The organism is Spirosoma litoris, from assembly GCF_054776755.1.
Map to the genome: position 1 here is coordinate 230076 of NZ_BAAHBI010000010.1, position 57671 is coordinate 287746.

The following is a 57671-nucleotide window of genomic DNA, read 5'->3' on the forward strand; positions in this document are numbered from 1 at the left end:
CAAGTAATTTCTTCGACTTTTTGTAGGTGTACCCGAAACCTGTCAGTTCCGACGTGTCGGCTTCCGTATCTATTTCAATGGCAATTTTAGGAGGAACGTCGGGGTATTTTTTATTAATCTTATCGGGAGTTAAGACAGCTTTATCATAGATGGCAATATCGTTTGAGAGGTTATTGTTTTTGTCAATATGGCTCCCGATTTCGTTGGTCAATACATGGTATTTCTTTTCGTCAAATACCCTAAAAATAATTCGCAGTAAGTACGTAACTAATGCTGCCTGAAGCGAACTACAGCCTATAATGTCCTCCAAAGTTTTGGTCTTGTTGAGCACAGACTGGTAGCCCTTGTAATAAATAGGCTTATTGTCCATGACTTCGTATACCAGATGATCTGGTATTTTCCGTTTCCGTTTTGGAGTAGTTTTGGTTGTGATAGGAGTAGGCATAGGTACGGCTCTTTTGTCAAATATACAAAAAATAAAAAATAGCTACACCACTTCTTTGTACTGCATTCGATAGAGATTTGCGTAGAAACCTTCGTGCTGTAACAATTCTTCGTGATTGCCCTGCTCAACAATCCGCCCTTTGTCGACTACAATAATGTTGTTGGCTTTCTGAATAGTTGACAGGCGGTGGGCAATAACAATGGCTGTTCGGCCTTTCATCAGTTTGCTAATCGCATTCTGAATCATTTCCTCGGTTTCAGTATCGACGGATGAAGTCGCTTCGTCCAGAACAATAATTTTAGGGTTTTGGACCATTGCCCGTACAAACGAAATGAGTTGACGTTGTCCAACCGATAGGGTTGAGCCGCGTTCCATGACGTTATACTGATAGGCACCAGGCAATCGCTCGATGAAGTCGTGAACGCCAACCAGTTTGGCTGCTTCTACTATGGTTTCATGACTTATCGATTTGTCTCCCAGAGTAATGTTGTTTTCGATTGTGTCAGAAAACAGGAAAACGTCCTGCAAGACGACGCCAATGTTTCGGCGCAGGTGTCCTAGTTCATACTCGTGAATATCAACCCCGTCAACTTTGATTTCACCTTTGTTAATGTCATAAAATCGACTCAATAGGTTGATAATTGACGATTTACCAGCGCCCGTTGCCCCAACAAACGCTACGGTTTCGCCCGCATTGACCCGGAACGAAATGTCGCGAAGTACCCAGTCTTCGTTGTTATAGGCAAACCAGACGTTATCGAACTCTACTTTCCCCTGGATAGTGGCGGGGGCATAGGTGCCGTTGTCGACCGTAAATTCATCGCTGTCCAGCAACTTCAGAATTCGGTCGGTACTGACGATACCCATCTGGAGCGTGTTAAATCGGTCGGCCAGCATTCGTATTGGCCGGAAGAACAGGTTAATGAACATCACAAACGCCGTAACTGTCCCGAATGTAACGTCGGAATGGATAATCTGAGTTGCCCCATACCACACCACTAAACCAACCGCTACTGCCGAAATAATATCGGCGACGGGGTAATAAACCGAATAGTATAGGATTGATCGAATGTTCGCAGCCCGGTGTTCGTCATTGATAACGCGGAATTTTTCAGCTTCGATTTTCTCACTCCCAAAAATCTGGACAATGTTCATGCCCGTGATGTGCTCCTGGACAAAGGAGTTCAGGTTGGCAACAGCTGTCCGTACCTCATTAAATGACTTCTTGATTTTCTCCTTGAAGACATAGGTACTGAACAGCATCAGCGGAATTGTCGACAAACTGATTGCTGCCAGCCTCCAGTCGGTATAAACCATTACCCCGATAATCAGAATTAATTGCAAAATATCGCCCGCAATAGCTGCCATGCCTTCGCTGAATACATCGGCCAGGGTTTCAACATCAGAGATTGACCGCGTCACCAGACGACCAATAGGTGTATTGTCAAAGAATTTTAGACGCAGGTGGAGGATTTTTCGGTACAGCTGTGTTCGAATGTCACGGATGACGTATTGGCCTAACCAGCCTGATAAATAAGTATTTAAAAATTGGACAACCGCCTGTACCACCAACACGCCGATCATGAGAATCAGCATCTCGGTTAACTTCTGGTAATCGCCCATAGCAATGACGTTATCAATCGTATACCGAATGAGCAAAGGAGTTAAGGGGGCTAGGCAGGCCGCCAGCAAAATGATCCCTATCAGAAGATAAAAGCGTGCTTGATAGGGTTTTACAAATGCATATAAGCGCCGGAGGATAGCAATATCGAATATCCGGCCACTTTTTTGTTCTTCGTTCACGGAAAGCAAAATGGCGAGTTCAAAAAGGTAACAGCATTTTTCGGCCGAACGTTTCCCAATTTGTCGTACTACTTGAGGAAACAGTAAGAACATCAAGGGTTGCCGCTTTTAGAGTTATCTACGTAATCAAGCATGATGATGAACCGCCGAGACTTTGTTCAGAAAACCGCCGTTGCCGGATTGGCGACCCAGATTTTGCCTTTCCCCATTTTTGGCCGGAATGCACCGAGTGAGAAAATAAACATTGGTCTGATCGGCGTTCAGTCGCGGGGAAGCTGGCTGGCTGGTATTTTCTCAAAGCTGCCGGGCGCCGAAGTGGGCTATATCTGCGATGTTGAAGACGGTGCGATAGCTAACGGTCTCAAAGCTGTTGAAAAAGCGGGTCAGACACGAAAACCAACCGTTATTAAAGATTTACGCAAGCTGCTGGAGCGAAAAGATCTTGATGCCGTAGCCATTGCAACGCCCGACCATTGGCATGCGCCTGCGGGTATTCTGGCCTGCTCGGCCGGAAAACACGTGTACGTTGAAAAGCCTTGTGGACATAATCCGCAGGAAGGGGAGTGGTTGCTGGAAGCCGCTCGGAAGCATAATCGGATTGTACAAATGGGGAGCCAGCGCAGGTCGTGGCCAACGCTCCAGCAGGCTGCGCAGGATATTCGGGAAGGAGCCATTGGTAAACCTTATTTTGCCAGAGCCTGGTACTACAATAACCGGAAACCGATTGGAGCTGGTAAATCCATTGCCGTTCCGGCTACTCTCGATTGGGATTTATGGCAAGGCCCGGCTCCCCGGAAAGGCTATCAGGATAATGTTGTTCCGTACAATTGGCATTGGTTTTGGAATTGGGGAACGGGTGAAGCCTGCAACAATGGTACTCACGAAATCGATTGCTGCCGTTGGTTGATGGGCTTAGATTTTCCAACAAAAGCCACCTCAACCGGCGGTCGTTATGCGTACAAAGGTGATGATTGGCAGACGCCAGATACACAGATTGCTTCCTTTGAGTTCGGCGATAAAGCGTCCATTACTTGGGAAGGGCTAAGTTGTCAGGCATTTGGCCCTGAAAAAAGCGGCCGTGGTTTTACTATTTATGGGGATAAGGGCGTATTGTCGGCTCCACAAAGTGGCCCCGATTACCAGATTTTGGATTTAGGGGGCAAAGTACTTAAAGACGTAAAAGGGGATGCGCCAACCAGCACGTCTACCAATGCAGTTAGCCCAGGTGGCGAACAATTGGATGCCTATCATTTAGATAATTTTCTTGAAAGCATTCGGGGAAAAGCCAAGCCTAATGCCGACATTGCTCAGGGACATAAATCGGTGCTATTGTGCCATCTGGCAAATATTTCTCAACGTACCGGTAGCATCATTCACACCGATCCAACGAACGGCCATATTCTACATGATAAAGAAGCCATGAAGTTATGGAGCCGAGAGTATGAAAAGGGATGGAAGCCAGTTGTTTAAACTTGTCAGGCATAGTCAAGAGTTGTCAGATATTGTCAATTGTTGTCAGGAGTCATAGTGGCCAAGCTTGACAATACTTGACTATGCCTGATTACACCTGACTTTCTAATTGAATGAAAAGACGCACATTTGCTCGTTTGGCTGCAGCCTTACCTGCTAGTTTTAGTATTCCTCCCAAAGAAGTAGCCACGTCGCTTACTGCGTATTCGTTAGTTACTGATGACCGGTCTTATTGGCTTCAAACAGTACTGAAAATTGCTGATCCAGTTTTATCGGCTCTGTCACAGAATCGGTTGAAGGCAACCATGCCGATTGAGTCTGCTCCTGGCCAACAGGCAAGCCGTGTCGAAGTTTCGCATCTCGAAGCGCTGGGGCGCACGTTGGCCGGTTTAGCTCCCTGGCTGGAATTAAGTGTCGATGAGTCGCCGGAAGGTCGTTTTCGGCAAAAGTACCTGACGCTGGCAAAACAGGCCATCGCGAATGGGGTAAACCCGCAATCGCCCGATTACCTGAATTTTACAAAAGGTGGCCAACCCTTGGTCGATGCGGCATTTTTGGCGCATGGATTAGTTCGATCACCAAAACTTTGGAAAAGCTTAAGCGCAGATGAGCAAGCTAATGTGATAAGGGCATTGCAGACGAGTCGAGTTATTAAACCTGGTTATAACAACTGGTTATTGTTCTCCGCTATGGTCGAAGCGGCTTTGTTGAAATATACCGGCTCGGGCGATGAATTGCGAATGGACTATGCAATTCGGCAACACCAGTCGTGGTACAAGGGGGATGGTGCTTATGGTGATGGCCCCGATTTTCATTGGGATTATTACAATAGCTACGTGATTCAGCCGATGCTACTGGATGTGGTAAAAACCCTGCTGGATGCTGGGAAAGCCGAGAAAAATTTATACGAATCGTTGCTGGCGCGTGCCCAACGCTACGCCATCATACAAGAGCGACTTATTAATCCAGATGGTTCCTTTGCTGCATTCGGTCGGTCGTTAGCCTACCGATGCGGGGCATTTCAACTGTTGTCCCAGATTGCTTTGCAGGGCAGTTTGCCATCAGAATTGTCACCCGGGCAAGTTCGTTCGGCGCTGACTGAGGTGATACACCGGACGATGGATGCACCTAGTACATTTGATGCCAAAGGCTGGCTACAAATTGGCTTGTGTGGTTATCAGCCAGCTATTGGCGAGACCTATATTTCAACGGGAAGTTTGTACTTGTGTTCTGTCGCGTTTCTGGCATTGGGGTTGCCTGCTTCAGACCCATTCTGGTCAAATCCAGCCGTTGACTGGACTTCAAAAAGAATCTGGTCAGGGCAAGACGTGAAAACGGATCATGCCATAAAGGGGTAAGTTATTTACGAGAGCGAAGTTGAGCATTAAGCTTAACGAATGAGGCTAACACTTCTCCGCCATAAGGGTGGTCATTTCGCATGATTAGCGCGATCAGGAACAACTTATTGATGGCTGGATAGTCGATACTGTCTTCGAGCTTTAAGTAGCGCCTATTGTTGTTTTCCCGGAACCAGTCGTTAAAACGTTTGAAACGGGCATGATGTCTGCCATCGGCTGTGTCGCAGGTGAAGAATACAATTCGTAACGGATCTCTCTCAATGAAGTTTTGAATAATACCCGTTAATGTAGCCCCAATTCTAGGGTCAGTTGAATAGGCTGGTGGCGCTTTTTGAAGCGTTAGGAAAACTTCATAGGTATGGTTGGCAAGTATAAATTCGTGATCTTCAAAGAAGGATTGCTCTTCGAAAGTAACAGAATATCTCCTGCCATCATCAGTGATAAAATAGGATGTTTTCTCATTCTCCTGATAATAAGCATATTCACCGATTGACGGGCTTCCCATTTCTAATTATTGCGTCTATTTTACCTGAGTCGCAGTCTTTCTGGAACTGCTTCTGTAGCTCTCGTTTCCGTTCCTGGCTTCGAATGAGCCAGGCAAGAGCCTGTTCGGACGTTATTTTTTTCTTTTGCTGTGTTTCCATGGCTACGAGGATGATTTTCCAAAAGTACCTGTTTACTGTCAACAAATGAAATAGCTAGTGCAGTTCAATAAAAAAGGTCAGGAGCTTTCGCTCCCGACCTTACAGCTTTCTGTGTCTGAGTAAATTAACTCACCGTTCCGCCATTCCAGACGGCATTGCCAGGGGCGATAAGCGCTAACTTGCCATCCCGATCTTCGGCCATCAGAATCATTCCCTGCGATTCGAAGCCCATCATCTTGCGAGAAGCTAAATTGGCAAGGAAAGTTACCTGCTTACCGATAATTTCTTCGGGAGTGAAATGTTTGGCAATGCCACTCAGAATCTGCCTTCCGCCCAAACCATCGTCTACTTTTAGTTTGAGAAGTTTATCACTTTTGGGTACGCGCTCGGCTTCGGTAATAGTGCCGATGCGAATGTCCATTTTGGCAAAATCGTCGTAAGTGATTTCTGAGCGAAGTTCAGGTACTGTCTTTGTTTCTAATTCATTCATTCGTTTGGCATTCAGTAATTTCTGAATCTGTACATTAATTTCGTCGTCTTCAATCTTAGCGAAAAGTAATTCGCCTTTGCCGAGTACCGTGCCTTCGATCAGGAGATCGGCGCGACCTGCGTTTGTCCAGTTAAATAGCTCCGTGATACCCAATTGACTGCGCAATTTCTCAGATGTGAACGGTAGGAATGGCTCACAAACAATACTCAGGTTAGTTGAGATTTGAAGGGCAATATTCAGGATCGTGTTCGCACGTAATGGATCGGTTTTGACTACTTTCCAGGGCTCGGTTTCGGCCAGGTATTTGTTGCCTAGCCGTGCTAAATCCATCAGTAAGCCTAAGGCTTCCCGGAATTTATATTGCCCGATGGATTGCCCGATTCGATCAGGAAACTGCGCTAGCTCATCGATAACCTGCTTGTCATAATCAGTCAACTCACCAATAGAGGGGACTTTGCCTTCACAGAATTTCTGCGTTAGTACCACCGCCCGATTTACGAAGTTGCCGAAAATGCCTACCAGTTCAGCGTTGTTGCGGGTCTGGAAATCTTTCCAGGTGAACTCACTGTCTTTAGTCTCGGGGGCATTGGCCGCCAGTACATACCGCAATACGTCCTGCTTTCCGGGTAGTTCTTCCAGGTACTCATGCAGCCAGACCGCCCAGTTGCGTGACGTACTGATTTTGTCACCTTCGAGGTTCATGAACTCATTGGCGGGTACGTTGTCGGCCAGAATAAAGCTGCCTTCGGCCATCAGCATGGCTGGGAAGATAATGCAGTGGAAAACGATATTGTCTTTACCGATGAAATGAACGAGTTTCGTTTGCTCATCGCGCCAGTACAATTCCCAGTCACGGCCTTGCTCAGCGGCCCATTCTTTGGTCATCGAGATGTAGCCGATTGGCGCATCGAACCAAACATACAGGACTTTCCCATCCGCATCAGGCAAAGGCACTTTAATGCCCCAATCGAGATCGCGGGTCATGGCGCGGGGACGAAGACCTTCTTTCAACCACGACTGACACTGCCCGAATACATTCGTTTTCCATTCGGTATGGCTGTTGACGTACTCTTCAATTTTAGGCTGCATCCGGTCCAGTGGCAGGAACCAGTTTTTGGTTGAGCGCAGCACGGGTTTCGAACCCGACAGCATGGAGTGGGGTTCGATCAATTCGGTCGGACTGAGTGCTGTACCGCAGCGTTCGCACTGGTCGCCATAGGCATTCGGATTGCCACAAACCGGGCAGGTACCTACAATGTAGCGGTCGGCCAGAAACTGCCCGGCTACTTCGTCGTAATACTGTTCCGTAACTTCTTCATCGAAATCACCGTTTTCGTAAAGTTTCGTGAAGAACTCCTGCGAAGTTTCGTGGTGAATCTGGTTGGAGGTTCGTGAGTAAATGTCGAACGAGATACCGAAGTCGCTGAACGCCTGTTTGATCTGGACGTAATATTTATCGACGACCTCCTGAGGGGTAATGCCTTCTTTCTTGGCTTTAATGGTTATGGGTACACCATGTTCATCAGTGCCACTAATAAAAGCAACATCTTTGCCTGTTGAGCGAAGGTAGCGCACATAAATATCGGCGGGCAGGTAGCATCCGGCAATGTGGCCGATGTGAATCGGGCCGTTGGCGTAGATCAGAGCCGCCGTAACGGTATAGCGTTGGGGATTGTCGAGCATTAGTTTGACGTTGGTGGTTTGAGGTTCGACGTTAGCTGACGCGAAAGAGTGAACTTCGAACATCGAACTATGGACTTCAAACCCAATTTTTAGCAAAATTAGCAATTCAGGCCCGAACGTTGTTATGTTTACACAAACTCACCGACGCAACAACGAGCCGGGCTACTATGGAGAACACAGCACCGAATACGAATAATTTCCTTAACTGGGTTGAAATCAAAAACTTCAAGTCGATCAAAGACCTGCGATTAGATTGCAAGCGAGTGAATGTATTTATTGGCAAGCCAAACGTAGGGAAGTCGAATATTTTGGAGGGGCTGGGGTTGCTGGGGGCAGAATATGGAATAGGGAAATTTATGGGGGGATTAGTGCGATACAAGGAAATAAAAAATCTTTTTTATGATAGTGATTTAACTAATTCAGTATCTGCACAATCTGACCATCAAATTGCAGGACTGTATGCACAAGGTCTTGGAACGACTCATGAAATAGATTTTAGTTATTTTTTAGCAGATCAGGACGATATAAAGAAACACGCAGAACGAGGGGATATAGAATTGTTAGAACAATGGTCTGCAAAGAAAAAATATGTAATTGATAAAAACGGTGAATACGGGCACGACTATTCAGGAGCGGTAGATCGGCGTGCCAACATAAGTACTGTAAAGAAATATGATTTTGCGAATCTAACGGATTTTGCAAACCTCTTTCAAGACTTTTTATTACCTCCGAATGGTTCAAATCTCTACGAAATTGTAAAACGCAGTGATGATTTGGCCTCTGATTTTGTAGAGTTATTCAGAGAGCAGAAACTGGATTTTATATTTGATGAAAATGGCCAAACATTTCTTATTCAACGTAAGAAGGGGCCACGAGTATTTCAGAATGAATTCTTCTCCATCGCTGATACCTTTCGGCGGTTCATGTTCTATATAACAGCTATTGAATCCAATAAAAACTCAGTTATCGTTTTTGAAGAGCCCGAAGTACACTCATTCCCACCTTACACGCAGGAGATGGCGTATCGGATGATATATGATGAAGATAATCAATATTTTATCTCGACGCATAGTCCGTACATGCTCCAACCTTTTATAGAGAAAATGGACTTTAACGATCTGAATGTATTTATAACCTACTACAAAGATTACCAAACTCATGTAAGAGCCTTGACTGAAGAGGAGTTGACTGATATTCTGGACTTTAGCACGAACGTATTTTTCAATCTTCGAAAGTTCGAGCCTAATGCCTGATCCTATTCGTCTATATCCTGAATGCCACGCTGATACGGCACTCATTACTTATTTTGTTTCTGATAATCGAATAATAGAGCATTCCGCTGGGATAAATGAAGTCTCTAAATCTTTACAAACCGTCAGATCGGATGCTACAATATTGTTAGGGATTGTTGACAATGATAAACACAAGCCAAGGTATCTCCGAGAGTTTGAAACTATTGAAGAGTCGAATAAGGTTTGTTTTAAACACAAGCCTGCGTCAAATCAATATCTGATTATTATTGACAAGGCCATCGAAACGTTTTTGCTGTGGAATGCCTCGCAAGTCAATATAAATGTAGTCGATTATGGGCTTAGTACAGATGTTCGAGTGTTGGGTGGCAAGCTAAAGAGTCTAGCTATCGAAACGGACCCCAACTACCTCCAACTCCTTACCGATCTCCACACCCGCCAGGCTCCCGGCTTTCTTACTCTTGAACGCATCCTGAATGACCTCATCACTACCTAATTCCGTTTTTATTACTGGCGGAACCGGTTTCATTGGTTCCCATATTGCCCGACGGTATCTGGCTGACGGATATACCGTTACGGTTTTGTATCGACCTCAGAGTGGTCATGGAATGCTGGCCGATGTAGCCGACCAAATCACCTGGCATGAGGGTGATATACTGGATATCCCGTCGCTCGAAGCGGCTATCTTACCAGGGATGGACGTCATTCATGCCGCAGCCATTGTCTCCTTCGTCCCAAAAGAGCGCGACCGTATGGAGCAGATCAATGTGGAAGGGACAGCCAATGTGGTAAACGTTTGTCTGAATGCTGGCGTACGAAAACTAGGCTACGTTAGTTCAGTAGCGGCTTTAGGTCGCCCCGTGGCGAAAGGAGGGAAGCCTAATGAGCCTATTGTGATTGATGAGGAGCAGAAATGGGTGGATTCGCCCAATAACTCGATTTATGCCAAAACTAAGTACCGAGCCGAACTAGAAGTTTGGCGGGGCGTTGCCGAAGGACTAAACGCAGTAATGGTCAATCCGTCTGTCGTGCTCGGTGTGGGCGATTGGAATCGGAGTAGTCTGCAACTGATTAAATATGTGCACGACGAAAAGCCCTTTTACCCAGCTGGCCTGGTCAATTATGTCGATGTGCTCGATGTGTCGGACGTTTTGGTACAGTTAATGCAGTCAACAACAACGGCAAAACGGTTCGTTTTGAATGGGGGCACCATTCCCTATCGTTCGTTGTTAGAACAGATAGCAGCCGCCCTGAACAAGCGACCACCCACTATGCGGGTAGCGCCCGGTCTGACGCGGTTGCTCTGGCCACTTGAGGCCGTTCGGGCATGGATGACCGGTAAAGCACCGCTTATCACGCGTGAAACGGCCCGATCGGCGAGTTCACTTTACGAGTACAATGGGCAAAAAATTAAGCAGATACTTGATTTTCAATACCGACCATTAAGCGAAACGTTACGGCGAATAACCACCGCGTTTAGCCCACCTTAATAGGTTAGTAAATTTTCGGGCCGAGGGTTGCAGTTTTGTTTTTTTGGCTATATATTTCAATACCAAAGGATAAATCGCATTATTAATGCGTCCCCTATCCGTGATTTACGAAGTACGATTATATCGTGGCTATAAATCGCAACCTGTAAATCGAACCCGCACCGGAGCGCCGGCCGCCGGAATGCCGGAACACGGCGCAACGGTTCTAAATTTTTTATACATGGAGCAAGAGTTCGAAGAACGAGAAGGCGATATTAAAGAATCAATCCGGCGTTTTGAGCAGATGCTGGACCAGCAACAAAGCCAGTTTTTCGACCTGGATGTCTATGAACAAATGGTTGAACATTATCTCAACCAGGGTGATTTAGACAAGGCGTTGAAAGCCGCCGAATCAGGTCTGGAAAATTTTCCCTATGCGCTGGAATTAATGCTTGATAAAGCCCAGATTCTGGCTAATTTTCAACGGTTCGATGAATCGCTGGAGTTACTGGAACGGGCTTCGTTGTTTAACCCCGGTGATCTCGATGTGCCGTTTATGCAAGGCTCTGTGCTGAACATGGCCGGACGCTACGAGGAATCGATTCAGATTTTGGAAGAATTGCTGGACCGAGCAGAAGATAAGGATGATATCCTGTTTCAGCTCGGTCAGAGTTACCAGAACTGGGGTAAATATGATGAAGCCATCACCCAGTACAAAAAATCGATCGCGCTGAATATTAACAATGAAAACGCGCTGTATGAGCTGGCGTTTTGTTTAGACGTAACGGGTGAATTAGAGAATAGCCTATCGTATTATCAGCAACTGATTGATACAGACCCTTACTCGTACAATGCCTGGTATAACATGGGTATTGCCTACAGTAAGTTGGCCCGGTATGCCGAAGCGGCTGAAGCCTACGATTATGCAATTATTATTAAAGAAGACTTTGCATCAGCCCATTTCAACTTAGGGAATACCTATATGAATCTGGGTTTGTTCGAAAAGGCGGAGCATTGTTATCGGGAAACGCTGAAATACGAAGAGGCTACTGCTGATACGTATTGCCATCTTGGCGCTAGTCTGGAAAAACAGGATCGCCTGCCCGATGCCATCAAAGAATACCGCGAAGCAATCAAGTTAGATGCCATGTGGGATGAGGCCTGGTATGGTATTGGGGTTTGCCTGAGCGAATCCGGCAAGTGGTACGAAGCGCTGCCATTTCTGCAGAAAGCCGTTAAATTGAATGATCAGAACGGTGAGTATTACATTGCCATTGCCGAAACGGAATATAAAATTGGTAACGTTTTGTCGAGTGTGGAAGCGTTCGAGAAAGCAGCGGAGGTAGACGCCGAAAATCCTGATGTGTACCTGACCTGGTCACTAGTACCGTTTGACCAGGGCGATTTTCTGCGAGCCAATGATATTATTCAGTCAGGGATCAACGATATGCCAGCCGATGCCGATTTGTATTATCGGTCGGCGGTGTATTTGATTCATGCAGGGCATTACCGGGAAGCTCTTATTCAACTGGAAGCCGCTCTTTCGCTTGATTATGATGCGCACGTTCAGTTATTCGAGTTCTTTCCTGAACTAGAAAAACAGAAAGCGCTTTACAAGATCATTCAGCAGTACAAAAAAGATAAGTAGTAACTATAAATACAGCAAAAGCCGCTTCCTGTTGTCAGGGAGCGGCTTTTTGGTTTATAACTGGTTCTGTTATGGAATTGGGTCAAGCTGAGCCAGGCGCTTGATAATTTCTGTTTTGCTCAAAAAAACGTCGGAATTTGGCCAGTTATTCTCCTGGCAAATTTGATAGAACCACTGATTCGCCTGCTCGAGATTTTGCAATCGCTTAATCTTGCCATCGTTATCCCAGGTAAACAGAACATCCCCAATCTTTCCCTTATCTTCATTGATAGAATAAGTCTTATCGTAAAGTCCAACTTTACCAACGGTTAATCGCCGACATAATTGGTTTCGAACCCGAAGGAAAACTGTTGAGTCATTTCGGGGAGTGGCGGCCGTATCTGCCCCAACTAGTTTCAGGTATTCGAACTTATAAGCGGGAATATTTTTGCCTGGAGAGTGCCCGTCCTGATAGAAGGTAAACGAGCTGTTCTTATTGTACAAAAACCGACCCTGTAGCTGAGAACCGTCAGTTAGTCTGGCAATTCCGTCGTGTAACTGATAAATAACGGGCGGTACATATGGAGTTGGCCGGGAAGGAATGATGACAGGATAACTGCGATACATGGGCGTAGTACGTCCTGCCTGACCAAAGGTGGCATAGGTTGATACAATCAGCAGTATGCCAGTGAGTAAAGTTTTCATAGGAGTGCTGGTTTGTGGCATTTTTCTTAAAACGGCATGTATTGTTTTGTTAATATGTAATGCTGTTAATTTAACTGTATTTTCAATTAGTTGGTTGACGGAAAAAATGGCACGGTTATGGCACTTCGAGCCTTGCAAAAGCATCGCCAAATCGAGCCCCATGACACCTTCCAAGCAATTACTATTAACTCTCTGTATTGCCACAACTGGCACAATAAGCCAGGCCCAGGTAAGTATTCAACGACAACCGAGTGTTCAAAAAACGATTGTTGCTCGAGCCAATCGACAAGCAGATACCGGCGTGCCTATTACCAATCAGGCTACTGGTCAGCGGATTACGCTGGAGGAGTATAGCCTATTAACCAAATCTGATCCCTTTGCTTATCATTTAGTCCCCGATTACAATGAATATGGTGTGCCGAGTGCCTATACAATGCGACCGGCTACCCCCGAAGAGCATGAAACCCACCGATTCCGCGATCGTGATCCAGCTAAACAACCCAAAGCCGGACAACTGATTACTCCTTTTGCAATGACTGGAGTAGACGGGAAATCGTATCGATCGGCTGATTTACTAGGCAAAGTGGTTATTCTAGGCTTTTGGGTCAGTTTAGATAAATCGCTATGGGATGACAAACAGGCTACCGATTTAGCAAATGTACTACGTCCCTATAAATCAGAAACTGCACCCGTTGTTCTCGGCGTTTTAAATAGTGAACAGCCTCAGGAAATAGGTGATCTGGAACTAAAAAAACTTCCGTTTGTGCCCATATTTAATGCGTATGGGTTTCATAATAAGTACCATATCACCACAATTCCGACAGTTATTGTAATCGATAAAACCGGGAAAATAGTTGCCAACCTGCAAGGGGGCGGTAGTGTTGATAAATTGAAACAAGTACTGGCAACGGTGATGCAGTAAGGTGCGAATAGGGCTTAAATGAACGGAATGTTATGTGAATGGGTTAGGCAACAGAGTAATTTAGTATTGACCCTTTCTGGTTTGACATGAATAAGCCGACTAACGGCCTATTAAATTGGGGCATCAGTAGCCGTTTGTTGCTGGGTAGTCTATTGTTAACGTTGGCTTTGCCTCTGAAAATCAGTGCGCAAAGCGATTCTAGCCGGTTGATTACAACTAGCCAACTGCCGATAGCCAAAACCGATACGTCGGCTGATGTCTGGGATGTGTATTACCGATTCATTAATCGGAAGGGGCACCGCCCAACAGAGGGCCAAAAGCCGGGTTTCCATCCGTCGGTATTTCCAGAACTTGCCTACGCCCTGCAAACTGGCTTTGCCGTCGGTATAAACGCGAACCTGTCGTTCACCAGCGCCGACCCCAAACAGAACGTTTCAGTTATTTATTTTACTCCGCAGTATACGCAATATCAGCAGGTTATTGTGCCTGTTGAAGTAAATCTCTGGACGAAGGATAATCGCTATAATATTGTCACTGATTATCGTTATTATGATTATTCAGCTGATAATTTTGGCTTGGGCGACAACTCACGATCCGATGTCGACGACCAGTTGACCTATTCCTATCTTCGTCTCTATCAGTCTGTTTTTCGGCAGGTTGCCACTAATTTTTCTATTGGTATCGGATACGCTCTTGATTACCACTGGAAAATTCAGGAGGATAATAAAACGCCTTTGCTGAACAATGATTTTCAGCAATATGGGTCAGGTGAAAAGTCCGTTTCATCGGGGCCAACGTTTAGTTTGCAATACACGAATCGGCGAAATCCCAACAACCCTCAAAATGGATTTTTCGGAAACATCATCTTCCGACCCAATATGCGTTGGTTAGGTAGCGACCAGAATTGGCAATCGGTGCTGGCTGATTTTCGAAAGTATGTACCCTTGTCGAACGATGGGCGACATATTCTGACATTCTGGAATGTTAACTGGCTTAGTTTTGGTGGCCAGGCCCCTTATCTAGACTTGCCCAGTACGGGCTGGGATACCCATTCAAACTTGGGCCGGGGCTACACACAGGGTCGATTCAGGGGGCGAAATATGATCTATATGGAAACCGAATACCGGACTGTATTGCTTAATAACGGCTTGTTGGGGGGTGTTGTGTTTGCGAATATGCAGACCTTCAGCGGTTACCCCAATACCAATCAATTCGGGAAGCTTCTGCCCGGTGGTGGCGTAGGGTTACGTATTAAAATCAACAAACATTCAAACCTGAATCTGGCCGTCGACTATGGTTTTGGTATTGGCGGTTCGCAGGGAATATTCCTGAATCTGGGAGAGGTTTTTTAAAAGGTACGAACACGGAGCCACAGAGAACACAGAGTTAATGTAAGGAATTGCTTTAACTCTATGTTCTCTGTGGCTCCGTTTCATTTTTGTTATTTCTTATCAGAATCGATGCTCTTTGTGGCCAGCTTTTGTTTCAGGTCAAACGTTTGTCCAGCGAAGACAATTAGGATCTGATTTTCATCGAACACTTTTTTCACGGCAATCATCGCTTCACTTAGCGCCATTTGGGGATTTGTAGCAGTTGGTTTAATCCAGAACCAGAGGACAAACTGAACATTGGCATCGGCAAAGTTCCGATAATGTAGTTCAACAGGTTGGTCAGGTAAAACGAAAGGTAAAGCCGCAACGGCTCCTTTGGCCAGACGTTGGGCCATTGCCATATCATCTAAATAGGAAATACCAGCAGAAACCTCAATGCGTCGCTGACCGATGCGGGAGAAATTCGTGATCGGTTTCTGAAAAACATCCTTACTCGGTATCTCAACGGTTTGCCCCTTGCCATTATCGATCACGATAGAGCGGAGCTTGATATCCAGCACTTTACCGGTATAGCCATTCGTTTCAACTGTATCGCCAACCTGAATGGGTCGGGCCAGCGCGATCATAGCTCCTGAAATAAAATTGGTCGTTAAATCCTGAAACGCGAAACCTACAGCTAGCGCAATGACGCCTGCTCCCGCCAGTAATGAGGTTACGGTTTTATCTAATCCTAGTACGCCCAACGCCACAAATAACCCAACAGACAGAACAACCACCCGCATGACGGCCCCTGTCAGATTAATCAGGGAAATGTTTGTGCTAACCCGATCCAATCCCCGAATAACCCAGCGGCTCATCCAGCGCGATAAAAACGTAAAGAATACAAGGAGTAATAAAGCTACGGCTAGCTTGGGCGTATACCGGATGGCGGTACGAATCCAGGTAGATAGTTCGGAGTAAATAAGCCCGGCGGCCTGCGTAAAATTCATTCTCTAAAAACGACTAGTGATCCCAATAGAACGACGCCGATTTGGAATGTGTTTCATCTATAAACCAATCGCCGTACCTTTGCAAGGTATACAAACCTCATCGACAATGACACCCACCGCTGCCATTTACCTGGATAACGCTGCTACAACCCGACTTGATCCTGAAGTGCTAGAGGCTATGCTACCGCTTATGACGGAGCATTTTGGCAATCCATCGTCTATTCATAGCCACGGTCGAGCGGTGCGTACTGCTATCGAAAAAGCACGGAAAACAGTCGCGTCGTTACTGAACACATCGCCTGCCGAGATTTTCTTTACCTCAGGTGGTACTGAAGCAGATAACACCGCTATTCGAAGTAGCATTGAAACCTACGGATTAACGCATGCCATTACCTCACCGCTGGAACACCACGCTGTTTTGCACACGCTACAGCACCTGGCTGAACAGGGTACGATTCAATTGAGCATCGTCAACATCGACGAAAAAGGTAATATCGATCTGGCACATCTGGAAGAATTGCTCCGCACACAGCCCCGCTCGCTGGTGTCGCTGATGCATGGCAATAATGAAATTGCTAACCTGTTGAATTTGAATCGGGTAGGGGAGCTGTGTCGGACTTACGAGGCTATTTTTCATTCTGATACCGTGCAAACAATGGGTCATTTCCGGCACGATCTGCAAAAACTACCCGTTGATTTCATTGTTGGGGCAGGGCACAAATTTCATGGTCCCAAAGGGGTCGGATTTTTATACGTTAATGCGGATCGGGTGAAAATTCACCCATTTGTGTATGGAGGTGCGCAGGAGCGTAACATGCGCGGTGGTACCGAAAACGTATATGGTATCGTTGGGCTGGCCAAAGCGCTGGAAATTGCTTACCGTGATATGGATACGCATCAGCAACACATTACATCCCTGAAACGCCGGATGATTGAGCAACTTCGGGAAAAAATGCCAGATGTGCGTTTCAATGGTAATTCGGCTGATGTTGACAATAGCTTGTATACGGTGTTAAACGTAAGCTTACCTGCGTCGGAGATAAGCGATATGCTCTTGTTTAGCTTAGACATTGCGCGAATTTCTGCCTCAGGCGGGTCGGCCTGTTCAAGCGGATCAAGCATTGGGTCGCACGTGTTGGGGGCTCTTCCGGGATTGGACTCCGAGCGTGGCTATGTCCGGTTTTCGTTCGGGAAATACAATACCACAGATGAGATTGACTACGCCGTCGATACGCTCGTAGGGCTTTATCAGAAAGAGTTAGTAAAATAAGTATATTTTCTTTTTTGACAGGATTTACAGGATAAGGCAGGATTTAAGGGCAAAGAAAATCATGTTCATCCTGTAAATCCTGTCGAAAAAATACACCTCCATGCCAACTCCTTCCGTCGTTATCGCACCTTACAATCCTGATTGGGCTAGTTGGGCGCTTCAGGAAATTGACCGGCTTGCCCGGCCACTGAAGCCCAATCTGATTACGATCGAACATATTGGGTCAACATCTGTACCCGGCTTAGCCGCCAAACCGATTATTGACCTACTGCCGATTGTACACTCGTTAGAGATTCTGGACGAACAGCGATCAATTATTGAGGGACTAGGCTATCTGTGGTATGGCGAGTATGGAATTCCCGAAAGGCGCTATTGTAAACTGATCGACGCGGAGGCTAACCGAGTCTTTCATGTCCATTTCTTCCCCTCTACCTCTATTAGCGTTACACGACACCTGGCTTTTCGGGATTACTTACGAGCTTACCCGGCTATTGCAGAAGCGTATCAAAACGAAAAGCAGCGTGCGGCCGCCCTTCACCCGTTTGATTCATCGGCCTATACTGAGGAAAAATCAACTTGGATTCGACAACACGAGGCTGATGCCCTTGGCTGGTTTGCGAAGCAATTCTGAAATGGCTGCGAATTGAGCAGGTGCTTAACACAGTTACGATTACTCAACACATGAAAAAATTGATTCTTATCGTTCGTGATTATGGCTATTTGCAATGGTTAAGGGCTAATCATGATCACGAAGAGGCCCTTCAGAAAGGGAACGAACTGGCCGTTACCCTACTCACGATGTCTTGGAGTTTACCTACATTAGCATTCTTTGCAATTACAGTAAACCGGTTGGGATATGGATCATCTGCTCACCAGTTAAGAGGGCTGATTGATCAGAATGCTTTGTTGAAAATTTTGCTTGGCCTTTTTCTATTTGCTCCCTTTTATTGGCTTGCCAGGCGGAGCGTGCATGCACTTAATGACACCCCAATTGAGCCAAAGATGCCCTATCGGTGGTTAATGATTATCTCCTGGTCCATGTTGTTAATTGCTCTCTCGTTGACAGTCCTCATACCCTTACTGATCCAGGAGTTATTTCCCCGCTAATTCTGGCTAACCCATTCTAAAAGTCAAAACGAGCGACTACTCAAAATAGTAACACCGCGTAGATTCTGAAACCCAGTTTCTTCTACTTGCCTATAGGCTACATCTAAGCGGAAGCTATATTTCTAAGCTAAGAAAAGCTTAATATAACTGAGGTATAGTTTACAGTTTCTTAATGTAAGTAAGCCTATTTTTGCGGCATTAAAGCCGGTTTAATGCACTTCTCAACGATTAAAAAATGATACGTTTGGTTGGTTAACCTGGCTGACCAATATTCAGAGAAAATGGCACGAGAAAGTCTATCTATACCAATTTCTGGAGAATGATCGCCTATTAAACCCTGAAATCGGTCAGAATCTTGGCTGGTAGAAATCCGTAAGTTTCTGATTTGGGTAGTATATGCTGGCGCTGTAAAGCAAAACTATTAACGCCAGATAACCTTAAACTCGACCTAAATGCGCATACTAATTCCCCTTTTGCTTGGCAGTTTACTTGCAACAAATACTACATTCGCCCAAAAAGATGCACCTATTACGGTGGCCACCTACAATCTTCGCTACAATAATAAAGGCGATGGTATTAATGCCTGGCCTAACCGGAAAGAGAATGTAAAAGCCCTGATTCAGTTTCATGAATTTGACTTGTTCGGTACGCAGGAAGCGTTGCGTGGTCAATTAAATGATGTGGCTGAATTGAACGAGTTTGCCTTTTTAGGCGCCGGTCGCGACGATGGTAAGGAAGCCGGAGAACACTCGGCAATTTTCTACAAAAAAGACCGTTTCAAAGTACTTCAGTCAGGTAATTTCTGGTTGAGCGAAACGCCCGATAAGCCCGGTAAAGGCTGGGATGCCACCTGCTGCAACCGGATTTGCTCGTGGGCTAAATTCAATGATCTGAAGACGAAAAAAGACTTTTACTTTTTCAGTGTTCACTTTGATCATCAGGGTGTCGAAGCACGTCGACAGTCGGGAAAACTGATGGTGGAAAAGATTAAGGAAATTGCGGGAAACGTCCCTGTTATTCTCGTTGGTGATTTTAATTCGACGCCCGAAACGGAGCAGATTAAAACGATTCAGACACTCCTGGGCGATGCGCATAACGTGACGAAAACTCCGCCTTACGGGCCAGAAGGTACATTCAATAGCTTCAAATTCGATGCGCCAATGGATAATCGAATTGACTATATTTTTGTCAGTAAGCAGTTCGCCGTATTGAAATACGGCGTTTTAACGGATGCTAAAGACCAACGATACCCATCTGACCATCAACCCGTAATGGTGAAGGTGATTTTGAAATAGAAGACAGCAACAGGCTGATGAAATGCAAAAAAGCGGAGACCGTAATCTCCGCTTTTGCGTTTATGAGTAAATCAGAAAGGCGACACACATTTATTTTTCTACCAGCGCTGGTACTCCAATCCAGCGTTGAGCCACGGTCAAGGTATAGTCCAGAAAAGCCTTCGCTGTTCGCTCGTAGACTTCGTGGCCGATGAAATGACCATTTTCGTCCAGGTTTTTATCCGTTTCGTGCGACTCATATAGCTTTGGCGAAACGATGGAATAACTATGGGTGAAGCTGATAATTTTGTTTACCACCGTAGTCATATCCAGCGCTGGTTGCCGACCACCCCGCCCGTTTGAGATACCCACCATCGCAAATACTTTATTGTTAAATAGATGCTTGAAGGCAGGGCCACCTAGTTGGTGAATAGCGTTGGTAGCCTGTGGGGGGGCTGTCCAGTTGTATTCGGGCATCGCGAAAATCACTAGATCGGCAGATTCCCAACTGCTAATCAATGAATGCTGAAAAGGAGTTAGGGCGTCTTTTTTGACCGATTCCTGACCAACTAACGGTATATCGTATTCTTCAAATGATACTATCGAAACCTCATGCTGGCCTTCCTCGGCCAACAAGTGCCGGAGGTAGTTCACAAACCGTAATGAGTTACTGTTTTTGCGCGATGAGGTTGAAATTAGCGTAATTTTCATTGTGTTAGGTCATTCAATGCAAGTTATCTAGCTAACCCTGACCTTCAATCTTTAGTTTCGTAGCCAGATGCAACCCTTATGTGGAATTTGAGTCTATTAAGCATCTTTCAAACAGAAAGCCTAAACGTATGAAACTCGTCTACTTATTACTATTCTCTACAAGCTGTGCCTATGCCCAGGTGCCCGCAACCGCCGTTCGTCGGGATTCACTGCCATCAGGTTTTTCTGTGAGTCAGATGCCAATCGTAGGGTCTAACAACTCGTTTTATCGTTCCCCAACAGATCCTAAAAATGTTGTACGGGCTACCCTGGATAATATGCCCATAAAAGTGCCTGATTCGTCAACGAATTATACGATGATGCGCTCGTATCAACTTCATGCAAATCCCCAACAACAACCCCAGTTGTTTCTTGAACCACTGCCCAAAATAATACCTAAAAAATTTAAATAAGGGTAAGGTTATCCAAGTTTACATAGGCCATACCGATAAGATATAACCTGTGTAAATTTGGATAACCTATTGATAATTAGGTTAACGCCTGCGCTAAATCGGCAATCAGATCGTCGGCATATTCCAGGCCGACCGAGATGCGCAGTAAATTTTTTGGAGTTATAGAATTTGGCCCTTCGGCAGTGGCCCGGTGCTCAATTAGACTTTCCACTCCGCCCAGGCTTGTAGCCCGCGTAAACAAGGCCAACTTTCCAATAAACCGGATTGCTTCTTCGGCACCTCCTTTTACCTGTACCGACAACATGGCTCCAGGGCCTTTCATCTGTTGTTGAACCAACGCATGGCTGGCATGACTGGCCAAGCCTGGATAATGGACTTTCTCGACCGCTGAATGTCCTTGCAGAAACTCAGCAATGGCTTGTGCTGTAATGCTTTGTGCTCGTACCCGGACGCCCAGCGTTTTAATTCCCCGGCTAATCAGCCAGCAATCAAATGGCGACGGTACAGCGCCAGAAAGTCCTTGCAGTAGCTTCACGCGTTGGGCAAATTCATTGTCTTCTTTAAAAATCAGCGCGCCACCCAACACGTCGCTATGTCCACTCAGGTATTTGGTGGTTGAGTGCATAACCACATCGCAATTGAACTCGAACGGGCGTTGCAGCACGGGCGTAGCCCAGGTGTTATCGCATACACAAATAGCACCAGCCTCATGGGCAATCTGACTGACTGCTTGCAAATCAGTAATATCGAGCATCGGATTTGAGGGTGTTTCACACCAGATGACACGGGTATTTTCATGAATCGACGCTCGCACGGCATTCAGATCGCGCATATCGACGCGCGTATAGGTTAGCCCCCAGGGGTGAAAAACCTGTTCGAGCAGGGCAGGAGTGCCATAGTACGCATCAGTTGACAACAGTACATGGTCGCCGGGGCTGAGAGCCTGAAATAACGTCATCGTAGCTGCTTGCCCTGAGCCAAAAGCCATAGCTATGGCTCCTCCTTCGAGGGTTGCCAGCGCTTTCTCTAAGGCTTCCCGATTGGGGTTGTTTGGACGAGTGTAGAGGTAATTGGCTGGCAACTCATTCGCTTCATTGCGAGCATAGGTTGTTGATAAATAAATTGGCGGTACCACTACGCCCGTAACTGGATCGGGCTGGTGTGTAGCGCGGAGAGCAAGCGTATCGAAATGCATAAGCGGAAGAGCCGTAAAAACGGCTCATTTTTTGTATGCCGAATTTCTCGGTTTCCATTGGTAATTCCGCATTCGATAAGTCAAATTGTTTGCTACGGTGGTTCTCTTTTATTTTTCATTGGAACGAACTGGATATAATGGCATCTCTGGACGAATACACGCCGTTGCTGACGGCCAAAACAGCTGCTCATTTACTTCGACGGGCAACCTTTGGACCAACTCAGGCTGAAATTAGCAGCTTCACGGGACTGACAGCCGCTCAGGCCGTGCAACAACTTATCGCCAATGCCAATTACTCACCTCCGCCCCCGGTCGATCTGGATATAAATCAAGCCACTGCCGGACAAACCTATTTAGATAAGCCCTTTAATCACGATCGGAACTTCGATTTTGGGCATTACCTACGTTGCTGGTGGTTGGGATTGATGACTTCGCAGTCTGCTCCGCCCAGTTTGCTCGATAAACTGACGTTATTCTGGCAAAATCATTTCGTAACAACCCGCGAAATGGTTGGTGATTACCGTTTTCTAAACCAATACCTGTTACTGTTGCGGAATAATGCCCTCGGTAATTTTCGAACATTGGTTACGCAAATCTCGAAAGATCCGGCCATGCTTCGGTACCTGAATGGGAACGAGAATATAGTTGGTCAGCCGAATGAGAACTATGCCCGTGAGCTTCAGGAGCTGTTTACGGTGGGTGCTTTCGATTTTGCCGGGAATAAAAATTATACGGAAGATGATGTAAAAACAGCCGCCAAAGTATTGACGGGCTGGGAATACACGAACCATGAGGTAGATGGCTCAACGAGCTTTACAACAACCTTCACGGATGAAAAACACGACAGTACAGATAAAACATTTTCAGCGCATTATAACAATACAGTTATACTAGGCCGGGCAACCTCACTACTCGGCACAACATCGGCCGGGGATGCTGAGTTGAACGATTTGGTGTCGATGCTCCTGAACCATCCACATACGCCCCGGTTTATTTGTCGGAAGCTGTACCGATGGTATGTGAATCCAAATGTTACGCAAGTTATTGAAGACGAGATAATTGCCCATCTGGCGCAGTTGCTGGTCGACAGCAATTACACGATTCAGCCAGTGCTTGTTAAGCTATTAACGAGTCAGATTTTTTTCGATGAAACGAACATTGGCGCTATCGTTAAATCGCCTGCCGAACTAGCCATTGGGGCAATGCGATTTTTTAATCAGCGTGTGCCTGACATAACCACAGAATATGCGGCTTTTAAAACCTATTTCGATTTTGTGTTCTACCGCATGCAAGACATGCAGTTGGCCATTTTAGATCAATCGTCGGTATTTGGTTATGAAGCCTATTATCAAACCGGCTATTCGAAAATCTGGATCAATACAACCACCATGGGCTTTCGGTATGACTATACCGATGCCTACGTTTATCGATACCTTCAGGTAACCCCCGATTACTTGATGGGAATCGATGTGCTTGCCTGGGCAACAGCTCTTCAACCCAATTTCTCGGATGTTGCTGGAACGCCTGCCATTACGTGTGTGGATATACTCAATGGGTTCACGGTCAATTTATTTGTCTATGATTTACAGCCGTCTCAACAGGATTTCCTGATTGATACCATTATGATGCAGAACTTACCCCGTATGTCCTGGATCTTTCAATGGAACGCCTACCGAACCGATATAACGGATGGGGGAGCGCGTTATGAAGTGCGTGCCCGGCTGGAAAACCTAATGAAATACATGCTTCGTATGGCTGAGTATCATATTTTCTAAAACAACCCGGTCGTTAACTAGGTACTGATTAACGACAGATACTTAAACTGATTTTAAATCATGATTTTCAACGCACTTGTTCTTTGTGTTTTATTTATGATTTTATTAATATATAAACTTATATTTAAATAATTGCGTCTAGGGATTAGGTATATTACTGTTTTTTAACCTATTTTGTTGATTGAACGGTATATGTATGGTAAGGGTTTGTCTGTGCAACCTTACTGTTAGTCCCTTTTGAATGCCTTACTTAGATCAATACACAACAGTACTTACAGCTAAAACGGCAGCACATTTACTTCGGCGCGCCACCTTTGGGCCCACACAGGCCGAAATTACCAGCTTCACAGGCCTAACGGCTGCGCAGGCAGTGCAGCAACTGATCAGCAACGCGAACTACTCACCGTCGCCACCGATTGACTTGGATAGTACGCAAGCTACAGCCGGTCAAACCTACCTCGACAAACCATTCAATGGCGATCGGAATTTCGATTTTGGGCACTATCTGCGTTACTGGTGGCTGGGGCTTATGACTTCCCAAACCAGTCCACCGAGTTTGCTCGATAAGCTGACTCTTTTCTGGCAGAACCATTTCGTTACTACTCGCGAAGTAGTTGATGATTACCGGTTTGTGAATCAGTATTTGCTGGTACTGCGAAACAACGCCCTGGGCAATTTCCGCACTCTGGTTACCAAAATCAGTAAAGAGCCTGCCATGCTGCGGTATTTGAACGGCAATGAAAATGAGGTAGGCAAACCCAATGAAAACTATGCTCGTGAACTTCAGGAGCTGTTTACCGTGGGCGCAGTCGATTTTGCGGGGAATAAAAACTATACGGAGGACGATGTAAAAGCAGCAGCCCGCGTACTGACTGGCTGGCAATACACTAACTACTGGAAGGTTGGTTCAACCAGTTTTAATACAACGTTTACGCTGTCCAAACACGATTCGACGAATAAAACCTTTTCAGCGAAGTACAACAATACAGTCATCACAGGACGCTCTGCTAACCCATCAGCGACAGTGACAGCCGGTGATGCTGAGTTAGATGATTTGGTAACGATGTTGCTGAAACATCCGCAAACGCCCCGATTTATTTGTCGAAAACTCTATCGCTGGTATGTTAATCCCAACGTTACGCAAGCAATTGAAGATAACGTAATTATACCATTGGCTCAATTTTTGTCAAGTTCCAGTAACAACTATGCCATTCAGCCAGTGATTGTCAAATTGTTGACGAGTCAGATTTTTTTTGATAACGCAAATCGGGGAGCGATGATCAAATCTCCCGCCGATCTGGCGGTTGGCACCATGCGTTTTTTTAATCAGCCAGTGCCTGATATGAAGACCGATCACGCAGCCTTTAAAAAGTACTTCGATTTCATGTTCTGGCAAATGCGCGATATGCAAATGGCGCTTGTCGATCAGCCTTCTGTATTTGGGTACGATCCCTATTATCAGACTGGCTATTCAAAAATATGGCTGAACACTACTACGATTGCACTCCGAAGTAGTTATACAGATGCCTATATCTGGCGCTGGCTCGAAGTGGAGCCAGGTTATAATATGGGTATTGATTTGGTGGCCTGGGGAACATCTCTGCAGCCAAATTTTGCCGATGTAACTGGAACCGCTGCTATTTCTTGCGCAGATATACAGGCGGCTTTTGCCAAAAATCTGTTTGCTACAGACTTGTTCCAGACGCAAATCGATTTTCTGATTGACACGATCATGATGCAGGGGATTCCCCGTTCATCCTGGACGTTCGAATGGAACGCGTACCGCTCTGCACCGACGAATACAAACAAAAAGAATGCGGTGTTATGGCGGTTACAGAACCTGATGAAATATATGCTTCGTATGGCTGAGTATCAACTTTGCTGATAGCTATTGACTGAGAACTCCTTTTATGAAACGTAGAGATTTTTTAGCGGCAGCTTCGGCGAGTGTCTTGCCTGTGATGCTTGATGGATTTGGACTGAAAGCCATGTCACCTCAGTCGGCACTGGTTCAATCGCTGCTGGGGACAACGGCGCTTACCAGCGATCGGGTGTTGGTCATTGTCTACCTGAATGGGGGCAATGATGGTCTCAATACCGTGATTCCACTTGACCAGTATTCGTTATACAATGGGCTTCGAAGCAACATTGCGATTCCACAGAATGCTGTTCTTGGTTTAGATGGTAATCCGGCAACGGGGCTTCATCCCGCTATGACGGGAATGCGGGATTTGTATAACGATGGCAAGCTATCTATTATCCATTCAGTTTCATATCCCAACCCTGATCAATCTCATTACCGGGCTACCGATATCTGGATGACTGCCGTTGACTCAACTGTAACCTCTAATTCGGGTTGGGCCGGACGTTACCTCGAAAACCGATTTCCGGGTTATCCTGTAGGCTATCCGAATACGCAAATGGAAGATCCACTAGCTATTCAGATCGGTTACCTGACCTCAACGGCTTTGTTGGGTAGTCAGCAGTCAATGGGTATTGCGCTCAGTGATCCGAATAGTTTTTACCAATTAGTGGGCTCGGCCAGTGCGATCTCACCAACCGATCTTCCCTGCTGCGATGCGGGCGATTTGATTGCCTTTATCCGTAAACAACAGGCCTTGTCGGTGGGGTATGCCTCGGAAATAAAGGCGGCTGCCGATGCTGGACAAAACCTTGCGACCTATCCCGATAACGGCCTGAATTCCCTGGCTGATCAGTTGAAGATTGTAGCCCGATTGATTCATGGAGGATTAAAGACGAAGATTTATTTTGTGTCCCTAGGGGGCTTCGATACCCATTCGGGTCAGGTAGATGCCAGTGATACAACGGCCGGTAGTCATGCGGCACTCCTTGGAAAATTGTCTGCCGCGATTGCTACTTTTCAACAGGATTTGAAATTGCAGGGTACTGAGGATAAAGTAATTGGAATGACGTTTTCAGAGTTTGGCCGACGGGCTAATTCCAATAATTCGAAAGGTACCGATCACGGAATAGCAGCTCCCATGTTTGTTTTCGGTAGTAACGTAAAACACCGAACAATTGGGCAAAATCCCGATCTGGCGAACCTGGCAGGGGAGGTGGGTAACAAGGATGTGAACATGCAAATCGATTTCCGGCGAGTTTACACCGATATTCTCAACGATTGGTTTGGTACGCAGCATACCACAACGAATACATTGCTCTTTCATGAGTTTCCAACTGTTTCGCTGTTTTCCAATACCGTCGAAACCGTAACAACCGGAAACTGGAAAGACCCGAATGTCTGGACTGTGGGGCGAGTACCGTTTGCCAATGAGTATGTGAAAGTCAATGCAGGTCATACGCTGACGGTCGACAAAACGATCTCGGTTAAAAACATTCGACTCGAAGGTAAACTGCTCTTTACTGGGCCTTATTCCATTCAAATGACTGGCTAGTACGAACGAATAAGTAGGTGCCTGCTTTTGTTCGCTTTCCTGTTCCAGCTTTTAGGCAACGGGTTGCATTGCATTTGGTAATTCTGCTACCTTTACGCAATTCGTATGCATGCATACTATTAAGTAATGGAACAGACATATCAATCTTTATCCTTCACGCAGACCGATGGCGTGATGACCGTTTCGCTACTGGGGCCTGGCAAGGGCAATGCAATGGGACCAGAGTTTTGGGCGGAACTTCCCAAAGCAATGGACGAAATCAACCAGAAGCCCGACGTTCGTTGTATTGTATTTCGGGGCAGTGGCGACCATTTCAGTTATGGCCTCAACATTCCACAGATGATGCCTCTGCTGGGAAAAATGACCACCGGAACCGTATTGGCTCAGCAACGCGTAGAGCTAATGACGCAAATTCGGCAGATGCAGTCGGGTTTTCAGAAAATGCATGAATCGCCTAAGCCAGTCATTGCGGCTGTGCATGGTTGGTGTATTGGGGGAGGGTTGAATATGATTTCGGCCGCCGACATCCGACTCTGTTCCCGTGATGCCAAATTCAGTTTACGCGAAGCCAAACTGGCCATAACACCTGATATTGGCGGATTGCAATTTCTTCCTAACATTATTGGTCAGGGATTTACCCGCGAAATGGCCTTTACCGGTGCCGATTATGATGCGGCTTTTGCTGAGCGTACGGGCTTAGTGAACCACGTCTACGATACGCCCGATGCTTTATTTGCGGCCGCGGCAACACTTGCCCAGCAGATCGCCGATAACCCCGCCACAGCCGTGCAAGGTGCCAAACAAGTACTGAATTACAGCCAAAACAAATCCATCGAAGATGGCCTGCAATACGTAGCGGTCTGGAATTCGAGCCAATTACAATCCTCCGATTTCTCTGAAGCCATGCAGGCCACCATGGAGAAACGTAAAGCTGAGTTTAATAAGAAATCAAATCGAGGTTATTAAACGAGCGAAAGAGTGAATGAGTGAAAGAGCGAAAAGCTGACGCGAATGTTCTTCACTCTTACACTCTTTCGCTCTTTCACTCTTTAAGAAATGAACGCTACAGGCATGCTGCGCGACGACGCGCTGAAAGGGAAAACCATTATTGTTACCGGCGGAGGTACCGGTTTGGGGAAATCGGTCAGTCGGTATTTACTCCAGCTTGGAGCTAATGTCACGATTTGCAGTCGCAGACAAGCGGTAATTGATGCCACCGCGAGTGAGTTAATGGAGGAAACAGGAGGTGTCGTTCTTGCCGTGCCCTGCGACGTTCGTAATACGGCTGAGATTGAAAACGTCATGGCCAAAACCATTGAGAAATTTGGTCGTATTGATGGCTTGCTGAATAATTCTGCCGGAAACTTCATTAGTCCCACTGAGCGCCTGTCGTACAAAGCGTTTGATACGATTGTCGATATTGTCCTGCGCGGAACGTACTATTTCACGTTGGCGGTAGGAAAGTATTGGATCGAGAGCAAAATTCCGGGTACCGTTCTGAACATTTCAACTACGTATGCCACTACGGGTTCAGGATATGTAGTTCCGTCGGCTGTAGCCAAAGGTGGGGCCTTGATCATGATGAAATCACTGGCTGCCGAATGGGGGAAATACGGTATTCGACTCAATGCCATTGCACCTGGTCCGTTCCCGACGAAAGGTGCCTGGGATCGGTTGTTTCCCGAACCGCTGGCCAGCATGATGGACCCAACGAGCCGTATCCCTTTACATCGTGTTGGCGAACACGGCGAACTCGCCAATCTGGCGGCTTTCCTGCTGTCGGATTACTCCGGGTACATCACGGGCGAAAGCATTACGATTGATGGGGGCGAAGTACTCATGGCAGGTGAGTTTAGTCATCTGGAAAAAGTCACTTCTGAGCAGTGGGATATGATCGAACAAACCATCAAACAGGCCAACCGGGCGAGCAAAAAAGAGTGAAAGAATGAATGAGTGAAAAGTAGCTGGCACATCAATTATTCACTCATTCATTCTTTCGCTCTTTCACTCTTTTTTCGGCACCTTTGCAGCCCAATTTGTGTTCTATTTACGTACTAAAATTCGTTAAAATGCCCAACTGGTTTCTCGGAAAAATCCGCTATCAGCAACCCATTGACGACTCGAATGTCGGCAGCCGGAATGAAGAATTTATCAAGCAAAAAACCGTGACCGAAGCTTATCTGGTGGATGCCGTCAGCTATACCGAAGCCGAAGGACGTCTTTACCAGGAAATTGCTGCCAACACGCCCGATTTTGAGATTACGAATATCTCACGCATGAAATTAGCCGATGTCTTTTATAATGAAGATGGGGGCGAAGTGTGGTACAAAGTCAAAGCGATGTTTATCACGGATGACGAAAAGACGGGTAAACAGAAAAAAACACCGAGTGTAATGTTGGTGAATGCCGTGACGCCTAAAGAGGCTTACGAGCGGGTAGAAATAAGCCTGAAAACGGCCCTCGATCCATTTGAGATTACGGACGTTAACACAACCAAAATCCTGGAAGTTTTCCCATATAACGAAGAGGAACAACGTAATCTTCGCCCATTGAGTGAGGTGATAAAGCCTGAACCAGAGACGGTTTAACGTAAATAGTCAGACGGTTGTCAAGTATGGTCAGGTGTTGTCAGATATAGTTGATTGGTAATTCCTAACAACTCTTGACTATTACCTGAACACCCTGAACCACCCTCTGACTACTCCTGACTCCATTTGACGGCCATTTTTTACAGAATGGCCGTCTTTTTTTATGAAATTCAGGACTTTCATTCACAAATAGTTGCGTTGAATAGGAGCAAATCCGGATATTTGTCCCGTCATGAAACGCACTCTGTTCAAATACTTCAACCTACTAATGGCCTGCGTCGTGCTGCTGAGCAGTACTGGCTTTGGGTTGGTGGAGCATTCGTGCCAGATGCGTGGTAAGAAAAAAACGATGGTTGTTGCGTTCAGCGATGCCAAAACGCAAACAGGTTGTGCTACCGACAAAGGAGCTATGCCTGATGAGCAAACACTCGTTAAAAAGACACAATGCTGCCAGGATAATCAGCAATACGAGAATGTCGACATTTCGTCTTCGCTGAGTCAATTAGTAGCCAAGTTTGTTAAAACCATCACCGAAACGATTGCCGCGGGTGTCGTTAGTGTACTAACTTGGTTTTTTGAGTGGATTTTTGCCGGGAAATCGTCATCTGTTTCGGCTTTCCCATCTCCTCCTTCGCTTTCCGGGCGTGATATTCTGACGCTCGTTCGTAGTCTCCTTCTTTGATACGCTGATTGATCTGTTTTTCCCACGCCAGTAGCTATTGGTGCAGGTTTTGCCGTATTTATTTATCAATCAACGAATTCATGAAAAATTTCTGTTTATGGATTGTGGTGCTGACGATTGCTCCGTGGCTTACTCAGTCAGGCATCGTTCAGGCTGCACCCCGCCAAATTTTTACCGCCGATTCTACCCAACCAACATCTATTCGCGGGCGGGTAAGCGAATTGGTCAATACAAAGCAAGTGCCACTTGTAGGCGCAACAGTGCAATGGGCTAATACATCGGTAGGGACGCTGACAGATGATGCAGGCCATTTTCAATTGCCTTTTCAAACAACTTCCAATCGGCTGATTGTGAGTTATGTGGGCTATCAATCTGATACCATTACGGTGACCAGCCGAACTGCCGAAGTGGCTATAACGCTACGAAGCACCCGAACGTTACAGGAAGTAACCGTATCGGGCGCTCCAGGCCAGGTCGATCGAATCAACCCAATCCAGACCGAATTCATCAACCAGCGAACGCTGGCCAAAGCGGCTTGCTGCAACCTCTCCGAAAGCTTCGAAACCAATGCGTCGGTGAGTGTGTCGTATAGCGATGCCGTTACGGGCGCTAAGCAGATCCAGTTTCTGGGGCTGGGCGGTCAATACGTGCAGACGAATGTTGAAAATATCCCGACGGTGCGTGGATTAGCTACGACTTTTGGCTTAAACTATATTCCGGGTACCTGGATTACGAGTATCGATGTCGGTAAGGGTGCTGGCTCGGTAGTCAACGGCTATGAGTCGATGAGTGGCCAGATGAACGTCGAACTACAAAAGCCAGATGATGCCAACAAACTGTTTCTCAATGCTTATGCTAACAGTTTTGGGCGTTTTGAAGGCAATATCAATTGGTCGAAAGTATTGTCCACCAAAAAAAGTGAACCGGAGTATCTATGGCCCGGACGTGCGCAAACGCAGCCAGCGATTGTACCAACCCCCAAATGGAGTGTCGGTATTTTGGGTCATGCCAGTACACTGCGTACAGAAATTGACCAGAACAACGACGGTTTTCGCGATTTGCCACTTTATACACAGCTTAACCTCATTAATCGATACAAATACAATAGTGATCGGTTTATGGCGCAATTTGGGGTAAAAGCGCTTTATGAAGACCGTGATGGTGGCCAACTGTCGCGCTTCGGCGACAATCGGTATAAGTTTGGGAATACCACAAAACGCTTGGAGTTTTTCTCAAAAACAGCTGTTCTGTATCCGAATAAACCTTATCAGGGATTAGGCTTAATTATTAACGGAGTTCATCACGATCAAACAGCCGTTATCGGGTTTCGACCCTATACTGGCCAGCAACGAACCATCTACGCCAACCTGATTTATCAGAATATCATCGGCAATACAAATCACGCCTATAAAGCTGGATTGAGCTATCTGTTAGATGATTACAGGGAAGAGCTGGGTTCCCTGCTAACTAAACGAACAGAATCGGTGCCGGGTATATTTGCCGAATATACCTATACATATCCTGAAAAACTGACGCTGGTATTAGGCGGACGTTTCGATTACCACAATTTGTTCGGGCCTCAATGGACTCCGCGGGCGCACCTTAAATACAACGTCAATCGGGACCTGACCGTACGGGTTTCGGGCGGACGGGGCTTTCGGGTAGCTAACCCGATCAGCGAAAATATGGGTTTCCTGGTCAGTTCACGGGCTATTTTTATGTATGAAAACCAGAATGCCGGACCCTACGTCAACTGGCAGCTGGGGCCACGTAAACCCGAAATCAGTTGGAACTATGGGATAAGCCTGACGCAAGATTTTACTTTGTTAGGCAAAAAAGCATCACTGGTGCTTGATTATTATCGGACTGATTTTCAGAACCAGTTAGTGGTTAATGTTGAGAATTCGTCGAGCATCTATTTTTACAATCTGAATGACGAATACCATCATGGCCGCTCGTTTGCCAATAGCTTCCAGGCTGAGTTGAACGTACAACCCGCCCGTCGATTCGATGTGAAACTGGCCTATCGGCTTTTTGATACGCGGCAAAGTACTGCCATGCCTGATGGTGATACCTTATTGCTACCCAGGATGATGGTAGCCCGTGAGCGAGTATTGCTGAATGTAGCGTATGCGTTGCCTTTCGATAAGTGGAAATTTGATGCAACCTTGCAGTGGAACGGCCCCCGCCGTATTCACTACCTACGCGAAGGCTACGTTCACCCAAGTAATGAAAATGTGCCAACTGATTACTCTCCGAGTTTCGCCAATCTGAACGCACAGTTAAGCCGGGCATTCAGGAGTGGTTTGGAATTCTATGTGGGCGGAGAAAACCTGACGGGATTTCGGCAGTTGAATCCTATTTTCGATGCCAGTAATCCGTACGGACCCGATTTTGATGCCGCTGGCCGGGCGTGGGGGCCGGTAACCGGGCGCATGATTTATGTAGGATTTCGATTTAAACCCGTAAACTAATGACACTGACCATCCGAAATATGGTGTGCGACCGGTGCAAGCGGGTTGTACGTGAGGAGTTAGAAAAACTTGGCTTAATACTAGGCCGGGTTGAACTGGGTGAAGTGGACGTAATGAATGCTCCGTCAACGATTGATTTGGCTACGATTCGCCAAGTCATGCAGGCGAATGGCTTCGACTTAGTGGATGATAAGAAGCAGGCTTTGGTTGAGCAGATGAAAATTCTGTTAATAAATGAAATCCAGCATCTGAAAGGGGAACGGCTGCCAACCGAAAACTATTCTACTTTTTTAGAGCGTAAAATCGGGTATGAGTACTCGCATTTGAGTAACTTGTTTTCGGCCAGCGAAGGACACACCCTCGAAAAGTATATTATAGCGCTTAAAATTGAGAAAGTAAAAGAGTGGTTGCGCTATGATGAGCTGACCCTGAGCGAAATAGCCTGGCGATTGAGTTATAGTAGTGTTCAGCACCTATCGACCCAATTTCGGCAAGTGACGGGCCAAACACCTGGCCAGTTTCGGAAGGCGACTCAGGTAAATCGGCGAAATTTGGATGCATTGTTCATGAACGAATCGGGTGAGGGGAAAGGATAATCGATAGGGCGATGGTGAACAGCACGTTCGACACAGAGTGCTTAGGTAAACGGTAACTTTAACAGTATAAATTCTGATGATGAGACGTTTACGGGATCTACTAAAAACCTTTCTGGAAGCGCTGTTGAAGCGATTTGGAGTTGTCTTGTTAACGAAGCAAGAGACAGAGGAATACCTAAGTTCGTACATTGTGGCGGTTTGTCCGGAAACCCAGATCGTACTGCCTGCTGTCCCCAATACAGCTCATCCCGCGACCCTTGTGTTTAAGCCAATTGAAGCGGTTGCCCACCAGAGCTATGTTTGGGATTATAAACCAATCCCCTCTAAAACGACTCAGTTGCCGTTTGGCGGCATCCTGACGAATACTAAACTACTTTGCACCGACTTCGAGCGCTATCATTTAGTGCAAAACTTCTTGAAAAAAGGAAACCGGACCCGAGTTGTGCACGATATTCTCATTGCCCCCTGGACGCATATGTTAGATGGTATTGCTTTTGGAGGGTATTATGATTTTGTGATTTTGGTGGCGGCAAAATTGTGCCGAATCCGGGAAGCGCTACCCGAGGCTGTTTTTGCTGAAGCCGTTCTGGCATATCCTTTGTTTAATACGGAGTATGAACGTGAGTATCTGTCGTTAATTGGGTTTGCACCAGATCGTACTTTGGACAGTCGCCTGTATGAGATTCAATTTAACGAGTGTATACTTGGGAATAGCGGACACTGGTTTTATCCGAATATGGCTGATATTGTAGCCTTGAAAAAGCAGGTCGAAAGCCAAGTGAAACCAGTACGAACGGCCCATAACCGAATCTACATAAGCCGTTCAGGCCGACGGCGTGTGGTCAACGAAGACGCCCTGATTGAGTTACTGAAAAAGTATAATTTCACCATTATTGATGACAGGCCCAGGTCTGTTGCCGAACAGGTGGCTATCTACAAAAATGCGTCGTTCATCATTGGGCCGCATGGCGCTTCATTCACCAACATTATTTGGTGTGAGCCGGGTACTCACCTCTTCGAGCTGTTCACGTCTACGATGGTTGTCGATCATTTTCGGTATCTGTCTCAATTAATGGGCATGAGGTATTCGGCTTATTACCATGTAATTATGATGGGGAATAGCCGACATTCCCTTGAGGAAGACCTTTTTGTATCTATTGCCGACTTGGAGCAAAGTCTAAACAACTTGCTTCAGACTGCATAGGCACTATTAGCTGTATTTATACAGTTCGTCCCTAATTATGTAAAAACCCTATCGAGTGTGTGTAGTTATTTTGTCAGACCAACGGTGGTCGATAAAACGACAACAACGATTATGGAAACGATGCAACACACGCATACCCATGTAGACACCTGTTTCGAATGCGCCGAAGCCTGCGTAACGGCTTGCCTGGAAATGGGCGACAAAGATGGAAAAGGTCATGACATGACGGCTTGCATTAAACTCTGCCGCGATTGTGCTGATATCTGTACACTGTGCGGCCGTTTGGATGCCAGGGGCTCCGATTTCTCCCGCGATTTTATGGTATTGTGTGCCGAAGTCTGTGAAGCCTGTGCCAAAGAATGTGAAAAACACGCGGGCCATCACGCGCATTGTAAAGCCTGCGCTGAAGCCTGTCGCAAATGTGCCGAAGAATGTCGGTCTATGTCGGCAAGTGCATAAAACGTTTGATGGCTTTAGTGCTTGTACCCACGGTCTTTAGAGCGTGCTAGTTTCGCAATAAACACTCCCTCCGTGGGTACAAGCAGTACTAAAGCAATTAGTCTATACAAAACCTGCAATCAATTCGATGCATTCATTACTTAGTTTTCTGTTTATAATGAACCTACTAATCGGCCCGCCAGCGATTACGGGCAAACAAGTAGGTAAAGGCAAGCATCCATCGGTAGCCGCCGACCCCGCCGGAAAGGTGCATATCGTGTACGGTCAAGGCGAACTTATTTACTATACCTACACTTCGGATGGTGACCAGTTTGCCAAACCTGTGCAGGTCGATAGCCTGCCAGGATTGCATCTGGGCGCGTCGAGAGGGCCACAAATCGCGGCTACTAAACAGTCGGTGGTGGTAACGGCCATTGATAAAGCGGGCAATGTCTGGTCGTATACTCGAGTAAATGCGACGGGGAAATGGCAGAAACGGGTTCGGGTGAATGATGTAGGCGATGTAGCCAAAGAGGGTTTTGTAGCCCTAACCGCCGGACCCGATAATACGTATATGGCCATTTGGCTCGATTTGCGGGGAGATAACCAGAACAAAATCGTAGGAGCACGCTCGATAGATGGTGGACAAACGTGGTTGTCCAATCAGGTTTTATACCAATCGCCGGATGGAACAGTCTGTGAATGCTGTCAGCTCTCGATTGTAAGCCAGCGCCAGCAGGTTGCTATTATGTTTCGCAATTTCATCAACGGTGCCCGTGATATGTATCTGGTCCGGTCAAGCGATGGAGGGAAAACATTTGGTAAGGCCGAAAAACTAGGCGAAGGTACCTGGCCATTAAAGGCTTGTCCAATGGATGGGGGAGGTCTATTTATGGCTACAGATGGTAAGCTCTCGACTGTATGGCGCCGAAACGATAAGTTATTTATTGCCAAACCAGGGCAACCCGAAACTGAATATGCCACGGGTAAGAATGCAAAGATTGTGACAACATCCGGGGGCAATTACATTGTCTTTCAACAGGATGGTCAAATTTGGGGTACATCGCCCGGTCAGACAAAACCTGCTCTTATCAGTACAGGAGGCTATCCTAAGTTGGCGCTAATGCCTAAAAATAAGGTACTCTGTTTGTGGGAGCAAGAAGGTACCGTTCAGGTAGGATTCGTACCCTGAATCAAAGCAATTTATTGAATTACAGCGTTATGAATAAATTTATTTTGGTGTTTTTTCTCGGCTTTGTACACATCGCTATGGCGCAGCACCAACATCACGAAGGTATGTCTATGCCAATAAAAAGTAAATCTGCTGGCGATACAACCAAGCCGATGAACCACTCGATGCATAGCGGCATGGATATGAGTAAGCATGAGGGCATGGATATGGCCGGTATGATGGACGCTCAGGATACCCGAAATTTTGGCTTTACGATGGATACAACTATGGGAATGACGCACTCATTGTCTCGTAATCTATCCATGAACCGCAACGGATCGGGTACGTCGTGGCATCCAGATAATACGCCTATGTATGCCTACATGAGTCAGCCTGCGAACAAGAAGTGGAGTTACATGCTGCACTATGCTGTTTATCTGCGTTACACCAGTCAAAATATCAACAATGACAGTAAGCGGGGGCAAGGAAGTCAATTTGGGGCACCGAACTGGGTTATGGGCATGGCACAGCGGAAAGTTGGACAACGGGGGCTATTTCAGGTGCGGGCTATGATTTCGCTCGATCCACTTACCGTGGGGAATGGTGGTTATCCCTTGCTGTTTCAAACTGGCGAATCCTACAAAGGACAGCCACTGATTGATAAACAACACCCGCACGATCTGGTCTCGGAGCTTTCGGTCAGCTACAGTCATGCATTCAGCAAAGACATCGACTTATTCGGCTACGTTGGTTATCCCGGCGAGCCTGCTTTGGGGCCACCTGCCTTTATGCACCGCATTTCGTCGTTCAACAATCCAGATGCACCCTTAAGCCATCACTGGCAGGATGCCACGCACATCTTATTTGGTGTAGCAACAGTTGGCTTTCGCTATAAATGGATGAAGCTGGAAGGTTCTACGTTCAAAGGGCGAGAGCCTGACGAAAATCGGTACAACTTCGACAAACCTCAATTTAACAGTTATTCCTATCGACTGTCGGTAAATCCGTCGCCTTCTTTTGCCATGCAGTTTTCGCAGGGATTTTTGCATAGTCCAGAAGAAGCGCACCCAGAGGAGAACATAACCCGAACAACGGCATCTATTTTGCATAGTAAAGGGTTAGGGCCGGACAAGTACGTAACATCGGCCCTTATCTGGGGGCGAAATAGCCACGATGGGGCAGGCGAAAACTCATTTCTGGCCGAAAGTAGTTGGCAAATGAATAAACTAGCGGTGTACGGGCGCTATGAGAATGTGACGAAATCGGCGGAGGAAATGGGCCTTTACCAGCCAACTTCGTCTAGTGAAATTGGCCGAATTACTAAAGATCAACAGTTTGTGATTAATAATTTGACACTTGGCACCAATTATCGGCTGGTACAGACACACAATACCGACTTAGTGCTGGGGGTACAAATTACAGGGAGTATGCCTTCTTCATCGTTGGAAACATTTTATGGGAAAACGCCCGTTTCAGGAGAAATTTACCTCCGCTTGTCGCCCAGTTTAATGACAATGCGAACGATGAATCATTCGGGACATGGTCGAATGAAAGGAATGAATCAGTAACTAAATAAAATTCCGCCTACTGGGTGTATCTACGTGGGCACCAATTTAATTGAGTTTTCGTTATCAATTCACTATAAACCACTTACAACTATGTTGCGTAACCTGTTTCTAACCGCCCTGACCTCATTGGTGCTTTTGGGCAACTCGTTTGCCAGTGCGCCAAATCGGGACGACAAAGAGAAGGAAGTTAAGATCAAGACATCGGCCATCTGTGGCATGTGCAAGGCCCGTATCGAACGGAATCTGGCCTTCGAAAAGGGGGTTAAAGAAGCTGACCTGGATGTAAAATCGAAAGTTGTTACCATTAAATACAATCCTGCCAAGACGGATATTTCTAAACTGAAAGCCAATATCAGTAAAACCGGCTACGACGCCGAAGAAGTAACTGCCGATCCTGTAGGCTACAACAAATTACCCAGCTGCTGCAAGAAAGGTAGCGAGATGGAAAGTCATCAATAAGTTAAGGTTTTCCTATACGAGAAGTCCCGAAATCCATGGATTTCGGGATTTCTTTTTTGTTATGGTTTGATTACTGCTTTGTTGTGTAATCAATACGTATGACCTGCTTCCGATTTTCAGTTGGGCGTTCGATGACCATGTTGGTAATGTGATTCCCCGATTTGTTGACTACTTCTTTTGCATACTTGCCATTGAGCGTTGGCTTGCCATTAAGAATATAGAGTACAGTACCGTCTGGATAGTCGAATATCTTGATAGTATAGCTATAAGCAAACTCAGACTTCACATCCTTCGATACATAATCTATGATTTCAGAATCAGATCGTTTGATTTGTTGGTAGGTTGGGAAAGGCTCAGTAGCAGTTTTCGCTTGCCCATAAAGAAGGCTACTCGTGAGTGTCAGACTAACTAAGAAAGCAAATACAGCGTAGTTCTTCATGGATTTTAGTGCTTTATCAAACGTGACCCTGAAATGGGCTCAAGAGTTGCAGCAGGTTTTAAGGGAAACTTACGAAATGTCCAATACTGAGAACTGCTCAAAAGTCACATCGAATCCTCCGCCATCGGGAGCGGCTGCCATCAGGCCGATTTGTACAGAAACATCGGCAGGAAAGTAAGCTAACCGCAGCATTTGATAGGTAAAATCGTCGAACGAATAATCAATGCGTACTGAGTTGTTCTGTCGGGTAAGACGGAAGTAAACGAACGGTGGATTATGAGGTTGCGGGCACACCGACCAGTCTGAAAATTCGCGCGTAACTACTGCGCTTACCTGTTGTTGCTCATCAACATATTCGATCCCCGTCTTGATCCAGTTGCGATTGTCGAGCCTCAGCATCAACCCTGCCTGGTCATATTGATTTTTATATTGGCCAGACACCTTCACACTGGCTACAAAATCACCTGCCTGCTCACGATAATAGAAATGCCCGTTATCGCGGATAAACTCATAATGAGTCACCCGCCAGAAATCGGTGTCGCCTTCGGCCCGCAGGTACAGCCAGTCCCGTTCTTCCGACCAGATTGCCGGTTTATTGTACCAAATCATAGGTAATCTTTTAGAACGAAAGTATAAAAAAACGGTAGACCATTGGCGTGGCTTGACCGAAATAAACGCATTGGTGCCGTATCAACTCAACTCTCGTTTGCCGTGAGAATAGCTATTTTACTCTGTTTATTGTTATAAAAAGTAGCAACAATTAGCCGTAAGCCAATGCCCTCAACTGACCGTGCCTTTAACTATGATCTCGATTACCGAAATCTAAATCTCCGCGAACAGCCTGAACTTTATCGGGTCGGAAAAGGAGAGATGGGCGTACTTTTGGTACAGCCCTATAAGTCCGAAATTCTCCCATATTGGCGGTTTAAAACACCGGAAATCGCCCGTGAGTCATCCGAAAAGATTTATCAGCTCTTTCTGGATTATAAAGCCAATGGGGATTTCATTGGCATGGATATGGCTCGGAAGTTTTTACAAATGGGCTACACGCGCTCAAGGCGTTACGCAAATCATGCCAGTGGTCAGAAATACAACGGCCCCGTTCCGGATGATAAAAAAGGTCAGTCGGGGGCGCATGGCCGCGAGCAGCTTCCGCGTGATGAAGACCCCATAAAAGCAGAATCGGCCCGGATTTTTTATGGAAAGTATCTGGAAGCACGCGAAGATGAAACCTATAAGAAGTTGAAAAAGGAATGGCAGGAGCAGTATGGGTAGTTTGCCAATCTTTGCGACCTTTGCGACTTAGTCAATAATTGAGGGTTGAGCGTGGTCAATAGTTAGCCATTAACCAACAACTATTGACTAACGACTAATCACTATTGACTATCGTATGCAACTCCTTGACGGTAAATTCCTTTCAGCACAAATCAAACAGGAAATCGCGGCCGAAGTCGCACAAATTAAAGAACAGGGCGGTAAAATCCCGCATCTCGTGGCGATTCTGGTTGGGAATAAGGGGGCTTCAGAAACCTATGTAGCCTCGAAAATGAAAAACTGTGAAGAGGTGGGTATGCACTCGACGCTGATCCGCTTCGATCCTTCGGTTACTGAAGAAGAGCTACTCGATAAAGTTCGGGAGGTAAACGAAAACCCCGATATGGATGGTCTGATTGTGCAGCTTCCATTGCCAGATCATATCAATCCTGATCGCGTTATGGAAACGATCAGCCCCGCAAAAGATGTAGATGGTTTCCACCCGATCAACATTGGGCGCATGGCCAAAGGGTTGCCTGCTTACATTTCGGCAACACCACAAGGAGTACTGGAAATGCTGAAACGGTACGATATTCAAACGTCAGGGAAGCATTGTGTTGTGGTTGGCCGGAGCCAAATTGTGGGTTTGCCCATGTCTATTTTGATGCAGCGCAACACCTATCCTGGTAACTGTACCGTTACGCTCACGCACAGCCGGACCACGAATCTGGCCGAAATCTGTCGCTCGGCCGATATTTTGGTTGCAGCTCTTGGAAAACCCGAATTTGTAACGGCCGACATGGTTAAAGAGGGAGCCGTTGTTATTGATGTGGGCTTAGAGCGCGTACCTGATGCCAGCAAGAAAAGCGGTTTTGCCCTGAAAGGCGACGTGAAATTTGATGAAGTTGCGCCAAAAACAAGTTTCATCACGCCCGTTCCCGGTGGCGTTGGGCTGATGACAATCTGCTCGCTCATGCAGAATACGCTGAAGGCCGCGCGGGGAGAGATTTATGGAATGCACTAATTCAAAGGTTCACGTTAAATGTATAGTTTCATTGTCAATGCGCAGCCTAAATCATACAATAGTAGAAAACCGCAGAATTATCAACGTCTAATAGTATCAGCTTTTAAGGAAAACTATCCTGCACATGCACCTTTGGAAATAGAGTTGTATGGATTGATTTACCATTTCTTTCGGCGGGATATCGGTATTGATGCGGATAATCTTAGTAAACCCATTTGGGATAGTTTAAAAGGAGTCGTATTTGACGATGACAAACAGATTAAAATGCGTATTGCTGGAAGCTTCGATCTTACAGCAAACGACTTTACAGTTATTGATTTCTCAGGGTTACCTGGTAAAGATATTGGTTTGTTACTAGAAGCAATAGAAACTGAGGAGCATGTACTTTATGTTGAATGTGGTAGCTTCACGATGGATATGATTCGGTTAAATCTGGAAAGAAATGGAAATTAGACAGCAATACCTGCAACGTTATCTACATGATATAGCTATTGATCAATTAGTAGCTGACTATCAGGCTAAAGGGTATCAGGTTACGAAAGAAGAGAAAGTCGGCAACTACCAAGCTGATTTAGTTGCGAAACGGGAAGGTGAAGTAGTAGTGGTTGAAGTGAAAACGGGTAGAATGACAGCCCAGAAACGAAGAGAGCTTACTGAAATTGGCGATTATGTACGAACTCAGAAAAATTATAAGTTCTTAGTAGTAATAGCTACCCCGCCTAAGCCAAAGAAAATTGACATACCCAATCTAGATCAATTGCTTCTAGATCATTTAATTAATCACTTTCCAAGTCAACTAGATGAATTATCCTCCCATACACGAATTATAGATGTGTCAGATGTCGTTGTCAACGAGCTAACTGTTAGTGAGGATGGAAGTATCACTGTGAAAGGGAATGGTATCGTAGAAGTTGAACTTCACTATGGTTCGAAAGACGACCAGACAGAAACAGATGATACGTTTCCATTCGACTTTGAGGTTATTCTAAAATACAACCTGAATCATGAATTATTTCTATCAGGTGTGGACAAGATTGATGTTGACACGTCGTCATTCTACGAGTAAAAAAACGTCAAGTTCTGATGACAATCAACTCGCTCATGCAGAATACGCTGAAGGAAATTTATTAGCGATTAGCGGGCCCTATATAATGGATTGTTATTAATTATAAAGCCCACTAAGACCTACTTAACAAACTTTAACAGCCCGCCCTAACCCGGTTGGGCTGCTTTTTTACGTATTTTTGGACGCTACTTACACAAAAGCAGTCCGTTAATCTTCATTTATATGCAGTCATTCAAACGCCTGAACACCCTCACTGGTTGGTTCGTTTTCGCAGTCGCGCTGGTAACTTACGCGATGACCGTAGAACGGACAGCCAGTTTCTGGGACTGTGGCGAATTTATTGCGTGTTCGTTTAAACTTCAGGTTCCCCACCCACCTGGTGCCCCATTTTTCCTTTTGTTAGGACGACTCTTTTCCATGATGTCGTTTGGTAACCTGACCAATGTTGCCTACTGGGTAAACATGGCATCAGTACTTGCCAGTGCGTTCACCATCGTGTTTTTGTTCTGGACCATTACCATGCTGGCCCAAAAGCTCTTGCCAAAACCGGAGAGCGAATACAACACCGCCGATACGTTATTAGTGATTGGTACGAGTGCCGTAGGGGCACTGGCCTACACATTTTCCGACACATTCTGGTTCTCGGCTGTTGAAGCGGAGGTATACGGGATGTCGTCATTTTTTACCGCTATCGTTGTTTGGGCTGCGTTCAAATGGGAGCGTATCGATGATGAAGCGGCCGCCAATCGCTGGCTTATTTTCATTGCCTATCTGACGGGCTTATCAATCGGCGTTCACTTATTGAACCTCGTTACATTGCCTGCTCTGGCACTGATTTATTACTTTAAAAAACAGTCGAAACCAACGTTTATGGGTGGTGTAATGGCTGGTGGTATTGGTTTAGTTGTTCTGGGAATTATCAATGCAGGTATCATTCCAGGACTTCCTGGTATGGCGTTTACGGTTGAACGGTTCTTTGTCAATACACTGGGTTTGCCGTTTACCTCTGGCGCTATTTTCTTTACAGTTGTCTTTATTGGCGCTATCGTATATGGCATTATCTGGTCGGCCCGGAAGCGGCATGTGATCATGAACACGGCTTTGCTGGCCCTGGCATTTGTGCTCATCGGTTATGCCTCGTATATGCAAGTGTTGGTACGGGCTGAGTTCAACCCACCAATTAACGAGAACGATCCTAGCGATGAGCTGAACTTCCTGTCGTATCTGCGTCGTGAGCAATATGGTAGCCGTTCGCTGCTATACGGTCCGGTCTTTACCGCGCGCCCAATCGATCAGAAACAGGGTGCTGCTATGTGGAAAAAGGAAGGTAACAAGTACGTTATCTTCGACCATCAGCCCGAATACATTTATGCGCCGGGCGATGAGATGCTATTCCCACGTGTATATAGCAGCCAGCAAAACCACCCCGCACTTTATCGCCAGATGCTGGGATTGGCTGAAGGGCAAAAGCCAACTATGGGCGATAACATCAAGTTTTTGTTTAGCTATCAGTTGGGCCACATGTGGTGGCGTTACCTGATGTGGAATTTCGCTGGCCGGGAGAGCGACGAAGAAGGGGCAGGTTACCTGCTTCCCTGGTCGTCAGACAATGGTGCTCCTGACTTGTTGAAGACAAACAAAGCGCGCGACAATTTTTACATGTTGCCGTTTGCCTTGGGCTTATTCGGGATTGCTTTCCAGTATTTCCGTCGCCGTCGTGATTTCATCATTGTAGCTCTACTGTTTTTATTCACGGGTATTGCCTTACAAGTCTTCCTGAACTCACCACCATCAGAACCGCGCGAACGGGATTATATTTATGTGGGTTCGTTCTATTTCTTTGCTATCTGGCTTGGTTTGGGTGTAATGGCCATTGCCGAAGGTTTGCGGAATACGTTAAAATCAGATACCGCCCGGAATGGTCTGGTCGTTGGTTTATCGCTGCTGGTGCCTGTGATGATGGGGGCCAAGAGCTGGGACAACCACAATCGCGATCATCGTTACCAATCGGTCGATTTTGCGAAGAACCTGCTGAATTCCTGTGCGCCCAATGCCGTGCTCTTCACGGGTGGCGATAACGATACATTCCCTCTTTGGTACGTGCAGGAGGTGGAAGGCTTCCGTACCGATGTTCGTGTATGTAACCTGAGTTTGCTAGGTACAGAATGGTACATTCAGCAAATGAAGCGCAAAACGTATCAGTCCGATGCGCTGCCGATCTCGTTAGAGTTCGACCAGTTCAATAAGGGTAAAAATGATATTGTGCCCTTCTATGAGGTTCCAGGCGTGAAAAATGGTATCGACCTGAAGCAGTATATCAACCTGATCAAAACCAGTAATCCAGCTGTTCAGGTACCATTAACCAATGGCGACATGACGAGCATTTTGCCATCGTCGGTATTGTTTCTGCCAATTGATAAAGCATCGGTTGATCAGGCCAATTTTGTTCCGGCAGCGTTGCGACCATTGATGAAAGATACCTTGCAGTGGACCATTGGTAAGAAGGACCTCTACAAGCCTGACCTCATTATGCTCGACATCATTGCAACCAACAACTGGAAACGGCCTATCTATTTCTCCAGCACATTGGCAAGTGATAACTACCTGAGCCTGAAAAACTATATGCAACTGGAAGGGTATGCGTATCGGCTAATGCCGGTAGCTGTTCCAGGTGCTACCGATGGCTACGTAAATTCTGACGTTATGTATACCAACATGACCAAGAAGACATTCTGGCGTGATTTCGACAACCCAAATACGTACTACGATGAAACGTATAAAGGACCTCCGGTTATTTCGGCTCGTATCGCGTTTTTCCGTCTGGCCGATCAGCTTATCCGCGAAGGGAATAAAACCAAAGCGCACGAGGTTCTCAATTATTCGCTGAAGGTGATTCCGGATAAGAGTATTCCATACGACCAGATTTCGTCGAACTATGTTCGATTCCTGTTTGAAGTTGGCGATAACAAAAAGGCGCTTGAGATTGCAGAGATCATGGCAAATCGCGCTGATCAGGCACTGACTTACGATAAGAGCGGCAACGGAAACCGCTTCGGTAGCCCGGATTCCGATCTGTATATTCTTCAAACGATTGTTGAAGCTTGTAAAGAAGCCAAGCAAACAGCCGCTGCGAACAAATACGAAGCGATCTTCCAGAAGCACATAAATGCCTTTGGTTGATAGAAACTATTGTTGACACAAAAAGCCCAGCATACAGTCCGCATGCTGGGCTTTTTGTGTCAACAATAGTTAACGTTTTATGCCGTCTTGTACTTTTCTGTCAACTCGACGAAAGGAGAGATCTCACCATCGCCACCTTGAGATCTCTCCTTTCTTCGAGTTGACAGAAAATAAGATGCTACAATATACCTCAATGAATCGGGTGGTCAATCTTTTCTTCTTCCAGGTCTATTCGAGCTTCTTCTCGACGAATTACTTCGTCATCAAACTCCTGATTGCTTCGTAGGCGATGTAATTCGTCACGTTTCACCCGAATAATATCAATCATGATTTCGTTGTATTGCGCCACGTTTTCGCCATCGCTTTCTACGGAATCTAAATGCCGCTTTGTTTGATGAAGATCACTCTCCATTCGATTCTTTAAATTCTCTACTAATTCATTTTGACTTGATGCTTCGGCATAATTTTGCTGGAGATATTGCAGAGCTACTTTCAATAGCTTCAATCGAATTTTTGTCTCCTGTCTGTCTTCCGGAGTACGCTCAACGAGTTCTTTAGGCCGAACCCATCGAATAACAAGTGGCAATGTCAGACCCTGAAAAACAAGCGTAACCAGAATAACAACGAACGTGATGAACAGAATCAGATTTCGATGCGGAAATGGAACGCCATTTTGAATAGTTAACGGAACGGACAACGCAGATGCCAGCGATACAACTCCGCGCATACCGGCCCAGCCAAGAACGATCGGACCACGCAAACCGGGATTGCGTTGTGCTACAGTAATATATTTTCCAATAAACTGCGTGAAATAAGAGGCCGATATCGTGAATACCATACGGGTAACGATGATAACGCCTGTAATCAACAGCGCATATAAAATGGCTTCCGTTTTCGAATAGCCATCCAACCCATTGATAATGACGGGTAGTTCTAGCCCGATCAGAATAAATACCAATCCATTCAGCGCAAAAACGACTGTGGCCCACATCCCCGTTCCCTGAATCCTCGAACTATGATTGAGGATTATGTGGCTTTGATTGGATAAAAATAGACCACCACTAACAACGGCCATTACCCCCGAAACTTCGAATTCTTCGGCGGCCATATACATGATGTAAGGCGCCAGGAATGTAAGCAAAATACTAATCCGGGTTGAGGTGGGTAACCAACGATGAATGGCGTAGAAGATACAGGCAACGACCAGGCCAACAACAATGCCCATAAACGTAACCAGCAGGAAATCGACGGAAGCTTCCTGCCACACAAAAGAGCCCGAAATAACAGCGGCCAGAGCAAATCGGAAGACAATCAAACTGGCCGCATCATTCACCAGGCTTTCTCCTTCCAGAATACTAACCGTGGTTTTGGAAACCTTAACCTCCTTCAATACTGAAGTAGCTGCAACGGCATCGGGCGGAGAAATGATGCCGCCTAACAGGAATCCCAGTGCCAGGGTAAATCCAGGCATTACCGCACTCGACACATAGGCAACGGCTGAAGCTGTGAAAATAACCAGACCAAAGGCCAGAACGATAATAATACGTCGCCAGCGCCAGAATTCCTTCCAGGATGTAAACCAGGCCGCTTCGTACAGTAAAGGCGGCAGGAAAATCAAAAAGATAAGTTCGGGGTTAATTTCAATACGGGGAATGCCTGGAACAAGACTAACGACCAAACCACTTATTACCAAAAAAATAGGGACAGGGATACGCAGCCGCTGCCCAACCATTACCAATAACGTGACAGCCAGCATTAATGCCAGACAAAGCAACAAAGTTTGATGCATACGTTTTCTATAGCGAACGGACGAAAATTATAAGGCAAAATACCCTAATCAACGGCTTAATCTACAAAAAAGCCCCGATAAAAATCGACCTAACGCTTCGAATTCAATGTGTTAGGTGAATGAACAGGTAAACCGTGGTAAACGTGGCGCAAATCAGTGTAAGGGTAGGGGGCGTTGTTATAAGAAGGCTTTAACAAAGTTCGATTATTACTTCATTTTAAGATCCCCCCTTATTTCACCTGATGGATACTGTGTAGTATGCAGATTGGCATAATATTGACCAGTCTTTAGGCGGTAAATTTGTAAAGGAGTCAACGGAATTGTACTGGCTATGATTGGAGACGCCAGACTTGGGAATGTAATATCTACAGGACCTGTACCATCGGTTTTTGTCGTATCAATTCTGTGAAGATGTCCCATCGTTGGTGTGAGCCCTGAATAGGAAACTGTATAACTCAGAACTCGAGTAGTTTCATCTAAAATTCCCTGAAAACTGCCTGTTGCCGTTGATGCAGTAGTTGTGGGTTTCTCACTACTACCATTTAACGTAGCTTTAAAAGTAGTTGGCAGAACCGGATTGTCTTCGTTGCAGGAGAATGGGAGAACTAGGGTTAAAGCAGTTAAAAAGGCAATTGGTGTGGGTTTTATCTTTCTCATAATCATTGTTTGTTACTAGCCACTTAGTTAGTCTAGTGGAAATGTTAAATAAATCAGGTTTGGTTTATGCTAAGTTGAATATTAACGACTAAGGAATGTGTAGCCAATAGTAAAATCGCTTACTGGACCTAAATAATGATTTAGTAATCCTATCCCCAAAGCAAAATTCAAATAAAAATTTCGCTTATAAGTGCGCTGAAAACCCCAGAGTATATTTATTGAAGGGCCTTCATTAATGCGGTCTAATGCTTGATAAAGTGCTTTATTTTGTATTGGAAATTGGATTATTTGATCTTGGTCCAGCTGATAAATATATAAATATGGCTCTTGCCGGAGTAATGAAGGAAAGGTATAGCTACTTTTTATGCTTATATAGTTAGCTGAATTAGCTTTAATACTTTTGCTTTGCCTTTGTCGTTTTTTAAAATTATAGTAGAAACGATATCCTGCTGAAAGAGAGGTGTTCAAGCTGTAATAATCTAATTTTTGAACTACCAGTGTAGTAGGAGTATTAGTGTATCCATAGTTGCCACCTCGCCCATAGTACCCGCTAAAAGTGAAGGCAGCGACAAAAGTAGAGTTTTGACTAACCTGATTTTCGTAGGATATCCCCGGTAATAGAAAAGGAATTCGCCAAACGTTTTTTACCGTAAAATGATTAGCTGTATCTTGACTGAAGCCAAATGTTGAAATTAAAAGAAATATTAATGTGATTTTGTATGCCGCCTTCATTATAACCTATATACGTTTTTGCAAGAATAAGCTATATTTTATCTTCTAACAACTATAATTGAATCTTCCAACTAGGTCGAATCGGTAGGACTTCAGGCGCTCTACTAATCGGGCTAGAAGACACTAAATGACTACATAGAAACTCGAACTTCGAGAGCGTCCTTACATTATCCAACAAAAAAGCCCCTGATCGGGGCTAATTTGGCTTTTTATAAATAATGACGGATGTCAATCAACCATGAAAAAAGTCCTTCATCTTATCAAAGAACCCTTTCTCGTTCTTGTTCGGTTTGGGTTGGAAGTTCGGTGAGTGCCGTAGTTTTTCCAGAATACCGCGTTCTTCGGCCGATAGTACTTTGGGAGTCCAGACGTTGACATGGACGATTTCGTCGCCCCGACCATAGCCATTCAGTTCTTTAATTCCTTTTCCTTTCAGGCGAAGCATCTTACCGCTTTGCGTACCTGGATCGAGCGTGATACGCGCCTTTCCATCAATGGTGGGCACTTCAACGCTGGTTCCAATAGCTGCATCGATAAAGCTGACATACAGATCGAAGACAACATTGTTGCCATCGCGCTTGAGGTCGGCATCTTCTTCTTCTTCAATGACGATCAGCAGATCGCCCGCAACGCCACCCCGAGGTGGGACGTTCCCTTTGCTACCTACCGATAGTTGAATACCTTCGGCAACACCAGCTGGGATTTTGATTGGGATAACATCTTCCTGCAAAACACGACCTTCGCCAAAGCAGGCGTCGCAACGATCCGTTACGATTTTGCCTTCGCCATTACAGGTCGGACAAGTGCTGGTCGATACCATCTGGCCGAGCATAGTATTTACTACTTTGCGCGTCTGGCCGGTTCCCTGGCAGGTCGAACAGGTTTGTACAGCGGTTCCGTTTTTAGAGCCGTTGCCTCCGCAGGTATTACAGGTTACGTGCCGTTTTACCTTGATTTTCTTCTCAACGCCGTTGGCAACTTCCTGTAAATTTAGCTTCAATTTAATGCGTAAGTCAGACCCACGTCGTACCCGCTGCCGACCTCCACTGCCACCCTGGGCACCCCGGAAGAAACTTCCAAAAGGAGAATCATCACCAAAAACATCACCAAACTGGCTAAAAATATCGTCCATCGTCGGACCACCGCCACCGTATCCGCCTGCTGCACCACTCATACCAGCATGGCCGTATTGGTCATACCGGGCTTTTTTGTTGGGATCGTTCAGGACGTCATAAGCCTCAGCCGCTTCCTTGAATTTCTCTTCGGCGGTGGGGTCGTCAGGGTTTTTATCCGGATGGTATTTGATCGCCATCTTGCGATAGGCTTTCTTGAGGTCTTCGGCCGAGACGTTCTTATCAACGCCCAGAATTTCGTAATAATCGCGCTTCGTTGCCATATGTTTGAATGATTGACTGATAGAGTGACTGAATGATTGAATAGCTGGCGCAAACATTATTCAATCATTCAGTCATTCTATCAGTCAATCATTGAGTTAGCTTCCTACAATTACTTTTGCAAACCGAATGACCTTGTCATTCAGGTAATATCCTTTTTCTATTTCGTCTATAACTTTCCCTTTCAGGTCAGGGCTGGGGGCTGGGAATTGTGTAACCGACTCGTGCAGATCGGCATCAAACGGCTCACCTTTTGAAATCATTGGTTTTAACCCTTTGCCTTCAAGTGTCTTGAAAAACTTCGTATAAATCAGCGAAACCCCTTCTTTCAATGCGGCCACGTCTTCTGTGTTTTCCATCGACTGCATAGCCCGTTCGAAGTCGTCGACAACTGGAATCAGTGCCTTTAAAACGCCCTCGTTGGCATTGCTGATGAGGTCAAGTTTTTCTTTGGCTGTACGCCGACGAAAGTTTTCAAAATCAGCGTATAAACGGAGGTATTTATCTTTAAGTTCGGCTAATTCACTGCCAATTCGATCCGTTTCGGCAACAAAACCCTCTGCCGAAGCCGACTCTGTGGTTTCTTCTGCGGTAACTGACACGGTTTCGTCGTTATCGACTGGTTCGGTTGTCAGGTTGTCAGGTTGTGGAGTATCCATAGACGCTTGTTCGTCCAAAATGTCTTTATTTTCCATTGATGAGCTTCTATTTCGTTTCCAGAAATTCATAGACAAAGATGGGCAAAAGCCCGGCCAAAACCGCATTCCCTGACAAGTTGGCACGGTGCCAGCAGTCGGATTTACACGATTTGGCTACTAGCTACTATCTGACCGCGCGGGCGGCCCCGCCGGGATTTACTTGATTTTTGCTGATTAGCCGGATTTATCTTTTGCTTAAATCTGTTTATTTTTTGTCATTCCAACGTCAGGAGGAATCTTGAGCTTGACTAATATGGTACACTAAGATTCCTCCTGACGTTGGAATGACAAAAAATAAAACATTCTCTGTTTCTTATGCATTTGCCCGCTTACCAGTATACGCAGTTGATCAAAGCCAAAGCCACTGAACTGGGGTTTGATTTCTGTGGGGTAGCTAAAGCGGATTTTCTGGAAGATGAAGCTCCAAAGCTGGAGACTTGGCTCAAAAACGGGATGCATGGCCAGATGAATTACATGGCCAATCACTTCGACAAACGACTTGATCCGCGCTTGCTGGTCGATGATGCAAAATCGGTGATAACGGTCTTACTAAACTACTATCCCGAGCAGAGATTACCCGATGAGAAAGATGATTTAAAACTGTCGAAATATGCGTACGGCACAGATTATCACTTTGTTATCAAAGATAAACTAAAGGATTTACTAGCGTATATCCACGACGAAATTGGCGAAGTAGGTGGGCGTGCCTTTGTTGATTCTGCGCCAGTAATGGACAAAGCCTGGGCTAAACGAGCAGGTTTGGGTTGGGTTGGCAAACATACAAACCTGATCAATCGGGAGATGGGCTCGTTCTTCTTCATCGGCGAGCTAATTCTCGATCTTGAACTGGAACCCGATGGTCCGATTGCCGATTACTGTGGTACCTGCACCCGGTGTATAGACGCCTGCCCGACCGATGCCATTGTTGGGCCGTACGTTGTGGATGGCAGTAAATGCATTTCGTACTTTACGATTGAGTTGAAAGAAGCTATTCCTGAAGACGTTCGGGGGAGGTTCGAGAACTGGATGTTCGGTTGTGATATTTGTCAGGATGTTTGCCCCTGGAATCGCTTCGCCCGGCCGCATCAAACTCCCGCTTTCGACCCCCACCCCGAATTGACTACTATGACAAACACAGATTGGGTCGACATAACCGAAGAGGTTTTTCGCGAAATATTTCGTCGGTCGGCAGTGAAGCGTACAAAACTGGAAGGTCTGAAACGAAATATTGCCTTTAATCAGCCGATGGAACGCTGATGACGCAGATTGGATAGATTTATACTGATGATGAGAGAAATAGAGTTGTATCTGCGAAAATCCGCGTCATCAGCATTTCAACTTATTCTATAAAACTGCTTGATAATCTCTCCTACATGCCAGACATCCTCAAAGGTGTTGTAAAGCGGAGTAGGGGCAAGGCGAATACAATCGGGTTCACGCCAGTCGCCAATGATTCCCTGCTCGGTCAAGTGATTAAACAAGGCTTTGCCGTTTTTGCGAACTAACAACGATAACTGACAGCCGCGCTGGTTGGGATCATCGGGCGTTAGAATTTGAATTTCGTCAAAAGGCGTCAACAGGTATTCAAGGAAGCCCGTTAGCCGTTCGCTTTTCTGACGAAGGGCCACCATGCCTGCTTCGGCCGTGATGGAAATAGCGGCTCGATGCAGCGCCAATGTCAGAATATTGGGCGTGCTCACCTGCCAACCATCGGCACCGGGTGCGGGCAGAAAGCCGGGCGTCATTTCGAATCGCTTGTCTTCTCGATAGCCCCACCAGCCTGCTAATCTTGGCAAATTCTGGTCGTGGTGTTTTTGATGGACAAATACCCCCGATACAGCACCAGGCCCACCATTCAGGTATTTGTACGAGCACCAGGTGGCAAAATCGACACCCCAATTGTGCAATTGCAGAGGAATGTTGCCGATGGCGTGCGCTAAATCGAACCCAATTGGTATACAGTGTTTTTGAGCAGTTTCGGCAATAACGGCCATGTTATAAACCTGCCCCGTATAGTAATTCAGGCCACTCATCCAGATCAATGCCAGCGAATCGGCATGCTCGGCAATAGCATGTTGAATATCGGTTATGTGAATCAATAAGTCGTCTGGATGGGGAGCGATCTCAATAAGTGCGTCGGCAGGTTTTAAACCATGATGTTTTAGCTGCGTTTCCAGGGCGTATTGGTCTGATGGAAAGTCTCCTTTGATTGTCAGAATCTTGTATTTCTTACTGTTAGGACGGTAGAACGACGCCAGTAGTAGATGCAGATTGACCGTCAGCGCATTCATGGGGCATACTTCAGATTGTTCTGCGCCAAGAATTTGTGATAGGGCTTCTTTACAGGAATTGTGATAGCTAAGCCACGGTTGTTCGGCCCCTTCGGTCTGTTCAAACCAACCCTCGACGCCTAGATTTTGCCAGGTGCTGAGTTCCTGCTCCAAAGCTGCCCGCGCGGTTTTGGGTTGTAAGCCAAGCGAGTTGCCGCAGAGATAGGTTTGCTGTACACCGTTGCGCTGGGGTATATGAAACTGCTCGCGGAAGTGGCGCAGCGAATCGGTCTGATCGAGGGCTTGGGCGAAAGTCAGTGAATTTTCGTAGGTCATGGAAGGGGTGATCGTCGTTTACTTAACAACTTCTTATTTGTGTTGTTTGACTAGCCAGTCATAAATAGTCTGGTCTTCAAATAAGTATTGAATTTGGTGACCTGTTTTTTCTAATCGGGTAAATTTCACATTACCCTTACACGCGTCTAAACGCCTGACTAATCGCTCGGTTTCGGAGATAGGAATAAGATCGTCGTCTATTCCATGAAACGTCCATATGGGTATATGCCTGATCCGGCAAACCTGTGTGGAATCGTCGCAACCACCGCATAAGGGAACAAGCGCGGCAAACTTGTCTGGATAAGCAACGGCCGTTTGCCAGACACCATAACCCCCCATGCTGATTCCGGTTAAATAAACCCGTTTCTGATCAACTCGATATTTGGTAATCAGTTCATTATAAAGGGAGTCGAACCAGTTGTCAGTCGACCAGAATTTACCGTCGGGGCATTGGGGAGAGGCAATAATAAAGTTAAAATCGCGGCCCTTATCGACCAGATGTGGTAAACCATATGTCTTGAGCTTAGCCAGATCATTCCCTTTCTGGGAGCCTCCATGCAGATAAATAACCAGTGGATAAGCGGCCTTATTTGTCGCGTAATCTTTGGGTAAATAAAGCAGATAGGGGTACTTTTCTCGCGATTTGGTTTTGGGTATTGATTGAGCGTAAACGTCTAACGAAAAAAGGGCGAACAGGGCACAAAGAATTGAACAGATAGCTGGGCGCATGACAGGATTATAATGCCACAAAGATCAGCGTCTTTAGCGGCAATCCAATCGATTTTTAAGCCTTTGTATAGTTCTGTTTCGAGATGTTTTTAGGGGGCAAGCCAACTCATTTTAGACTCAGGTTCGTATTGAAAATAAGCACGTGTATGCCCTTTCCGGCTTAGGTGCAAATATTCCATAGCAAGTACCCGACACTCAATAACCGCGAAGTTTTTACGGCCAGCTTCGCTTTCTTCAATCGATGGTAACTTGTTGATCAGATGATCGGGAACGCCAGGGTAGGGGTGTGGTTGTTCGGTGCCTGGTTTTTGCTCCGAAAGGTAAGCTTTACGGCCAGCCATGCCCAGTTTTTCCCAATGATCATCGGCAACATAATCATCGGTATGAAGCCGGGTTTCAACGGTCAGGCGGAGCTGCACATGCCGATAGCTATCCCAGAAAAGTAAGGATGCCTGAGGAAAAGCTTCGAGTTGCAGCACTTTTTCGGCACGGGCGTCGGAATAAAACCAGACGTACTTATGCGTTATATCGACACGACGCAAAACGACCATTCGGGCATCGGCACCTCTGGATGTACACGTAGCCACCGTCATTGTTTTGAAGCCAGATGCCTCCGGTTGATCGTCCTTTTGTTCAGCAGCTGCCTGGAGTTGTTCCCAACTGGTGCGCTCAAGGTCGGGGAGCCTAGCAACGGCTTCCGAATTTTCCTGATTGGCGTGGTGATTGGTTTCTGCGATCTGAATGCTCATAATGTACTTTGCTCAAGAATAATTAACGGCGCGCTTACTTTATTTGTTTGTCAGGGTAAGTTTTTGCCTAACGCGACGACTAATTAGGCAAATAAAAAAGCAGAATGGAAATTGATTTCATCCAGATTGTCAATACACATGCTGGCATCCTTCATAAGATATGTCGTCTCTATGGGAAGGAGGAAGAGGATCGTAAGGATTTGTATCAGGAGATTGTACTACAGCTTTGGCGCTCGTTTCCGACATTCCGACAAGAGGCTCAGCCATCGACCTGGCTATACCGGGTAGCGCTCAATACCGCGATCTCGTTGGTTCGTTGGCAGTCGCGTCGGATCACACCCGTAATGCTGGACAATGAACTTCTGACAGACCTGCAAGGGCCGGGAACAGCAGAAATTGATGACCAGATGCATCAGTTCTATAAGGCTGTCGAATACTTATCGTCAATAGAAAAAGCACTTGTTTTCCTGTATCTAGATGGGAATTCTTACGACGAAATTGCCCGCATCATGGGCATATCTAACTCAAATGTGGGCGTTAAACTGAACCGTATTAAAGCAAAACTGAAACGAATAGTCACCTTACTTAACAACTGAATCAGATGACAATGGACTTAGATGATTTTAAACAGACATGGCAGGCTTACGACCAAAAGCTTGAGCAGACCCAGCAACTTGGGCGACAACTCCTGGACATTATCCAGCGTGAACGATCGAAAAATAGCATTGATAAAATGATTCGGGAGCTCCAGCGGGTTTCCGTTATCCTGCTTGCTATTATCGTAATTTTCAGTGCGATTGTTGCCGGAAATCCATTTGATTACACAGAGCCGATTCACTTTGCTCCTGCGCTTGGCTATATCCTGTTGGCCGTGTTTGGGCTCATTAGTTCAAGGCGGCACATGAATAGCCTTCGTCAGACGACGCTCTTTTCCGATAATCTGTTTCGGTCGCTAACCGAATTGATTCGGCTTCGAGAGCAGCATACTCGTCTGATGAGTCGGGTTTGGGTATTGGGTATGCTGGCCGGGGCCATGATTATGTTGCCTACAATTGCCCGTAAATATACTGAATCGGGCTGGATTGCCACCTTGCTCATTGGTTTGTTTCCACTTGGCTTGACCCTGGTTTCGGCCTGGTTAGCAAAGGTAATCGGCTTATTTACGGATCATTATCTGAACGAATTGCGGGAGCAGGTAAAGGAGTTAGCGGAATCCAATGAAAGTGTCGATCGAGCATAACTCAAAGGGTATTTTAGTTGTTTATGTTATGTACCTTATCGGAAATTACCGGTAAATTCCATAGCCTATGTGTTATCATAAATCACTTGTAGTCTCGGCTCCTGAACTGGAGAAACGGTATGAAGCCACTATGCCAGCATCGGCTCACTTTCAGCCCGTATATCATGCCAATGCTTATCAGTTTCCTGCCTGGCCAATTGTGACCCATCAGGAACCGGGCCGGTTTCAGATGATGCACTGGGGATTAATTCCACGCTGGACCAAAACCACTGACGATGCCGTAGAGATAAGAACCCGAACGATCAATGCCCGATCAGAAACCATTTATGATAAACCCTCTTTTCGATCGTCGGCGCAATCCGGAAAGCGCTGTTTGATTCCCGTGACTGGCTTTTATGAATGGCATACGAAGGGCAGCAAAAAGTTTCCGTTCTACATCACGGCGACAGACCAGAAAATAGTGTCGGTAGCGGGACTTTGGGACGAGTGGCCAGACCCGGAAACTGGCGAACTAAAAATGACCTACACTCTCCTGACCACAGACGCCAATCAGCTGCTGGCAGAAATTCACAACTCGAAAAAGCGGATGCCCTGCCTGCTTACCGCCGAAGCTGAACATGCCTGGCTCCATGATAACCTGAGTGAGAGAGATGCCTTGGCTTTACTGGAAAAGCAATACCCAACCAGTCGAATGCATAGTTACAGCATTAGCAAACGTATCACATCGCGATCGGAACCAAGCGATGTTCCTGAAGTAATGACTCCCTCAACTTATCCTGAATTGACCAGTCAGCCTCAGTTGTTTGCTTAGGGCGTGGAGCTGGGAGCAGGGATGTGCTGTTAAATGCCCTGCACCGAGTTCCCAGCTCCATGCCCTATAACATCGCTGCGCCAAATACACCGGCGCTGTCGCCTAATTTGGGTTTGAGAACGCGGTTGTTCAGCTCTCCACTGTTAAATACGTATTTTCGGGCTCGTTCTACGCCTTCTGTATAGAGTAGATCGACATTGCCAAGGCCACCGCCCAATACAATAACATCGGGGTCGAGCACATTGATGATTACCGAGATACCCCGCCCAAAATATTCGAGAAGTCGGTTTACTGTCTGGCTGGCAACAAGATCTTTGCCTTGGTGATAACGCTCCATGATTTCCTGCATCGACCGTTCCTCTTTACTGATCTGCTGATAGTAACGCTGTAGAGCTGGACCCGACAAGACTTGTTCGACACAGCCCCGTTTACCACAATAACAAGGATAGCCATTCTCTTCCAGAATATTGTGACCCCATTCGCCACCAAGTCCTTGCAGCCCATTCAGTACAAATGGACGATCGTGGGGTTCTCCCTGTTTGCTGCGCACCACAATACCGCCACCCACGCCAGTTCCCATTATCACACCGAATACAGTCTGATAATCAGGAATAACGTCGGGCACAATACCCATTGTGGCTTCGGCAAGTGCCAGGCAATTGGCGTCGTTCGCTATTTCGACAGGTAAGCCCAGTAAGCGGGCTAAGTCCTGTTTCATCGGTTTGCCGTTCAGCGAT

The 57671-nt window shown here is 46.1% G+C and carries 56 protein-coding genes (2 of these 56 cut by a window edge); 36 read left to right on the top strand and 20 right to left on the bottom strand.

Going from position 1 to position 57671, the window contains the following annotated elements; genetic code table 11:
* Positions 1–445, bottom strand: the 5' portion of a protein-coding gene (locus ACYVGR_RS07380; protein ID WP_460955078.1) for a Uma2 family endonuclease. 176 nt of this gene lie to the left of the window's left edge; 445 of the gene's 621 nt are visible here — the first part of the coding sequence; the start codon lies at positions 443–445; the stop codon falls past the left edge of the window.
* A gap of 42 nt (positions 446–487) precedes the next feature.
* Positions 488–2248: an ABC transporter ATP-binding protein gene (locus tag ACYVGR_RS07385; protein WP_460955080.1), complete on the bottom strand. Its 1761-nt coding sequence runs from the start codon at positions 2246–2248 to the stop codon at positions 488–490.
* 132 nt (positions 2249–2380) lie between these two features.
* Here ACYVGR_RS07385 and ACYVGR_RS07390 point away from each other — a divergent pair, with 132 nt between their 5' ends.
* Together ACYVGR_RS07390 and ACYVGR_RS07395 are read left to right on the top strand one after the other, a co-directional pair.
* Entirely contained in the window at positions 2381–3718 is a 1338-nt protein-coding gene (locus ACYVGR_RS07390) for a Gfo/Idh/MocA family protein (protein ID WP_460955083.1), read from the top strand.
* 113 nt (positions 3719–3831) lie between these two features.
* A complete protein-coding gene (locus tag ACYVGR_RS07395) occupies positions 3832–5076 on the top strand; it encodes a DUF2264 domain-containing protein (RefSeq protein WP_460955085.1) in 1245 nt (414 codons plus the stop codon).
* 1 nt (position 5077) lies between these two features.
* Here ACYVGR_RS07395 and ACYVGR_RS07400 read toward each other — a convergent pair whose 3' ends face one another.
* The 3 genes from ACYVGR_RS07400 to metG all read right to left on the bottom strand — a co-directional run bounded on the left by ACYVGR_RS07400 (position 5078) and on the right by metG (position 7893).
* Positions 5078–5581 (bottom strand): DUF6169 family protein, encoded by a 504-nt coding sequence (locus ACYVGR_RS07400; protein WP_460955087.1) that lies wholly within the window; start codon positions 5579–5581, stop codon positions 5078–5080.
* Positions 5559–5720: a hypothetical protein gene (locus ACYVGR_RS07405; protein WP_460955089.1), complete on the bottom strand. Its 162-nt coding sequence runs from the start codon at positions 5718–5720 to the stop codon at positions 5559–5561. The genes ACYVGR_RS07400 and ACYVGR_RS07405 overlap by 23 nt, the downstream gene beginning before the upstream one ends.
* A gap of 124 nt (positions 5721–5844) precedes the next feature.
* Positions 5845–7893, bottom strand: coding sequence for a methionine--tRNA ligase (metG, locus tag ACYVGR_RS07410; protein ID WP_460955091.1), 2049 nt, complete (start codon positions 7891–7893; stop codon positions 5845–5847).
* A gap of 167 nt (positions 7894–8060) precedes the next feature.
* Between metG and ACYVGR_RS07415 the strand changes: the two genes are divergently transcribed.
* The 4 genes from ACYVGR_RS07415 to ACYVGR_RS07430 all read left to right on the top strand — a co-directional run bounded on the left by ACYVGR_RS07415 (position 8061) and on the right by ACYVGR_RS07430 (position 12260).
* The gene (locus tag ACYVGR_RS07415; RefSeq protein ID WP_460955093.1) at positions 8061–9146 is read left to right on the top strand and encodes an AAA family ATPase; all 1086 of its coding nucleotides are present in this window, start codon (positions 8061–8063) and stop codon (positions 9144–9146) included.
* Complete coding sequence (locus ACYVGR_RS07420; protein WP_460955095.1) at positions 9139–9639, top strand: hypothetical protein; 501 nt, start codon at positions 9139–9141, stop codon at positions 9637–9639. Before ACYVGR_RS07415 ends, ACYVGR_RS07420 begins: the two co-directional genes overlap by 8 nt.
* Positions 9620–10633 carry an NAD-dependent epimerase/dehydratase family protein gene (locus tag ACYVGR_RS07425; protein ID WP_460955097.1) on the top strand — a complete coding sequence of 338 codons (1014 nt, stop codon included), beginning with the start codon at positions 9620–9622 and terminating at the stop codon, positions 10631–10633. Before ACYVGR_RS07420 ends, ACYVGR_RS07425 begins: the two co-directional genes overlap by 20 nt.
* Before the next feature lie 220 nt (positions 10634–10853).
* A complete protein-coding gene (locus ACYVGR_RS07430) occupies positions 10854–12260 on the top strand; it encodes a tetratricopeptide repeat protein (protein ID WP_182463466.1) in 1407 nt (468 codons plus the stop codon).
* Between the two features lie 69 nt (positions 12261–12329).
* Here the strand turns inward: ACYVGR_RS07430 and ACYVGR_RS07435 are convergent, their stop codons facing one another.
* On the bottom strand, positions 12330–12944 hold the full coding sequence (locus ACYVGR_RS07435) for a hypothetical protein (RefSeq protein WP_460955099.1): 615 nt from the start codon (positions 12942–12944) through the stop codon (positions 12330–12332).
* Positions 12945–13104: 160 nt separating this feature from the next.
* On the opposite strand from ACYVGR_RS07435, the gene ACYVGR_RS07440 reads away from it, so the two are divergent.
* Positions 13105–13866: a TlpA family protein disulfide reductase gene (locus tag ACYVGR_RS07440; protein ID WP_460955101.1), complete on the top strand. Its 762-nt coding sequence runs from the start codon at positions 13105–13107 to the stop codon at positions 13864–13866.
* Between the two features lie 86 nt (positions 13867–13952).
* Entirely contained in the window at positions 13953–15218 is a 1266-nt protein-coding gene (locus ACYVGR_RS07445) for a BamA/TamA family outer membrane protein (protein WP_460955102.1), read from the top strand.
* An 89-nt stretch (positions 15219–15307) separates the two neighbouring features.
* On the opposite strand, the gene ACYVGR_RS07450 is transcribed toward ACYVGR_RS07445, so the two are convergent.
* Entirely contained in the window at positions 15308–16186 is an 879-nt protein-coding gene (locus ACYVGR_RS07450) for a mechanosensitive ion channel family protein (protein ID WP_460955104.1), read from the bottom strand.
* Between the two features lie 106 nt (positions 16187–16292).
* Between ACYVGR_RS07450 and ACYVGR_RS07455 the strand changes: the two genes are divergently transcribed.
* From ACYVGR_RS07455 to ACYVGR_RS07470, 4 genes are all read left to right on the top strand, one after another.
* The gene (locus ACYVGR_RS07455) at positions 16293–17456 is read left to right on the top strand and encodes a cysteine desulfurase family protein (RefSeq protein WP_460955106.1); all 1164 of its coding nucleotides are present in this window, start codon (positions 16293–16295) and stop codon (positions 17454–17456) included.
* 100 nt (positions 17457–17556) lie between these two features.
* Positions 17557–18087 (top strand): GrpB family protein, encoded by a 531-nt coding sequence (locus ACYVGR_RS07460; RefSeq protein WP_460955108.1) that lies wholly within the window; start codon positions 17557–17559, stop codon positions 18085–18087.
* A gap of 50 nt (positions 18088–18137) precedes the next feature.
* Complete coding sequence (locus tag ACYVGR_RS07465) at positions 18138–18563, top strand: hypothetical protein (RefSeq protein ID WP_460955110.1); 426 nt, start codon at positions 18138–18140, stop codon at positions 18561–18563.
* 452 nt (positions 18564–19015) lie between these two features.
* The gene (locus tag ACYVGR_RS07470; RefSeq protein ID WP_460955112.1) at positions 19016–19858 is read left to right on the top strand and encodes an endonuclease/exonuclease/phosphatase family protein; all 843 of its coding nucleotides are present in this window, start codon (positions 19016–19018) and stop codon (positions 19856–19858) included.
* A gap of 90 nt (positions 19859–19948) precedes the next feature.
* On the opposite strand, the gene ACYVGR_RS07475 is transcribed toward ACYVGR_RS07470, so the two are convergent.
* Positions 19949–20548 carry an NAD(P)H-dependent oxidoreductase gene (locus tag ACYVGR_RS07475; RefSeq protein ID WP_460955114.1) on the bottom strand — a complete coding sequence of 200 codons (600 nt, stop codon included), beginning with the start codon at positions 20546–20548 and terminating at the stop codon, positions 19949–19951.
* A 128-nt stretch (positions 20549–20676) separates the two neighbouring features.
* Here ACYVGR_RS07475 and ACYVGR_RS07480 point away from each other — a divergent pair, with 128 nt between their 5' ends.
* Entirely contained in the window at positions 20677–21000 is a 324-nt protein-coding gene (locus ACYVGR_RS07480) for a hypothetical protein (protein WP_460955116.1), read from the top strand.
* Between the two features lie 76 nt (positions 21001–21076).
* Here ACYVGR_RS07480 and ACYVGR_RS07485 read toward each other — a convergent pair whose 3' ends face one another.
* Complete coding sequence (locus ACYVGR_RS07485; protein WP_460955118.1) at positions 21077–22195, bottom strand: trans-sulfuration enzyme family protein; 1119 nt, start codon at positions 22193–22195, stop codon at positions 21077–21079.
* A 137-nt stretch (positions 22196–22332) separates the two neighbouring features.
* On the opposite strand from ACYVGR_RS07485, the gene ACYVGR_RS07490 reads away from it, so the two are divergent.
* From ACYVGR_RS07490 to ACYVGR_RS07555, 14 genes are all read left to right on the top strand, one after another.
* Positions 22333–23970, top strand: a complete 1638-nt coding sequence (locus tag ACYVGR_RS07490; RefSeq protein WP_460955120.1) for a DUF1800 domain-containing protein — start codon at positions 22333–22335, stop codon at positions 23968–23970.
* Positions 23971–24211: 241 nt separating this feature from the next.
* Positions 24212–25855 (top strand): DUF1800 domain-containing protein, encoded by a 1644-nt coding sequence (locus tag ACYVGR_RS07495; RefSeq protein ID WP_460955122.1) that lies wholly within the window; start codon positions 24212–24214, stop codon positions 25853–25855.
* 25 nt (positions 25856–25880) lie between these two features.
* Complete coding sequence (locus ACYVGR_RS07500) at positions 25881–27386, top strand: DUF1501 domain-containing protein (protein ID WP_460955124.1); 1506 nt, start codon at positions 25881–25883, stop codon at positions 27384–27386.
* A 126-nt stretch (positions 27387–27512) separates the two neighbouring features.
* On the top strand, positions 27513–28352 hold the full coding sequence (locus tag ACYVGR_RS07505) for a crotonase/enoyl-CoA hydratase family protein (RefSeq protein ID WP_460955126.1): 840 nt from the start codon (positions 27513–27515) through the stop codon (positions 28350–28352).
* 90 nt (positions 28353–28442) lie between these two features.
* The gene (locus tag ACYVGR_RS07510) at positions 28443–29327 is read left to right on the top strand and encodes an SDR family oxidoreductase (protein WP_460955128.1); all 885 of its coding nucleotides are present in this window, start codon (positions 28443–28445) and stop codon (positions 29325–29327) included.
* A 128-nt stretch (positions 29328–29455) separates the two neighbouring features.
* The gene (locus ACYVGR_RS07515; RefSeq protein ID WP_460955130.1) at positions 29456–29974 is read left to right on the top strand and encodes a DUF4494 domain-containing protein; all 519 of its coding nucleotides are present in this window, start codon (positions 29456–29458) and stop codon (positions 29972–29974) included.
* Positions 29975–30206: 232 nt separating this feature from the next.
* Positions 30207–30656 (top strand): HYC_CC_PP family protein, encoded by a 450-nt coding sequence (locus tag ACYVGR_RS07520; RefSeq protein WP_182463451.1) that lies wholly within the window; start codon positions 30207–30209, stop codon positions 30654–30656.
* Between the two features lie 80 nt (positions 30657–30736).
* Entirely contained in the window at positions 30737–33130 is a 2394-nt protein-coding gene (locus tag ACYVGR_RS07525) for a TonB-dependent receptor (protein ID WP_460955132.1), read from the top strand.
* Positions 33130–33726 carry an AraC family transcriptional regulator gene (locus tag ACYVGR_RS07530; RefSeq protein WP_460955134.1) on the top strand — a complete coding sequence of 199 codons (597 nt, stop codon included), beginning with the start codon at positions 33130–33132 and terminating at the stop codon, positions 33724–33726. The genes ACYVGR_RS07525 and ACYVGR_RS07530 overlap by 1 nt, the downstream gene beginning before the upstream one ends.
* Positions 33727–33802: 76 nt before the next feature.
* Entirely contained in the window at positions 33803–34930 is a 1128-nt protein-coding gene (locus ACYVGR_RS07535; RefSeq protein WP_460955136.1) for a glycosyltransferase family 61 protein, read from the top strand.
* A gap of 111 nt (positions 34931–35041) precedes the next feature.
* The gene (locus ACYVGR_RS07540; RefSeq protein WP_460955138.1) at positions 35042–35389 is read left to right on the top strand and encodes a four-helix bundle copper-binding protein; all 348 of its coding nucleotides are present in this window, start codon (positions 35042–35044) and stop codon (positions 35387–35389) included.
* A gap of 157 nt (positions 35390–35546) precedes the next feature.
* Positions 35547–36560 carry a sialidase family protein gene (locus ACYVGR_RS07545; protein ID WP_460955140.1) on the top strand — a complete coding sequence of 338 codons (1014 nt, stop codon included), beginning with the start codon at positions 35547–35549 and terminating at the stop codon, positions 36558–36560.
* 29 nt (positions 36561–36589) lie between these two features.
* On the top strand, positions 36590–38107 hold the full coding sequence (locus ACYVGR_RS07550) for a hypothetical protein (RefSeq protein WP_460955142.1): 1518 nt from the start codon (positions 36590–36592) through the stop codon (positions 38105–38107).
* 90 nt (positions 38108–38197) lie between these two features.
* Complete coding sequence (locus ACYVGR_RS07555) at positions 38198–38566, top strand: heavy-metal-associated domain-containing protein (protein WP_182463445.1); 369 nt, start codon at positions 38198–38200, stop codon at positions 38564–38566.
* 70 nt (positions 38567–38636) lie between these two features.
* On the opposite strand, the gene ACYVGR_RS07560 is transcribed toward ACYVGR_RS07555, so the two are convergent.
* Together ACYVGR_RS07560 and ACYVGR_RS07565 are read right to left on the bottom strand one after the other, a co-directional pair.
* Entirely contained in the window at positions 38637–39005 is a 369-nt protein-coding gene (locus ACYVGR_RS07560) for a hypothetical protein (protein ID WP_460955144.1), read from the bottom strand.
* Between the two features lie 69 nt (positions 39006–39074).
* A complete protein-coding gene (locus ACYVGR_RS07565; RefSeq protein WP_460955146.1) occupies positions 39075–39614 on the bottom strand; it encodes a DUF1349 domain-containing protein in 540 nt (179 codons plus the stop codon).
* A 165-nt stretch (positions 39615–39779) separates the two neighbouring features.
* Between ACYVGR_RS07565 and ACYVGR_RS07570 the strand changes: the two genes are divergently transcribed.
* From ACYVGR_RS07570 to ACYVGR_RS07590, 5 genes are all read left to right on the top strand, one after another.
* Complete coding sequence (locus tag ACYVGR_RS07570) at positions 39780–40280, top strand: DUF4385 domain-containing protein (protein WP_460955148.1); 501 nt, start codon at positions 39780–39782, stop codon at positions 40278–40280.
* 115 nt (positions 40281–40395) lie between these two features.
* Positions 40396–41283 carry a bifunctional 5,10-methylenetetrahydrofolate dehydrogenase/5,10-methenyltetrahydrofolate cyclohydrolase gene (locus ACYVGR_RS07575; protein ID WP_460955150.1) on the top strand — a complete coding sequence of 296 codons (888 nt, stop codon included), beginning with the start codon at positions 40396–40398 and terminating at the stop codon, positions 41281–41283.
* 18 nt (positions 41284–41301) lie between these two features.
* Complete coding sequence (locus tag ACYVGR_RS07580; RefSeq protein ID WP_460955152.1) at positions 41302–41736, top strand: RusA family crossover junction endodeoxyribonuclease; 435 nt, start codon at positions 41302–41304, stop codon at positions 41734–41736.
* Entirely contained in the window at positions 41726–42349 is a 624-nt protein-coding gene (locus ACYVGR_RS07585; protein WP_460955154.1) for a pPIWI-associating nuclease domain-containing protein, read from the top strand. The genes ACYVGR_RS07580 and ACYVGR_RS07585 overlap by 11 nt, the downstream gene beginning before the upstream one ends.
* Before the next feature lie 222 nt (positions 42350–42571).
* Positions 42572–45529: a glycosyltransferase family 117 protein gene (locus ACYVGR_RS07590; RefSeq protein WP_460955156.1), complete on the top strand. Its 2958-nt coding sequence runs from the start codon at positions 42572–42574 to the stop codon at positions 45527–45529.
* Positions 45530–45719: 190 nt separating this feature from the next.
* Here the strand turns inward: ACYVGR_RS07590 and ACYVGR_RS07595 are convergent, their stop codons facing one another.
* From ACYVGR_RS07595 to ACYVGR_RS07615, 5 genes are all read right to left on the bottom strand, one after another.
* Complete coding sequence (locus ACYVGR_RS07595) at positions 45720–47318, bottom strand: Na+/H+ antiporter (protein WP_460955158.1); 1599 nt, start codon at positions 47316–47318, stop codon at positions 45720–45722.
* Between the two features lie 207 nt (positions 47319–47525).
* Positions 47526–47975: a CHRD domain-containing protein gene (locus ACYVGR_RS07600; protein WP_460955160.1), complete on the bottom strand. Its 450-nt coding sequence runs from the start codon at positions 47973–47975 to the stop codon at positions 47526–47528.
* 81 nt (positions 47976–48056) lie between these two features.
* A complete protein-coding gene (locus ACYVGR_RS07605; protein WP_460955162.1) occupies positions 48057–48707 on the bottom strand; it encodes a hypothetical protein in 651 nt (216 codons plus the stop codon).
* A gap of 232 nt (positions 48708–48939) precedes the next feature.
* Positions 48940–50103, bottom strand: a complete 1164-nt coding sequence (gene dnaJ, locus ACYVGR_RS07610) for a molecular chaperone DnaJ (RefSeq protein WP_460955164.1) — start codon at positions 50101–50103, stop codon at positions 48940–48942.
* Positions 50104–50199: 96 nt separating this feature from the next.
* Positions 50200–50796, bottom strand: coding sequence for a nucleotide exchange factor GrpE (locus ACYVGR_RS07615; protein WP_460955166.1), 597 nt, complete (start codon positions 50794–50796; stop codon positions 50200–50202).
* A 318-nt stretch (positions 50797–51114) separates the two neighbouring features.
* On the opposite strand from ACYVGR_RS07615, the gene queG reads away from it, so the two are divergent.
* Positions 51115–52056, top strand: a complete 942-nt coding sequence (gene queG, locus ACYVGR_RS07620; protein WP_460955168.1) for a tRNA epoxyqueuosine(34) reductase QueG — start codon at positions 51115–51117, stop codon at positions 52054–52056.
* A gap of 77 nt (positions 52057–52133) precedes the next feature.
* Here the strand turns inward: queG and kynU are convergent, their stop codons facing one another.
* The 3 genes from kynU to ACYVGR_RS07635 form a co-directional block, all read right to left on the bottom strand.
* A complete protein-coding gene (gene kynU, locus ACYVGR_RS07625) occupies positions 52134–53405 on the bottom strand; it encodes a kynureninase (protein ID WP_460955170.1) in 1272 nt (423 codons plus the stop codon).
* Between the two features lie 33 nt (positions 53406–53438).
* On the bottom strand, positions 53439–54134 hold the full coding sequence (locus ACYVGR_RS07630) for a carboxylesterase family protein (protein WP_460955172.1): 696 nt from the start codon (positions 54132–54134) through the stop codon (positions 53439–53441).
* Between the two features lie 89 nt (positions 54135–54223).
* Entirely contained in the window at positions 54224–54883 is a 660-nt protein-coding gene (locus tag ACYVGR_RS07635) for a pyridoxamine 5'-phosphate oxidase family protein (RefSeq protein ID WP_460955174.1), read from the bottom strand.
* 104 nt (positions 54884–54987) lie between these two features.
* Here ACYVGR_RS07635 and ACYVGR_RS07640 point away from each other — a divergent pair, with 104 nt between their 5' ends.
* The 3 genes from ACYVGR_RS07640 (at position 54988) to ACYVGR_RS07650 (ending at position 56934) form a co-directional block, all read left to right on the top strand.
* Positions 54988–55479, top strand: coding sequence for an RNA polymerase sigma factor (locus tag ACYVGR_RS07640; RefSeq protein ID WP_460955176.1), 492 nt, complete (start codon positions 54988–54990; stop codon positions 55477–55479).
* A 5-nt stretch (positions 55480–55484) separates the two neighbouring features.
* Positions 55485–56123: a hypothetical protein gene (locus ACYVGR_RS07645; protein WP_460955178.1), complete on the top strand. Its 639-nt coding sequence runs from the start codon at positions 55485–55487 to the stop codon at positions 56121–56123.
* A gap of 67 nt (positions 56124–56190) precedes the next feature.
* Positions 56191–56934 (top strand): SOS response-associated peptidase, encoded by a 744-nt coding sequence (locus tag ACYVGR_RS07650; protein WP_460955180.1) that lies wholly within the window; start codon positions 56191–56193, stop codon positions 56932–56934.
* Between the two features lie 64 nt (positions 56935–56998).
* Here ACYVGR_RS07650 and ACYVGR_RS07655 read toward each other — a convergent pair whose 3' ends face one another.
* Positions 56999–57671 carry the 3' portion of an ROK family protein gene (locus ACYVGR_RS07655; protein ID WP_460955182.1) on the bottom strand. The gene runs 260 nt beyond the window's last position, so the window shows 673 of its 933 coding nt (coding positions 261–933); the start codon falls outside the window, past its right edge; it ends in the stop codon at positions 56999–57001.

Excerpts from the sequence above, each read along its gene's own strand:
- ACYVGR_RS07390 (WP_460955083.1), top strand. The coding sequence starts at position 2,381 with ATGATGATGAACCGCCGAGACTTTGTTCAGAAAACCGCCGTTGCCGGA.
- ACYVGR_RS07395 (WP_460955085.1), top strand. The coding sequence starts at position 3,832 with ATGAAAAGACGCACATTTGCTCGTTTGGCTGCAGCCTTACCTGCTAGT.
- ACYVGR_RS07400 (WP_460955087.1), bottom strand. The coding sequence starts at position 5,581 with ATGGGAAGCCCGTCAATCGGTGAATATGCTTATTATCAGGAGAATGAG.
- ACYVGR_RS07405 (WP_460955089.1), bottom strand. The coding sequence starts at position 5,720 with ATGGAAACACAGCAAAAGAAAAAAATAACGTCCGAACAGGCTCTTGCC.
- metG (WP_460955091.1), bottom strand. The coding sequence starts at position 7,893 with ATGCTCGACAATCCCCAACGCTATACCGTTACGGCGGCTCTGATCTAC.
- ACYVGR_RS07415 (WP_460955093.1), top strand. The coding sequence starts at position 8,061 with ATGGAGAACACAGCACCGAATACGAATAATTTCCTTAACTGGGTTGAA.
- ACYVGR_RS07420 (WP_460955095.1), top strand. The coding sequence starts at position 9,139 with ATGCCTGATCCTATTCGTCTATATCCTGAATGCCACGCTGATACGGCA.
- ACYVGR_RS07425 (WP_460955097.1), top strand. The coding sequence starts at position 9,620 with ATGACCTCATCACTACCTAATTCCGTTTTTATTACTGGCGGAACCGGT.
- ACYVGR_RS07430 (WP_182463466.1), top strand. The coding sequence starts at position 10,854 with ATGGAGCAAGAGTTCGAAGAACGAGAAGGCGATATTAAAGAATCAATC.
- ACYVGR_RS07435 (WP_460955099.1), bottom strand. The coding sequence starts at position 12,944 with ATGAAAACTTTACTCACTGGCATACTGCTGATTGTATCAACCTATGCC.
- ACYVGR_RS07440 (WP_460955101.1), top strand. The coding sequence starts at position 13,105 with ATGACACCTTCCAAGCAATTACTATTAACTCTCTGTATTGCCACAACT.
- ACYVGR_RS07445 (WP_460955102.1), top strand. The coding sequence starts at position 13,953 with ATGAATAAGCCGACTAACGGCCTATTAAATTGGGGCATCAGTAGCCGT.
- ACYVGR_RS07450 (WP_460955104.1), bottom strand. The coding sequence starts at position 16,186 with ATGAATTTTACGCAGGCCGCCGGGCTTATTTACTCCGAACTATCTACC.
- ACYVGR_RS07455 (WP_460955106.1), top strand. The coding sequence starts at position 16,293 with ATGACACCCACCGCTGCCATTTACCTGGATAACGCTGCTACAACCCGA.
- ACYVGR_RS07460 (WP_460955108.1), top strand. The coding sequence starts at position 17,557 with ATGCCAACTCCTTCCGTCGTTATCGCACCTTACAATCCTGATTGGGCT.
- ACYVGR_RS07465 (WP_460955110.1), top strand. The coding sequence starts at position 18,138 with ATGAAAAAATTGATTCTTATCGTTCGTGATTATGGCTATTTGCAATGG.
- ACYVGR_RS07470 (WP_460955112.1), top strand. The coding sequence starts at position 19,016 with ATGCGCATACTAATTCCCCTTTTGCTTGGCAGTTTACTTGCAACAAAT.
- ACYVGR_RS07475 (WP_460955114.1), bottom strand. The coding sequence starts at position 20,548 with ATGAAAATTACGCTAATTTCAACCTCATCGCGCAAAAACAGTAACTCA.
- ACYVGR_RS07480 (WP_460955116.1), top strand. The coding sequence starts at position 20,677 with ATGAAACTCGTCTACTTATTACTATTCTCTACAAGCTGTGCCTATGCC.
- ACYVGR_RS07485 (WP_460955118.1), bottom strand. The coding sequence starts at position 22,195 with ATGCATTTCGATACGCTTGCTCTCCGCGCTACACACCAGCCCGATCCA.
- ACYVGR_RS07490 (WP_460955120.1), top strand. The coding sequence starts at position 22,333 with ATGGCATCTCTGGACGAATACACGCCGTTGCTGACGGCCAAAACAGCT.
- ACYVGR_RS07495 (WP_460955122.1), top strand. The coding sequence starts at position 24,212 with ATGCCTTACTTAGATCAATACACAACAGTACTTACAGCTAAAACGGCA.
- ACYVGR_RS07500 (WP_460955124.1), top strand. The coding sequence starts at position 25,881 with ATGAAACGTAGAGATTTTTTAGCGGCAGCTTCGGCGAGTGTCTTGCCT.
- ACYVGR_RS07505 (WP_460955126.1), top strand. The coding sequence starts at position 27,513 with ATGGAACAGACATATCAATCTTTATCCTTCACGCAGACCGATGGCGTG.
- ACYVGR_RS07510 (WP_460955128.1), top strand. The coding sequence starts at position 28,443 with ATGAACGCTACAGGCATGCTGCGCGACGACGCGCTGAAAGGGAAAACC.
- ACYVGR_RS07515 (WP_460955130.1), top strand. The coding sequence starts at position 29,456 with ATGCCCAACTGGTTTCTCGGAAAAATCCGCTATCAGCAACCCATTGAC.
- ACYVGR_RS07520 (WP_182463451.1), top strand. The coding sequence starts at position 30,207 with ATGAAACGCACTCTGTTCAAATACTTCAACCTACTAATGGCCTGCGTC.
- ACYVGR_RS07525 (WP_460955132.1), top strand. The coding sequence starts at position 30,737 with ATGAAAAATTTCTGTTTATGGATTGTGGTGCTGACGATTGCTCCGTGG.
- ACYVGR_RS07530 (WP_460955134.1), top strand. The coding sequence starts at position 33,130 with ATGACACTGACCATCCGAAATATGGTGTGCGACCGGTGCAAGCGGGTT.
- ACYVGR_RS07535 (WP_460955136.1), top strand. The coding sequence starts at position 33,803 with ATGATGAGACGTTTACGGGATCTACTAAAAACCTTTCTGGAAGCGCTG.
- ACYVGR_RS07540 (WP_460955138.1), top strand. The coding sequence starts at position 35,042 with ATGGAAACGATGCAACACACGCATACCCATGTAGACACCTGTTTCGAA.
- ACYVGR_RS07545 (WP_460955140.1), top strand. The coding sequence starts at position 35,547 with ATGAACCTACTAATCGGCCCGCCAGCGATTACGGGCAAACAAGTAGGT.
- ACYVGR_RS07550 (WP_460955142.1), top strand. The coding sequence starts at position 36,590 with ATGAATAAATTTATTTTGGTGTTTTTTCTCGGCTTTGTACACATCGCT.
- ACYVGR_RS07555 (WP_182463445.1), top strand. The coding sequence starts at position 38,198 with ATGTTGCGTAACCTGTTTCTAACCGCCCTGACCTCATTGGTGCTTTTG.
- ACYVGR_RS07560 (WP_460955144.1), bottom strand. The coding sequence starts at position 39,005 with ATGAAGAACTACGCTGTATTTGCTTTCTTAGTTAGTCTGACACTCACG.
- ACYVGR_RS07565 (WP_460955146.1), bottom strand. The coding sequence starts at position 39,614 with ATGATTTGGTACAATAAACCGGCAATCTGGTCGGAAGAACGGGACTGG.
- ACYVGR_RS07570 (WP_460955148.1), top strand. The coding sequence starts at position 39,780 with ATGCCCTCAACTGACCGTGCCTTTAACTATGATCTCGATTACCGAAAT.
- ACYVGR_RS07575 (WP_460955150.1), top strand. The coding sequence starts at position 40,396 with ATGCAACTCCTTGACGGTAAATTCCTTTCAGCACAAATCAAACAGGAA.
- ACYVGR_RS07580 (WP_460955152.1), top strand. The coding sequence starts at position 41,302 with ATGTATAGTTTCATTGTCAATGCGCAGCCTAAATCATACAATAGTAGA.
- ACYVGR_RS07585 (WP_460955154.1), top strand. The coding sequence starts at position 41,726 with ATGGAAATTAGACAGCAATACCTGCAACGTTATCTACATGATATAGCT.
- ACYVGR_RS07590 (WP_460955156.1), top strand. The coding sequence starts at position 42,572 with ATGCAGTCATTCAAACGCCTGAACACCCTCACTGGTTGGTTCGTTTTC.
- ACYVGR_RS07595 (WP_460955158.1), bottom strand. The coding sequence starts at position 47,318 with ATGCATCAAACTTTGTTGCTTTGTCTGGCATTAATGCTGGCTGTCACG.
- ACYVGR_RS07600 (WP_460955160.1), bottom strand. The coding sequence starts at position 47,975 with ATGAGAAAGATAAAACCCACACCAATTGCCTTTTTAACTGCTTTAACC.
- ACYVGR_RS07605 (WP_460955162.1), bottom strand. The coding sequence starts at position 48,707 with ATGAAGGCGGCATACAAAATCACATTAATATTTCTTTTAATTTCAACA.
- dnaJ (WP_460955164.1), bottom strand. The coding sequence starts at position 50,103 with ATGGCAACGAAGCGCGATTATTACGAAATTCTGGGCGTTGATAAGAAC.
- ACYVGR_RS07615 (WP_460955166.1), bottom strand. The coding sequence starts at position 50,796 with ATGGAAAATAAAGACATTTTGGACGAACAAGCGTCTATGGATACTCCA.
- queG (WP_460955168.1), top strand. The coding sequence starts at position 51,115 with ATGCATTTGCCCGCTTACCAGTATACGCAGTTGATCAAAGCCAAAGCC.
- kynU (WP_460955170.1), bottom strand. The coding sequence starts at position 53,405 with ATGACCTACGAAAATTCACTGACTTTCGCCCAAGCCCTCGATCAGACC.
- ACYVGR_RS07630 (WP_460955172.1), bottom strand. The coding sequence starts at position 54,134 with ATGCGCCCAGCTATCTGTTCAATTCTTTGTGCCCTGTTCGCCCTTTTT.
- ACYVGR_RS07635 (WP_460955174.1), bottom strand. The coding sequence starts at position 54,883 with ATGAGCATTCAGATCGCAGAAACCAATCACCACGCCAATCAGGAAAAT.
- ACYVGR_RS07640 (WP_460955176.1), top strand. The coding sequence starts at position 54,988 with ATGGAAATTGATTTCATCCAGATTGTCAATACACATGCTGGCATCCTT.
- ACYVGR_RS07645 (WP_460955178.1), top strand. The coding sequence starts at position 55,485 with ATGACAATGGACTTAGATGATTTTAAACAGACATGGCAGGCTTACGAC.
- ACYVGR_RS07650 (WP_460955180.1), top strand. The coding sequence starts at position 56,191 with ATGTGTTATCATAAATCACTTGTAGTCTCGGCTCCTGAACTGGAGAAA.